Here is a 54,893-nt window from a genome sequence, read left to right as displayed (position 1 = left end):
CGCGCGTCTCGGTGTTCATGAGTGTGTTCAACTGCCATGTGAACCGCAGCCCGATCGCGGGCCGGGTGGACCGTATCGCCTACCGGCCCGGCCTGTTCATCAATGCCGAGCTGGACAAGGCGAGCGAGGACAATGAGCGCAACTCGCTGGTGATCACGACGCCGACGGCGCGGATCGGCGTGATCCAGATCGCGGGTCTGGTCGCCAAGCGCATCGTCTGCTTCGTCAAAGAGGGGCAGGCAATCGGCGCCGGTGAGCGCTTCGGTCTGATCCGATTCGGCTCGCGGCTCGACGTCTATCTGCCGCTGGGCACGAAGGCGCTGGTCTCGGAAGGCCAGACCGCGATCGCCGGCGAGACGATTCTGGCGGATCTTGCCGGAGACGACCCGAGCCGCGCCTACCGTGCCAATTAACCAATAAGTCGGTCCTGAGGGGCCTTCCGCCGCAATGGCGGAGGGGAACGCGGCTTGCTATATCTCGCCCCAAGGTGAGGACGAGCCATGACGCCTTATGACTTCAAAGATCCTGATGTGCGCCGCCGACGGTTCCGCCCGATCCCGGTGCGCATGCTGGTGCCCAACGTCATCACGCTGCTGGCGATCTGCGCCGGCCTGACCTCGATCCGGCTCTCGATCGAGGGGCGGATGTCGCTCGCGGTCTACGCCATCGTGTTCGCGGCGGCACTCGACGGCATCGATGGCCGCATCGCGCGCATGATCAAGGGGCAGTCCAAGTTCGGCGCCGAGCTCGACAGCCTCGCCGACTTCGTCAATTTCGGCGTGGCGCCCGGCCTGATGCTGTATTTCTGGCAGCTGCACGAGCTCGGCAATGCCGGCTGGATCGCCGCCATGGTGTTTGCGATCTCCGGTGGCCTCCGCCTGGCGCGCTTTAATGCCACCATGGACGATCCCAACAAGCCGGCCTTTGCCGCCAACTTCTTCACCGGCGTGCCGGCGCCGGCCGGCGCGATCACGGTGCTGCTGCCGATCTATGTCGCGTTCCTCGATCTCGGCCGGCTGCCTGCGGCGGTGACGGCTGCGTATACGCTGCTGATCGCCTTCCTGATGGTGTCGCGCCTGCCGGTGTTCTCCGGCAAGACCAAGCGCATGCGCGTGCCGCCCGAGCTGGTGCTGCCGGCGTTCGTCGCGGTGGTCGTGTTCATCGCGATCCTGATCGCCTATCCCTGGCACGTGCTGTCCATCGGAACGGTGCTGTATCTGCTCGCTTTGCCGCTCGGCTACAAATCCTATCGCGACCAGGCGCGCGCGATGGAAGCCACCGCGCCGGCTGGAGGCGAGGTCTCCTCGCCGCCTTCGGCGCCGACGCTGGCAAACCTGTCGGAGCCGCCGCGCGAAGACGACCGGCCCGACCGGCTGCACTGAACGGCAAGCGCCAAGCAGCCAAGGCACTGAACAGCGAGACTTGGATATCTGCCATGAGGCGCCCTGAGTTGGGTTGAGGCCCGATCTCGGCTATATCGCCCGGTGCAGGCGGCACCGCACCAACAGCGGCCGCCAATCTGGGAGAGAACGCTGTGACGAATACTGCGACCGGGCCGCTGCCCGCTTCCGTCCTCGAAGCGCTGGGCCGCTATGACACGCCGACGATCTGCAATGCCATGGAGATCGTGGCGCCCGAGCGCCGGCTGATCGGCTACACCACCAAACCACTGGTCTGCCCATTTCCCGATCTGCCCCCGATCGTCGGCTATGCCCGCACGGTCGCGATCCGCTCGGTGCTGAAAAATTCACTACCGCCGGAAGAGCAGTCCAAGCGCCGCATCGCATATTACGAATATGTCGGTACCGGCCACGGTCCGCGCATCTCGGTGATCCAGGACATCGACGGTCCCGACGTCGGCTACGGTGCGTTTTGGGGCGAGGTGCAGAGCAACGTGCACAAGGCGCTCGGCTGCCTCGGCGTCATCACCGACGGTTCGATCCGCGACATTCCGCAATGGGCGCCGGGCTTCCAGGCGCTGGCCGGCTCGATCGGCCCGTCGCATGCGTGGGTGCATGCCGAGAGCTTTGGCGGCGAAGTGCGCGTCGCCGGCATGACCGTGAAGTCGGACGATCTGATCCATGCCGACCAGCACGGCGCTGTCGTAATTCCGCACGATATTGCCGCAAAGCTGCCCGAGGCCGCCGAACTCTGTGGCCGCCGCGAGACGCCGATCCTCGAGATCGCCCGCAGCCCCGACTTCTCGTTGGAGAAGTTGAAGGCTGCGCTGAAGCGCTCGGCGGAGATTCACTAACGGCGGGACCGCGATGATCTACGGTTGCGACGCCGCTCGCAGGCTGCCCTGTTCCGTCAGGAACAAGGCGGCCTGATCCGGCTCGCCGAGCACCGCGGCAGCGCATCCGATCAAGGTGAAGCCGCCGGCAAAATCCCACAGGGTGATATCTTCCGCATTGTCCGGCATGTGGATCAGGTGCGCTGCGATCCCGGCGAGGGCCGCCTCGGCAAAGAGCAGCACGCTGAACGCCGGCAGGACGAGCCCGGGTTCGAGCATGTGAAGCGCCAGCACTGCGGGAAGCGCGGTGAGAAGACTGAACAGCGTCACCATTGCGATGCCTTCCGCCATGAGGTGCCGGCCGGGTCCAGAATACCAATTGATCGGTCGCCCCCGATGTGGCGCAGGGCCGCAGCCGAAGGGATCGCGTGCACGGGTGACGGGTGCGCGCGACACCGTATGGTTAGCAAAATGTTGAGATCCGTGTCGGCAGTCGGCAAAAGCCGGCGCCTTTCAGCGCGCTGCGGCCGCCAGGCGCGCCGGCTCAACTTAACCTTTACGCGTCTTTAATCGCGGCTCACTAGGGTTTCCGATGCGGTTCGGGGTTGGGCCGCGCCATCGGCCAGGACGGCCGTTGTTGCGTTCGCGTTGGAGTCTCCCATGGATATCATGACGAGCATCGGGCTCGTGGCGGGCATTGTCGTCATCGCGACGATGATGCTGCTGGGCGGCGATCTCCACATGTTCGTTTCCGAGCATGCGATGATCATCATCTTCGGCGGCTCGACGGCCGCGACCATGATCCGCTTTCCGCTCTCGACGCTGATCCACGGCCTACCGCTCGGCGCCAAGTTTGCCTTCACTATGAGCCGTCTGTCGGCGCACGATCTGGTCGACGAACTCGCCCGCATCGCCGAGATCGCCCGCAAGCAAGGGCCCGTGGGTTTGGAAAAGGTCGAGACCGACGAGCCGTTCCTCGCCAAGGGCATCCGCTACGTCGCCGACGGCTACGACCTGGACTTCATTCGCGACAATCTCGAGCGCGACCGCGATAATTTTTTGATGCATCTGGATGAAGGCAGCAAGATCTACCGCGCCATCGGCGACTGCGCCCCGGCCTTCGGCATGGTCGGCACGCTGATCGGCATGGTGCAGATGTTCGCCAACATGACCGACCCGTCAAAGCTCGGCCCGTTCATGGCGACCGCGCTGCTCGCGACTCTCTACGGCGCGCTGGTCGCCAACCTGTTTTGTACCCCGATCGCCGACAAGCTGCATGGAAAGCTCCTGGACGAAGAGACCAACCGCACGCTGATCATCGACGGCATCCTGATGATCCGCGACTCCAAGAGCCCCACGCTGGTCCGCGAAATGCTGCTGGCCTATCTGCCCGAGAAGCACCGCCACGCTGAAGGCGAGCCGGTGCCGGCCTGAGGCCGCGCGCCGGGATTTGAGATATGGCCAAGAAGAAGCGCGGCGATTCACACGGAGGCGGTCACGGCTGGTTCGTGACCTTCGCCGATCTGATGGGCCTGATGATGAGCTTCTTCGTGATGCTCGTCGCGTTCTCGACCCAGGATGCCAACAAGCTGAAGGTCGTCGCAGGCTCCATGCGCGACGCCTTCGGTGTCCAGACCGAAGCGCGCTATTCCGGCATCGTCGAGTCCGACGGGCTGCCGACCCGCCCTCGGCTGAAGAACGTCGATCACATTCAGCCCGAGGACTCCTCCAACACGCCGACGCCGGACCAGGAGGATCGTGACCGCACGTCGGGCGCCAAGATCAAGGTCGACCGCAATTTTGCGCTGGCGGCGGCCTCGCTGCGCCAAGCGTTGCAGGACATGCCGGAATTGACCGAGATGTCGAAGCACATCATGTTCGAGGAGACCAAGCAGGGCCTCAACCTCGAGATCGTGGACCAGGACGGTCGCTCGATGTTCGCCGACGGCTCCAAAGTCCCCTATGACCGCACCCGCCGCCTGATCGAGAAGCTCGCTGTCCCGCTCAAGGCGACGCCGCTGCGCGTCTCCATCGCCGGCCACACCGCGGCTGGATTCGTGCCGACCCGCAGCGACTACGGCGCCTTCGATCTGTCGGCCGACCGCGCCAATGCCGTGCGTCAGATCCTCGAACGCGAGGGCCTGCCGGCCGCCCATGTCTTCGCCGTCGCCGGCAAGGCGGATACCCAGCCGCTGTTTCCGGACGATCCCTCGCTCGCGGCCAACCGGCGGGTGACCATCACCCTGATGCGCGAAGATCCGCCGCTGCCGCCGAATCTGAAGCCGTAGGGCGCATTCGAGCGAAGTGGACCCTGTTTCGCGCGAAGAAGCGCGACAAAACAAGGATTAGAGCCAATTCCCCTTCAATCGGGGACTGAAGGCTCAGGGCTCTTGTGCCACCATCTTACCTGAGGCATGTCGTCGCGTGGGCAACGACCGTTGCTGCGCCGTCACAGCATCTGGCCCGGTGCCTGCTATGGTGATGTGCCGATTGACAGGGGCGCCGGAACCGTCAAAAGGCGCCGGATCAATTCTCGGGCAGAAGCGTTCCAGTTTCATATGACGGCGAGCATCACATCGACCGAAGCTCCGGACGGGCCGGTCACCTCGGGTTTCTGGGGCCTGACGCTCGGGAGCATCGGCGTCGTCTTCGGCGACATCGGCACGTCGCCGCTCTACGCATTCCACGAGGCCGTCAGGGGCGCGGCCCATGGCCAGCCGGTCTCGCGGGTCATGGTGCTCGGCGTGCTCTCGCTGATCCTTTGGGCGCTGCTGATCGTCGTCACCGCCAAATACGTGCTGCTGCTGCTGCGCGCCGACAACAACGGGGAGGGCGGCACGCTTTCCCTCATGGCGCTCGGCCAGCGCGCGCTCGGGCGGCGGAGCTGGTTCCTGATGGCGCTCGGCGTCGTCGGCGCCTCCATGTTCATCGGCGATTCCATGATCACGCCGGCGATCTCGGTGTTGTCGGCGGTCGAGGGTCTGAAGCTCGCAACGCCCGCCTTCGAGCACTATGTCGTTCCCCTGACCGTTCTCATCCTGACGCTGCTGTTCGCGGTCCAGAGCAAGGGGACGGCACTGGTCGCCTCAGCCTTCGGGCCGGTGATGGTCGTCTGGTTCACCGTTCTTGCCGTGCTGGGTGCCGTTCACATCGCCGACGATCCGTCGGTGCTGGCAGCGATCAATCCCTATTACGCCCTGCAATTCCTGCTGTCGCACGGCACGATCGGCCTGGTGACACTGGGCGCGGTGTTCCTCGCGGTGACCGGCGGCGAGGCGCTCTACGCAGACCTCGGCCATTTCGGCCGCAAGCCGATCCAGTCGGCCTGGATGTTCTTCGTGCTGCCTGCGCTCCTGATCAACTATTTCGGGCAGGGCGCACTGGTGCTGTCGGATCCCAGCGCGATCGAACACTCCTTCTATCGCATGGTGCCCGAGCATTTCGTGCTGCCGCTGGTCGGACTTGCGACCGCGGCGACCGTGATCGCGAGCCAGGCGGTAATCACGGGGGCCTATTCCCTGGTCTATCAGGCAGTGCAGCTCGGCCTCCTGCCGCGCTTCGAGGTGCGCTTCACCTCGGAAACTCATGCCGGCCAGATCTATCTGCCGCGTGTAAACCGGCTGCTGCTGATCGGTGTGATGCTGCTGGTGCTGTTGTTCCACACCCCCAGCAATCTGGCTTCGGCCTACGGTATTGCGGTCTCCACCACCATGGTTGCTGACGGCATCATGGGCTTCATCGTGATCTGGAAATTGTGGAACTGGCGCGCGGCGACGGCCGCAGCGGTGATCCTGCCCTTCGTCGTGGTCGACATCAGCTTCTTCAGCGCGAATCTTCTGAAGCTGCTCGAAGGCGCCTGGGTGCCGCTGCTGTTCGGCGTGATCATGGCCGGGACAATCTGGACCTGGCGGCGAGGGTCCGGGATCCTGATCCAGAAAACGCGCCGCATCGAGGTGCCGCTGGACGATCTGATCCGGAGCCTGGAAAAGCGGCCGCCGCACATCGTCAAGGGCACCGCGGTGTTCCTGACCAGCGATCCCTCCTTCGTGCCGACCGCGCTGCTGCACAATCTCAAGCACAACAAGGTGCTACACGAGCACAACGTGGTCCTGACCATCGAGACCGCGCATACGCCGCGGGTCGATCTGTCGGAGCGGTTCCGGATGGAGAGGATCAGCGACAAGTTCTTCAAGGTCCGCCTGCGCTTCGGCTACATGGAGCAGCCGAACGTGCCCAAGGCACTCGCGATCGCGCGCAAGCAGGGCTGGCAATTCGACATCATGTCGACCTCATTCTTCGTGTCGCGGCGCTCGCTGAAGGCGTCGGCGCAGTCCGGCATGCCGCTTTGGCAGGACCATTTGTTCATCGCGCTGAGCCGGTCCGCCAACGACGCCACCGACTATTTCCAGATTCCCACCGGACGCGTGGTTGAAGTCGGAACCCAGGTCACCATCTAAACGGCGGCGGCCAAGCCATGCAAATGTGCATGGCTAAGGTCCAAAATCTGGCTAGGCTATGCCGGCAGCGCAGGCCTATAAGCCCCGCGCCCTTCTGCCGTTGTGCAGTGAAGCATTTTTAGAGGCCACCAGGCTCTCCCATGACAAGTGATATCGCGATTCCCGCCCCGGAAACGGCGGCGGCCAATGGGCATGGCGACGCCCACACCACCGCCGGCTTCGGTGCGCTGACACTCGGCAGCATCGGCGTCGTCTACGGTGATATCGGCACCAGCCCGCTCTACGCGTTCCGCGAGGCGGTGATGGCGGCTTCTGGCGCGGAGGGGGTGCCGACGCCGGCGGCCGTGCTCGGCGTGCTGTCCCTGATCCTGTGGGCGCTCATCGTCGTGGTGACGCTCAAATATGTCGTGATCCTGCTCCGTGCCGACAACAACGGCGAGGGCGGCACGTTGGCGCTGATGGCGCTGGCCCAGCGCGCAGTCGGCACCCGCGGAACAACCATCGTCCTGCTCGGCATCATTTCCGGAGCCCTGTTCTACGGCGACGCCGTGATCACGCCGGCGCTCTCGGTGCTGTCGGCGCTCGAAGGCATGAAGGACGTCACCCTGCACTTCGAGCCCTACATCGTGCCGCTGACCGTGATCATCCTGGTCGGTCTGTTTGCCGTGCAGTCCCGTGGCACCGCTCGCGTCGCCGCCTTCTTCGGCCCGATCATGTGCGTCTGGTTCGCGGTGATCGCGATCGCGGCGATCCACCCGATCATCCAGCAACCGCAGGTGCTGTTCGCGCTGAACCCGCTCTACGCCGTGTCCTTCATGATCCACCACGGCATCATCGGCTTCGTGACGCTCGGCGCGGTGTTCCTGGCGGTCACCGGTGCCGAGGCGCTCTATGCCGACCTCGGCCATTTCGGCAAGCGGCCGATCCAGACTGCCTGGCTGTTCATCGTGGTGCCGTCGCTGGCATTGAACTATCTGGGGCAGGGCGCCCTCGTGCTCGGCGACCCCGGCGCGATCGTGAGCCCGTTCTTCCAGCTCTTTCCGCAAGGTTTTTTCCGCGGCTGCATGGTGGTGCTGGCGACCGCCGCAACGGTTATCGCGAGCCAGGCGGTCATCACCGGTGCCTATTCGCTGACGCGTCAGGCGATCCAGCTCGGTCTGTTGCCGCGGTTTGAAATTCGCCATACGTCCGAAGCCCATTCCGGCCAGATCTTCATCCCGCGCATCAACCAGCTCCTGCTCGTCGCAGTGGTCCTGCTGGTGCTCTTATTCCGCTCCTCCAGCGCGCTGGCCTCGGCCTACGGCATCTCCGTCACCGGGACCATGGTGGTTACGGCGATGATGGGCTTCGTGGTGATCTGGAAGGTATGGCGGTGGTCGCCGTTCACGGCTGCCGCCCTGATCGCGCCGTTCTTGTTTCTCGACCTCACCTTCCTGGCCGCCAATCTGCTCAAGGTGTTCGAGGGCGGCTGGGTGCCGCTGGCGCTCGGCGCGCTCATGATCATCCTGATGTACACGTGGCGGCGCGGCAGCCGGCTGCTGTTCGAGAAGTCGCGCAAGCTCGAATTCCCGCTCGCCGACCTGGTGGCCATGCTGGAGAAGCGGCCGCCGCAGCGCGTGCCCGGCACCGCCGTGTTCCTGACCAGCGACCCCCTGAGCGCGCCGACCGCGCTGATGCATAGTCTGAAGCACTACAAGGTGCTGCACGAGAAGAACGTCATTCTCACCATCGAGACCGCGCAGACCCCGCGCATCGATCCGGCCGAGCGGGTGAAGCTGGAACAGATCTCGCCGACCTTCTCCAAGGTGACGCTGAAGTTCGGCTTCATGGAATCGCCCAACGTGCCGAAGGCGCTGGCGATCGCCCGCAAGCTCGGCTGGCAGTTCGACATCATGTCGACCTCGTTCTTCCTGTCGCGGAGGGCGCTCAAGCCGGCCGCCCATTCGGGCATGCCGCGCTGGCAGGACCGGCTGTTCATCTCGCTCAGCCGTTCCGCCAACGACGCCACCGACTATTTCCAGATCCCCTCCGGCCGCGTCGTCGAGGTCGGCACCCAGGTGACCATCTAAGTGACGATCTGATCCTCCGTTGGAAGGTCGCGCTTCAAGTCGCTGCGATTTAGCTTTAACTTGCGCAAGGCAGCTCAAGCCTTTGTAGCGCTTGATTTTCGCGGGCCAAGAGGCGAGGTTGCCGGCCGCCGGGATCGCCCCGGCAGCGGCCCGCGACGTTGGAGGATGATGTGGCAAATCAAGTACAGGATCTGACCCCGGACGAGGTCTCCAAGGGTGTTGCGGAAGGGCGCTATCTCCTCGTCGACGTGCGCGAGCCGAACGAGGTCGAGGCCGAGGCTTATCCCTACGGCGTGGTCGTGCCGCTCGCGACCTTCGATCCCAAAGCGATCCCCGATCCGGAGGGTAAGGAGGTCGTGTTCGCCTGCCGCTCGGGCAAGCGTTCGGTGACGGCCTCACTGGCGGCGCAGGCCGCGGGCCTGCCTTACGACAAACATCTGGCCGGCGGCATGCTGGGCTGGAAGGCGGCGGGTCTTCCCAGCAAGGTCGGCGGCTGACCCCGCCGATGTCCAAGAGCTCGTCCCTCAACAAGGTCTTCGCAGACCTTCCCGTCACCATCTTCGAGGCGATGTCGCAGGCTGCGCGCGACAATGCCGCCATCAATCTTGGGCAGGGCTTTCCCGACGATCCCGGGCCCGAGGACATCCGCCGCGCCGCGGCCGAGGCCTCGCTGAACGGCTACAACCAGTACCCGTCGATGATGGGCCTGCCGGAACTCCGTCAGGCGATCGCGACCCATTACGGCCACTGGCACGGCCTCGAGCTCGATCCGATGAGCGAGGTGATGGTGACCTCCGGCGGCACCGAGGCCCTGACCTCGGCCATCCTCGCCGTGGTCCAGCCCGGTGACGAGGTGGTGTGCTTCCAGCCGGTGTACGATTCCTATCTGCCGATTATCCGCCAGGCCGGCGGCATTCCGCGCCTGGTCCGGCTCGAGCCGCCGCATTGGCGGCTGAATGAGGACATGCTGAAAAGTGTCTTCAATTCAAAGACCAAGGCGGTGCTTTTCAACAACCCCCTGAATCCGTCCGCGGTGGTGTTTCCGCGGGAGGACCTCGAGCTGCTGGCGCGCTACTGCCAGGAGTTCGACGTCATCGCGATCTGCGACGAGGTCTGGGAGCACGTCACTTTCGACGAGCACAAGCACATCCCGCTGATCACCATCCCCGGCATGCGCGACCGCACCATCAAGGTCGGCTCGGCCGGCAAGATCTTCTCGTTGACAGGCTGGAAGATCGGCTTCGTGTGCGCCGCGCCGCCGTTGCTGCGCGTTGCCGCCAAGGTGCACCAGTTCCTGACCTTCACCACCGCGCCGAACCTCCAGGCCGCCGTCGCCTACGGCCTCGGCAAGCCCGACGAGTATTTCCTGTCGATGCGCAAGGACCTGACGCGGAGCAGGGACCGCCTCGCCAAGGGCCTGGAGAGCCTCGGCTTCCCCGTGCTGAAGTCGCAGGGCACCTACTTCCTCACCGTCGACCTGTCCCCGCTCGGGCTGAACGAGAGCGACACCGAGTTCTGCTGGCGGATCGTGAAGGACTACAAGGTCGCGGCTATCCCGGTCTCGGCCTTCTACGAGCAGGACCCTGTGACCTCGGTGGTGCGCTTCTGCTTTGCCAAGAAGGACGAGACGCTCGACACCGCACTGGAGCGACTGTCGGACGCGGTGCGCGGGCGCAAGAGGTAGGGAGATGACCAACGTCAGCCGCTGTGGTTTTGGCCTTGCGATCGCCGCCGCGCTGACGTTGCTCTCCGCTCCTGCCGGGGCCGAGGAGCGGGTCGTCAACTTCTACAATTGGTCGAACTACGTGGCGCCCGACGTTCTCGAGGCCTTCACCAGGGAGACCGGCATCAAGGTGGTCTACGACACGTTTGACGCCAACGAGACGCTGGAGACGCGCCTGATGGCCGGCAAATCCGGCTATGACGTCGTGGTGCCCACCGCCTATTTCCTCCAGCGCCAGATCAAGGCCAACATCTTCCAGAAGCTCGACAAGTCGAAGCTGCCGAACCTGGCCAATGACTGGCCGGTGGTGACCGAACGTCTCGCGATCTACGACCCCGGCAACGTCTACGCCGTCAATTACATGTGGGGCACGACCGGCATCGGCTACAACGTCGCCAAGTTGAAGCAGATTCTCGGAGCGGATGCCAAGATTGACAGCTGGGACATCGTGTTCAAGCCGGAGAACCTCGCGAAATTCAAAGACTGCGGCGTCCACATGCTGGATTCCGCCGACGACATCTTTCCGGCGGCGTTGAACTATCTCGGGCTTGATCCGAACTCGACCAAGCAGGCCGACCTCGAAAAGGCCGCCGATGTCGTCACCAAGGTGCGGCCCTCCGTGCGCAAGTTTCATTCGTCCGAATATCTGAGCGCGCTCGCCACCGGCGAGATCTGCTTCGTGGTCGGCTGGTCCGGCGACATCATGCAGGCCCGCGCCCGCGCTGCCGAAGCCAAAAGCGGCATCGAGATCGGCTACGCCATCCCGAAGGAGGGCGCGCAGATGTTCTTCGATAATTTCGCGATCCCCGCGGATGCCAGGAACGTCAGCGAAGCCTACGAGCTGATCAACTATCTCTACCGTCCGGACGTGGCCGCCAGGAATACGGACTTCCTGTCCTACGCCAATGGCAACCTCGCCAGCCAGAAACTGGTCGATCCGAAAATCTTGAGCGACAAGAACATCTATCCGGACGAGGCGACGCTCGCAAAGCTGTTCGTCATCACGGCGCGTGAGCCCGCGACCCAGCGGGTCATCAATAGGCTTTGGACCAGGGTGAAGACGGGGCGGTAAGCACTACTGTCCGCTACCGCCACCTTCGGTGCAGCCACAGCCACTGCTCCGGATGCTCGCGGACCCAGCCTTCCACCACGCTCGTGATCGCCTGCGTGGTGCCCTGGATGTCGATCTTGCCGTCGGCGTCGCGCACCGGGTGGACCTCTTCGGTGATCTCGGCGGTGAAGCGGCCGCCGGGCAGGCGGATGACGCGGACGCCGTGGATCGGGCATTCGACCTGTCGTAACAGGCGCGCCAGCATCGGATTGGCGCGGGTCTTGCGGCCGAAGAAGGTGACCTCGACTCCGCCGGTCAGATACTGGTCGATCAGCATCGCGACGTGCTTGCCGTCCTTGAGCGCCTGGGCAAGCCGCAGCGGCGCGTCGCGCCCCGCCGGGATCAGCGTGCCCATGTTGACCTGTCGCATCTCCTGGATGATGCGGTCGGCGGAGGCGATATTCGGGCGGCGGTAGAGGATCGCTGCATCGAGCCCGTGTGCGACCGCGGCGAGCGCCGGTAATTCCCAATTGGCCAAATGCGCGGCGAAGATCAACGCCGGCTTGCCGTCGTCGCGGATTTGATCGAACAGCTCGATGCTGCGGCTGGGCAGTTCGATCCGACTGTTTTCTGGATGATCGCGGTCGTAATCCCAGACCTGGTCCATATGGGCGAATTCGGCGCCGACGCGACCGAGATTGTCCCAGACGCCCATCAGGATGGCTTCGATTTCCTCGGGCGACTTGTCCGGAAACGCCGCGGTGAGATTGGCGCGGCCGATGCGGTGCTCGCGCAGGCGCGGGCCGATCAGTTTGGTGACGCGTGCGAAAAAGTCCGAGGTCTTGGCTGGATCGAAATAACGCGTGGTGCGCAACATGCCGACGGTGGCAGCGCCGATCAGCCCTCCACCGATCGACTTTGCCGTCTGCCGCGCGCGGGCCTTCGTCCTCGCCGGAAGCAGCGCCATGCGTCCGGTCAGGCCGGTTCGCGGGTCAGGATCAGCGAGGCGTTCTGGCCGCCGAACCCGAACGAGTTCGACATCACCGCGGTGACGCGGGCATCGCGTGCCTTGTTGCCGACGACGTCGAACAGGATCGTGGGATCCGGATTGTCGTAGTTGATCGTCGGCGGGATACGCTGATGCTCCAGCGTCAGCAGCGAGAAGATCGCCTCGACCGCGCCCGCGGCCGAGATGGTGTGGCCGACCATCGACTTGTTGGAGGTGACCGGAATCTTCGAGACGAGCTCGCCGAACACGGCCGATGTCGTATTGTACTCCATCTTGTCGTTCTCGGGCGTCGCGGTGCCGTGCGCGTTGATGTGGTCGATCTGATCCGGCGTCATGCCGGCATCGGCCAGCGTCTTGTTCATGCAGCCGATGATCGGCTTGCCGTCGGGCGAGGAGCGGGTGCGATGGAAGGAATCGGTGAGCTCGCCGCAGCCGGCGATTACGCCGAGTATTTTTGCGCCGCGCGCGGTGGCGGCTTCATAGCTTTCGAGCACCAGCGCACCGGCGCCTTCGGCCATGACAAAACCGTCGCGGTTCTTGGAGAAGGGACGGGAGGCCGCCTGCGGCGGGTCGTTCTGGGTCGAAAGCGCCGAGAGCAGCGAGAAGCGCACCAGCGCCTCCGGATTCACGGTGCCGTCGGTCGCCACGCACAGCGCGGCATCGGTCTCGCCGCGGCGGATCGCCTCGACGCCGAGCTGAATCGAGGTCGCGCCCGAAGCGCAGGCCGTCGACAACGAGATCGGCGAGCCCTTGGTGCCGAAGGTCTCGGCGAGGTAGGCCGCGACCGAACCGAACATGAAGCGGTGGTGATAGGCGCTGTACTTGCCGCCACCGGAGATGCGCAGCAGATCGTCGTAATTGAAGTCGGGTTTGCCGACGGCGCGGCCGAGTTCGCGGCGCTGCGGCCATTCGACTTCGACCGGTGCGACCGCAAGAAAGAGAGGACCCGGGAAATCCGCCTTGGTGCCGATCCCGGCCTGGTCCAGCGCTTCCTGCGTCACCAGTTCCGCCATCCGTTCGGACAGGCCGGTGGAGGAGAACGGATCGACGCTGACGAAATCCACCGTGCCGGCCATCGTGGTTTTGAGGCCGTCGACCGGAAAGCGCGTGATGGTGCGGATGCCGGATTCGCCGGCGACGAGCTTCGCCCAATTGTCGGTCTTGCCGTTGCCGAGCGAGGTCATGATGCCCATGCCGGTGACGACGACGACGGGACGCCCGAGTTTGTCGCGTGGTGCAGTCATGTCGATCCCCGCTTGAGCTGGAGCATGATCCGAAAAAGCGTGACGCGGTTTTCCGAGAAGATCATACCCAAACAATAACCTGCCAAAGCGTAACGCGCTTTAGCTTACTGCCTCGACCAGCGCCATGCCTTCGCCGCGCCAGTGTCCGGCCCCCACCACCACAATCTGGGTGGGCGCTCCCTGCATTTCAATCTCGGTGCCCGTGGAATCGTTCGGCGGAAACAGCGCGCCGCGAGAGATCGACAGCGCGGCGAGCGCGATGCCGAGCGGGAATTGCGTCTCCATGGTGTGGCCGAACATCGTGCCGGTCGAGCGCACCGGGAAATCGGCGTGGCCCTTCAGGAAGGCGCGCTCTTCTGATGTCGCAGGCTCCGCGCCGGTCGCGCCGGATATGATCGCGCCCTTGCCGTCGCGCTTCGGCAACTTTGCCCAAAGCTTCTCCAGCGTCGCGGCCATGTCGCCGGGGGTCTTACGACGGGCAAGGTCGGCAACGACGCTCGACAGCTTTGCGAATGGTTTTGCGCCGCGCGCTTCCGCATGGGCCTTCGATTCCAGCACCAGGAACGCGCCAGCCGAGCCGAGCGCGAAGCCGGCGTGGTCCTTGCGCGCCCACACGGGGGCGAACTTGTCCTTCAGATTGAAGTCGCCGAATTCGTAGAGGACCATCAGGTCCTTGCGCTCGCCATTGTGCGAGCCGCCGATCAGCGCGATGTCGCTCTCGCCGGAGGCGATGCGCGACAATGCAATGCGGGCGGCATCGGCGCCGGCAACCTCTTCACCCATGAAGGTGCGCGAGGTGCCGCCAATGCCGTGCACGATGGCGATGTTGCCGGCGAGCAGGTTGGAGAGCTGGGCCAGGAACAGCGTCGGCCTGAGATCGCTCATCAGCCGCTCATTGAGGAAGCCGGGCGCGTTGGCGCCCTTGGCCTCGGCCGTGAGCACGCCGGTGTCGACGTTGAGATCGCGTTCACCGCCGCCGGCGGCGACCACCATGTCGATCTTCGACAGGATGTCCTTGTTGCCCTTGATCCCGGCGGAGTCGAGCGCAAGCCCGGCCGCATAGGTGCCGATGCGCTGCCAGGCTTCCATCTGGCGCTGGTCGCCCTTCTTGGGGATCTGGCTGTCGAAGGTGACAGGCATCAGGGGGTGCACAATGTAGGGTGCAAAGCCCTTCTCGTCGACATTGATGCGCTTCTCCTGAAGCGCGGCCCAGTTGGCGTCCAGGCCCTCGCCGAGCGAGGTGGCCAGGCCAATGCCGGTGATCCAGACTTCCGTCTGGGCAGGCTTCGAAGCAGTCTCGGTCATGGCAATACGGCCTGTTGCGGAAAGCCGACGCGTTTGGCGACCGCGTCCATGTGGGCGCGCATATCCGCATGGGGAAAGGGAATCTGCGTGAAGGTCAGCGTCGAATTCGCGCGCAGCTTGCCGCCGACCTTGATCTTGGCTTCGGTCACGGCGTAGCCTGAGCCCTGATGGGCCAGGCTCGCCTCGATGCTCATGAGATCGCCGGGGAAGACCGAGCCGCGGACCTTGGCCTCCTTGACGGCAGCCAGGATCGGCATACGCTCGAATTTGAGCACGCCAAGCTGAAGCCAGCCCGAGGCCTGCGCCATCGATTCGATCAGGAGCACGCCGGGCATCAGGGGATAGCCCGGGAAGTGCCCTTCGAAGATGGTGCTCTCCATCGGGACCTGAGCCTCGACAACAATCGTCTTCGCGTCGACGTTGAGGTCGACGACGCGATCTATCATGTGGAAGTATTCGAGTTGCATGACCGCGCGCTTAGGCGCTCGCGCCCTTGGCCGCAACCAGTTCGTCGATGCGGGCGCACAGGTTTTTCAGCACGAAATACTGCTCGGTGGTCGCTTTGCCGTCGTTAACCTCCTGAGTCCACTTTTCCAGCGGCAGCTTGATACCGAACTGCTTGTCGATCGCGAACGCGATGTCCAGGAAATCGAGGCTGTCGATGCCGAGGTCATCGATGGCATGGCTATCCGGCGTGATCGTGTCGCGCGGGATGTCGCAGGTTTCAGCGATGATCGTAGCGACCTGATCGAATGTGGAGGACATCACTAAGCCTTTGATATATTGCAGATGTTTGTCAGATTTTCCAGAGTGGAACGATGGGTGGGCATCGCGCCCCGATGACGCCCTCAACCCCCCTCTGGCCGGGTCGAAAGCCCGTATATCGGAGCGCCGCCCTGAGTTCAATGGAGCCGGACGGGTGTGGGGACCGGGCTGGGGACGCCCCGGCTGAGCCGTTTCGGCCGAAGGAGCGCCAGCGGGCCTACCAGACGTCTTGCTTACCAGATGTCCTGCCTAGATGTGCGGCGTCGTGATCTTGACGCAGTCGCGGCGGCCCATCAGCACGCAATCCTGGGTCCGGCGCAGGTCGGCGATGCTCACCGCGAGCCAGATCCCGATCGCGGTCAGTGCGATGGTGAAGGCCAGCGCCGCGATATTGGCGAGCATGCGACGGCGGAAATCGTCCGGTTCGGTGCGGGGCTCCTCGTAGCGCGACAGGTCGAGCCGCTCGGGCGCGACGCGCAATTGCTGCACGCTAGCGTTGCCGCGGTGGGCCGTCGGGGAAGGCGAGGTGCGCGGCCTGAACTGGAGCACCCGGTGCTCGTCATCCGAGCTTATGGGCCGCTGGGTTGTCATGGTGCAGGGATCACTCCGAAGCAGCGATTTTTAGATAGCATACGTAGTGAACGCGTTGCAGAAAATTTTCTCAACGCGCACGTGCATTGCGCGTTCGCACTATCCTGCAGGACTGCGAACGAAGGACCGTGGAACCGTGGTCGTTCCGGGCCTGCAGAGGGTGCGATGCAATAATATCCACCGAGCCGAATGCATTTGCCGGCGCGGTGCCCATGACATAGTCCAGGGAACCTGACCACGCAGCTGCAACCATGTTAGGGGCCTTTCGACCATGACCAATACGCGCGAACCGAGAGTGCATCCGGTGTCGATCCTGTCGCTGCGGCCGACGCAGATGACGGTCGGGATGCGCGAGGTCAAGGAGAAGCGCAAGCGCTGGCGCGAGCACGACAAGAAGAAGCAGGCCGATCTGCTCGGCAAGCATATGATCCCCGTCGTGCACGGCCCCGACGAGCGCTATTACGTGATCGACCATCATCATCTCGGTCGCGCGCTGCACGACGAGGGCGTCAAGGAGGTGCTGGTCACCATTGTCGGCGACCTCAGGATGGTCGAGCGCGAAGCGTTCTGGGGCGTGATGGACAACAAGCGCTGGGTTTACCCCTACGACGCCAAGGGCGAACGGCGACCATTCCGCGATTTGCCCAAATCCGTCGTCGACCTCAAGGACGATCCTTTCCGGAGCCTTGCCGGCGAACTGCGCCGCATGGGCGGCTTCGCCAAGGACACCACGCCCTTCTCCGAATTCCTGTGGGCCGACTATCTGCGTCGAAAGCTGTCGCGCAAGGCTGTGGATGCCAATTTCGACAAGGCGCTCGAGAAGGCGATGTCCTCAGCCAAGAGCAAGGATGCGATCTATTTGCCCGGCTGGTGTGGGCCAGCGGACGATGATTAGGCGCAACGCTCGCAGCAGCGAGGCATGCGGCTCCGCAAACCGGATCTGATCACAGCCTCTTGAGCGAAACCATCTTCCGTCCGCACGAAGCAGTGCTGAAACCAAGCCGTGCCATCTGTTGGAATTGTCGAGCTCACACAGGAGGCCGAAATGCGCCGTCTGGTTTTCGCCGTTGCCCTGCTCGTGGTCGCTTCAGCCGGGATCTCGGCGTCGTTTGCCGCAGTTCACCATGCCAAGACGTTGACTTTTTCCGAGCGCTTTGCCCCGGCGCTCGAGTTGATGGCGCAGCGCTAGGACAGGTTCACGCCAGTTCAACCAGCAGCGTCGCGATCGATTTTGCGCAACCGCACAAAGGCGGCCCAGGCCCGCGGATAATCCTTGTCCGCGGGATCAATCGTAAGTAGCGCGCGGCATGCTTCCTTGATCTCCTCGGGCGAAGGACGCTTGGCCGGAACCCCGGATGATTTGGCCTCCTCCCAGCGAGCCTCGATGCCTTTCGCAAACGCCAGGGCCTCGGCGCTCGTCCGCTTCTGCGCCGATTTCGCCAGCGGATGGTCCGAGGGGAAGTTCGGCCATGCAGCCGGCGGCTGATCGACACGCCACGTCAGTTCATCTGCTTGTCGCGCCTCCACGCCCGAACCTGAATGCTGTGCTGCTGGCGCCCATCCTGCCCCTGCCGAGGCTGGCGAACCCGATGAGCCGGCTGATCTCCGCGGGACCGCCGAACCTGGCGCGACCGCCGCTGTCTGTGCGGCCAGCTGGCCAAGCTGTTGTTCCATCGTTCCGCCGCTGGACTTGGGGATGACTTTTTCGATGGTCTTGATCATCGACAGCGCGCCTGGCGATATCAGCGTGTTCTGGTCGGCAATTTTGTCGTCGGCCGCGCCCGGGCAGGGCTTGTAAGCAGAGCGCTGCGACGTCATCCGGCCGTCGTCGTCGATACGGGCAAAATCGATCGCGACGGTGTAAACGAACGCGGCCTCGGCATACTGCCTCTCCTTGTCCATCGCTTTTACGGAGCCGCATACGTATCTTGCCTGGTCTGCATCGATCGTTCGCAGGCCGTTGAAGTGAGCTGAATTCGGCGCAACGAGGACGCGCAAGACGGCAGCCCGCGCCTTGCCATGCTCCGATTCGAACATGCTCCATATCTCGTTCGCGTTGATGATCTCCGGCTGATAGTTCCATGCGTATCCGGCCGCGAAGAATGCCGTGCCAATACAGGTCGCGATAACAAATGCCCGCACGTTCATGAGAAGCCCCCCAACAGGCACGGCTCATCCGCGTCTCCGGGGACGGAAACTGCGCAAGCCAAGGCGTTTGTGCTAGTTGAGGGTGAGATTCTTAATTAAACGTGTGCGATTGCGAAAACACAGAGTTCCCGTCAAGCGGGAACTCATCCGCTGCATTGTGGCGATGCGTTCCTTCCGCGCTCGCGGCGGTCGGTCATTTCTTCGGCAGCCGTCCCATCAGATAGAATTCGTCGTTCGGCCGCATGCCGGTGAAATTCGCCAGCCGGTTCGACAGTGCGAAGAAGGCGGAGATTGCGGCGATGTCCCAGATGTCGTCCTCGCTGAAGCCATGCGGCGCGAGCGCAGTGAAATCGTCCTCGGAAATCCGCTGCGCATCGGCCGAGACCTTCATCGCGAAGTCGAGCATCGCCTTTTGCCGCGGCGTGATGTCGGCCTTGCGGTAGTTCGTGGCGATCTGGTCGGCGATCAGCGGGTTCTTGGCACGGATACGCAGGATCGCGCCATGCGCGATCACGCAATACTGGCACTGATTGGCTGCCGAGGTCGCGACCACGATCATCTCGCGTTCGGCTTTGCTGAGGCCGCCGTCCTTCTCCATCAGTGCGTCGTGGTAGGCGAAGAAGGCGCGGAACTCGTCCGGGCGGTAGGCCAGCGTCAAAAACACGTTCGGCACGAAGCCGCTCTTCTCCTGGACGGCGAGGAGACGCGTGCGGATGTCGTCAGGGAGCGCATCGAGGGCGGGAGCGGCGAAGCGTTGCACAGGCTTTGTCATGGGCATGGATTCCGGCTTGGGGCCGGCAACCTTAGTCGATGCGGGTGCCATGCTCAACGTGACGCCAGGCTCGCAATGCCGGCGCTGGAAAACAAGCGTCGCTTTACCGCAGCGGCTTTTTCAGCAGCGAGAAGCGGTCCGGATCCAACCCCATCGACGGTTGCAGCATCGGGGCTTCGATGCTGGAGAGCGTCTTCGCGGGCGGCGCCGAGAACACCGGATCGTTCGGCACGTCGCGCTGCGAGGTGGCACCGCGCCAGCGCTCGAGCACGGCGCCGACGAAATGCATGTCGTGACCGGAGGTGACGGAGGGCACGCTGCTGATGGTGGCTTCGCCGCGCGGCAATTGATGCGGCGGCACCTCCTTGAAGCGCAGCCGCGTCGGCAGCGCGACACCTTCGCCGAATGCCAGCACTTCTCGGGTGCCGAGCGAGGGCACGAACGAAAGCAGGTTCGCGGCCGCATCCGACACCGCGGCGCGCAGCAGCGCCTGGTCGCGCTCGTTGGCAAGGCGCATCGTGAACAGCGTGTTGCACTGGGAGATGATGGTGGCGTCGAGCTCGGCCGGACGCTGGGTGATGAGGCCGAGATAGACGCCGTATTTGCGGCCTTCCTTGGCGATGCGCGACACCGCCTTGCGGGTCGGCCCGAAGCCGACATTGCGATCGGCCGAGGCGTAGCGGTGAGCCTCCTCACAGACGAACAGCATCGGCGAAACGCCATCGCTCCACAAGCCGAAGTCGAAGGCCATGCGGCAGAGCACCGAGACGACGGAATCGATGACCTCGGCCGGGAAGCCGGCGAGCTGCATCACCGTCATCGGTTTGCCGTTGGCCGGCAGGCGGAACAGATGACTGATCACCTCGGCCATGGTGTCACCGCCGACATTGGCGTTGTCGAACATGAAGGCGTAGCGCGGGTCGTTGCGGACCGCCTCGATGCGGGAGATCAGCTTGTGATAGATGATGCGCGAGGAGCGGTTCTCGAGCTTGCCCATGCGCTCGTCGATCAGCGACATCAGATCGACCAGGCGATAGGGCACCGGCGTATCGACGGTGTAGCCGATCTGCTTGGGATCGATGCGCTTCAGGCCAATGCGGTCGGCGTTCTGGTACTGGGTGTAGACGCCCTTGGCGAGCGGAATGACCTCGGCGAGGACGTCGAGCTCCTCAGGCACGCCGGCGCGGCCGCCGAACAGCACGTCGACGATTTCCTCGAAATTGAACAGCCAGAACGGCAGTTTCAGATTGCGCGGGTTGAGCACCAGCGCGCGGTCGCCGAAGCAGCGGCCATATTCGTTGTGCACATCGAGCAGGAAGATGCGCAGGTTCGGGCGTGCCTTGAGGATCTCGTTGAGCAACAGCGACACACCGGTCGATTTGCCGACGCCGGTCGATCCCAGCACTGCAAAGTGCTTGGAGAGCATTTCCTCGATGTCGACATAGGCGACGACGGAGCTGTCCTGCTGAAGGAAGCCGACATTGATCTGGTCGGAACCGGTGGGCGCGTAGATCGTGCGCAGCTCCTGGCTCGTGATCAGGTCGACCGAATCGCCGATGGTCGGATAGTTGGTGACGCCGCGCTGGAATTTGGCCTTGCCGGTCGCGTTGAGGATTTCGCCCAGCAGGTCGACCGAGGCGATGGCGATCAGATTGTCGTTGCTCGAGAGGTTCTCGCAGGACACCTCGGTGATCATGGCGACGATGACCGAGCTGGCGCAGCGGATACTGACGAAGCGGCCGACGGTGGCCCGAACTTCCGAGACCGGCATGCGGCTTTCAGCCAGCAGCCCGACCCGGGCGAGCGATCCGCGAACCGAAATCACGCGTCCAAAGGATGTCACAATGAATGAACCTGGCAAGAGCAACGGGTTGCCCGGACTATGCACGGCCGTCGCTGGACAAACGGTTAAGCGGCAGGCGCCGGCGCTTCGTTAAATCCGCGACAATTCGGGTGCGAGGTTTGTTCCCAATACATACTCCCTGGCAGTAGCGGCGGAAAATGCTGCTTTTTCCCGGCCGACGGGCGAGAGTGCTTAAGAGAGATTTTACCATTCGGGCAGTCGGTCCGCGGTTCCGGGACGGGTTGGTCATCCCGGATGGCCCGTCATCCGTTCCGGGCGGCGATGTTTGATTTGTTGACGGGACCTAATGATTTGTACATTGGTACAAATAAACCGGCGGCCTTGTGCCGCCCACCGGCGCGTGAGTGGATTGCAGCCTGTGCCAGATCGCGGGATCCGGTCCAGCGGATCGCAAGCCACATCTTGGAGGACACCATGCAGCCCGAACCGATCCTCGATCTCGCTCATCTCGGCCACATGGAGCTGTTGACACCCAAGCCGGACGAGAGCCTGAAATTCTTCGTCGACGTGATGGGCATGACCGTCAGCGGACAAAAGGGCGAGTCGGTCTATTTGCGCGGCTGGGACGATTACGAGCGCTATTCGCTCAAACTGACGGCGTCGAAGACATCGGGCATGGAGCACATGGCGTTACGTGCGCGCAGCCAGCAGGCGCTGGAGCGTCGCGTCGCGGCGCTGAAAGGGTCCGGCTTCGACATCGGCTGGATCGACGGCGACATGGGGCAGGGGCCGACCTTCCGCTGCCGCGATCCCGATGGACACATCGTCGAGCTCTACTACGAGACCGAATGGTATCAGGCGCCGCCCGAGCTGAAGCCCGCACTGAAGAACCAGGCGCAGCGCTTTCCCGCGCGCGGCGTCAATGTCCGCCGCCTCGATCACCTCAATTGCCTCGCCGTGGACATCAAGGCCAACCGGGAGTTCTTCGAGAATTATCTCGGCTGCCGCCTCACCGAGCAGATCGTGCTGAACGACGGCCGCGAAGCGGCGATGTGGCTGACGATGTCGAACAAGAGCTACGATTTCGCCTATTCGCTCGACCATTCCGGCACGGCCGGCCGCTTCCACCATGTCACTTACGCGCTCGACAGCCGCGAAGAGATTCTGCGCGCTGCCGACATCTTCCTGGAGAACGGCATCCACATCGAGACCGGCCCGCACAAGCACGCGATCCAGCAGACCTTCTTCCTCTATGTCTACGAGCCCGGCGGCAACCGCGTCGAAGTCGCCAATGCCGGCGCGCGCCTCATCCTCGCGCCCGACTGGAAGCCGATCGTGTGGACGGAAGACGAACGCAAGAAGGGGCAGGCGTGGGGCCTCAAGACGATCGAGTCGTTTCACACGCACGGCACGCCGCCGGTGCAGCACAAGAAGTAGCGCTCAGTTCGCGGCGGCTCTCACACGCGCAATCGTCTCCTTCACACCGATCCATGCTGGCCTGTCGGGTGCGAACTGCTTGCGCAGGAAGGTGACCAGCTCCTCGACCTGCGCATCGCTCATGCTGTTCTTGAAGGCCGGCATATAGCCGAGATTGCTCGACACCGGCTCGGCGATGCCGTGCAGGATGATTTGCACGAGATTGTCCGATGTGGCGCTGTGCAGGTTGCTGTTGAGGGCGAGCGAGGGGCGGCTGCCGAACAGCGCCAGGCCGCCGACCTCGTGGCAGACGGCGCAGGCGCCCTGATAGAGGCGCGCGCCGGTTGAGGACGCCATCGTGACTTGCGTTGAAGCTTCTAGCTTCAGAGCGATCGCATCCTGCGCTTTCCTATCGGTCGCGGTGTCATTGAACGAGTTGAGATAGACGGCCATGGCGCGGATGTCCTGGTCGGGCAGGGCCGCCAGATCCCTGACGATCGGCGCCATCGGCCCAGCGGCGACGCCATGATATCGCGAGTGGCCCGTGCGCAAATAGGCGAAAAGCTCGTCTTCGTTCCACGGGATCGGCGCTTGCGACAGCGACGTCAGCGGCGGCGCCTCCCAGCCCTCGGCAAAACCGCCGGCGAGATAGGCGTCACGCTGCTCGGCGCCGAGCGTGTTGCGCGGCGAATGGCAGGCGCTGCAATGGCCGAGACCTTCGACGAGATAAGCGCCGCGATTCCAGACCTTGGATTTCGCGGGATCAGGCTTGAACTCTCGCGTCTGGTGGAACAGCGCATTCCATCCGGCAAGTAGCGGGCGGAGATTGAACGGAAAGGCGAGCGTATTCGCAGGCTGCGTCGCGCGCACCGCAGGCTGTGCCATTAGATAGGCATAAAGCGCCTGCATGTCGGCATCGCCAGTCTTCGAAAAGTGCGTGTAGGGGAAGGCGGGATAGAGTTGCCGTCCGTCGCGATGCAGCCCGTCGCGCATCGCGCGCTCGAATGCGGGATAGGACCAGGCGCCGATGCCGGTCTCGACGTCGGGCGTGATGTTGGTCGCGTAGATCGTGCCGAACGGCGTCTCCAGCGCGCGGCCACCGGCGTTGAGCGCACCGCCGATCATGGTGTGGCACTCCGCGCAATTGCCGAGTGCGGCCAGTTGTTGCCCGCGCGCGATCGTCGCTGCGGAATAGACCGATGGGTCTGGCCGCGCGATCGGTGCGATGGCGCGGCCGGGCAAAACAGCCGCACCGATGCCAATCGCCGCGGTGCAGACGGCCGCGACCGTCGCGAAGATGCCGGCGCGTTTGGCGAATGGATTCTCCCAGATACGGGATGGTTGTGGCGCAGCGGGAGCGGGCAGCGCCTGCGGCGTGGCCGGCCCGCCGCCGTGCAGCCCGTTGAGGATACGCTCAGGCGTGAACGGCGGCTCGCGAAATCGCACGCCGGTGGCATCGAAGATCGCGTTCGCAATCGCAGCCGCGCTCGGGACCGAGGCGGATTCGCCGACGCCGAGCGGCGGCTGGTCCGGCCGCGGCAGCAACAACACGTCGATCTTGGGCACGTCAGGGAAGGGGATGATCGGATAGGCGCCCCATTCCCGCGCCGCGACTGCGCCGCGCTCGAACGAGACCTCCTCCATCAGTGCGCGGCTGGTGGACTGGATGACGTTGCCATGGATCTGGTGGCGCACACCGTCCGGGTTGATCATCAATCCGGAGTCCTGCCCAGCAACCACGCGCGTCACGCTGACCTCGCCGGTCGACTTGTTCACGGCAACGTCGGTGACCCAGGCCGACCAAGCCGCGCCATAGCCGGGGAATTTGCTGTGGACGTAGAGCGCATAGGCAAAGCCGCGCCCATGCACGATCTCGCCGTCTTTCTCTTCGCGCACCGGCCGCGGCGTCCAGCCCGCGCGCTCGGCGACAGCATGGACGAGATCGACGGCGCGCTGGTCCTTCAGGTAACGCAGACGATATTCGACCGGGTCAACCCCGGCCTCGGTCGCGGCCTCGTCGATATAGGATTCATGCGCAAAGGTGTTGGGCAGGGCCGAGACGCCGCGAAACCAGGACGCGCGCACGATCGGCGCCATGTCGTGGGCGACGACGCGCATGTGGCCGTAATCGTAAGGCGGGATCGCGGTGCGGTCGCCCATCTGGAGGACGTCCGGCCTCGGCGATATCCGTCCCGTCAGCAACAGCGCCAACGTCGGCGCGGCATTCGACGGATAGCGCGTAGCGAGATCGTAGGCAGCGACGTCGCCCGCCGCATCCAGGCCGCCATTGACGTCGATGAGCTGCGCGGCGCCTTTGGGCTCCCAGGCGTGTTCCTGCTCGCGCGTCAGCTGTACGCGCACGGGCCGGCCGACCGCGCGCGAGAGCAACAAAGCGTCCGCGGTGACATCGTCGGCGCAGTTGCGGCCGTAGCATCCGGCGGCCTCCAACCTGATGACCTCGATCTCGCTCTCGGGACGCTCGATCAGCAGTGACAGGTCTGCGCGCAGCACGTGCGGGTTCTGCGTGCCCGACCAGACACGGATGTTGCCGTCCTGGAAGTCGGCGACCGCGCAGGACGGGCCGATCGAGGCATGCATCTGATATGGCCAGACGTAAGTGCGCCGCATCGGTTTGGCCGCGCCGGCAATGGCAGCATCGACATCGCCCTTGTCGATCAGCGTGCGCGGCGTGGACGGGTTGGCACGAAGCGCCGTCTCGACGTCGGCGAGATCGGTCAGTTCAGGCGTCGGTCGCCAGCTCACCGCAAGCTGCTCCGCCGCGCGGATCGCGTTCTCCTCGCGCTCCGCGACGATTCCGACGAAATCGCCGATGCGTACGACGGCCATGATGCCGGGAATGTCGCGCACCGAGGATTCATCGACCGAAATCAGGCTGGTGCCGACGAACGGGCCGGCGTCGACGCCGGCATAGGGCGGGCGCACCACGCGGCCGTGCAGCATGCCCGGCATACGGATGTCGTGCACGAACGTCAGCTCGCCCGTGGCCTTGGCGGGCAGGTCGACGCGTGGCATCGATTGGCCGACAATGGCGTAATCGCCGACCGGCTTGACGGCGACGTCGTCGGCAAGCTCGAGACGAATGGTCTCTCCGCCGATCAACTCGCCATAGCTGACGCTGCGATTGTCGTGCCCGCGCACGAGGCCGTCTTCGATCCTGAGATCGGCTGCCGGCAGCTCCAGGCGCTCGGCCGCACGTGCGATCAGGAAGTGACGCGCCTGCGCGGCGGCTTTGCGCAGGGGAACGGCAGTGATCTGAATGGTCTCGCTTGCGATCGTGGCGCCCTGGTTCGGCACCGTTGCGGTGTCGCCGAGCACCACGACGAGGCGGGCAAAGGAGACGTCGAGCTCTTCAGCCACGATCTGGCCAAGCGCCGTGCGGATGCCGGTGCCGAGATCGACATGACCATTGTAGGCTGTGACCGAACCGTCCGCGGTGATGCGGACGAAGGTCTCGGATGTGCACTCGTCCACCGTGCGGACGACGACGAGCGAGCCGGATTGCAGCTCAGCTCCGTTCGGATGCGGGGAGGCCATCAATCACCGGCCTCGGCAAGCTGACCAGACGCACGCATCACGGCGCGAAGGATTTCGATATGCGTGCCGCAGCGACAGAGATTGTAGCGCAGCGCCGCCAGCGCCTCCTGTTCGGTGGGCTGAGGGTTGATCGCAAGCAGCGCTTTGGTGGTCATGATCATGCCGTTGAGACAATAGCCGCATTGCGCGGCCTGCTCGTCGATGAAGGCCTGCTGCACCACATCCGGCTTGTCGCGGGTACCGAGCCCCTCGAGCGTCACGATGTCGCGGCCGGCGCAGCCACTGATCGGAATGACGCAGGAGCGCGCCGCCGCGCCATCGATCAGGACAGTGCAGGTGCCGCATTCACCGAGGCCGCATCCGTATTTCGCACCGTTGAGCGCGAGATCGTTGCGCAGCACGTAGAGCAGCGGCGTGTCTCGCGCCGCAGTGATCTCGTGGATTCTGCCGTTCACGGTGATGCGGATCGGTGTCTGCGTCATCCTCGTTCCCAAGTCGAGTCGTTGAGCGCCGCGGCCAAGGCTTCGCGAATTCCAAGTCCGCGCAAAATCTACGTTGCGACGATACCGTTTGTACACAAACGTGCAAGCCAGACATGCCGCAGTGCAGCGCGAGTGCCTTCTTTGTGGACAGGGCGGATAGGCAAATGAGGTTTTATGCGGCAGGCGTATGTTTTGCGCCGCACCGCCGCTTGACAGTCATCGGGAGGGCGCGCAACATCGTTCGTGTACAAATGATAACTGCACTGTCGGCTGGCTTTGACATGGTGACTGAACCTACGAGCGCCGCCATCGACAAGATCCGCTGCGATGCGTGTCCGGTGATGTGCTACATCAAGCCGGGCGCGGCGGGCGCCTGCGACCGCTATGCCAATCACGACGGCAAGCTCGTCCGCGTCGATCCGCATGTGATCCTGGAGCGCACCGTGTCGCATGGCGGCAAGCTCGTTCCGTTCAGCCGCACCGAAGATTGGGACGGCAAGATCGTCCACGAGCCTTCCACCTTTGTAACGGCGATCGGCGCGGGGACGACCTATCCCGACTACAAGCCGGCGCCGTTCATCGTCTCGGCGGAGGTCGACGGCGTCGACATGGTGACTGTCGTCACCGAGGGCATCTTCTCGTACTGCGGCATCAAGGTGAAGATCGACACCGACCGCTATCTCGGGCCGGAGACGGCGACCGTCCGTGCACAAGGCGAGGCGGTCGGTCATGTCACCACCAGCGAATACGGTTCGCAGATGCTGTCGCTCGGCGGCGTGCACCATCTGACCGGCGGCTCCAAGAAGGAAGGCCGCGTCACCTGCGACACGCTGATGGACCTCGCAAATTGCAAGGCGGTCGAACTCACCATCGACGGCGGCGCGAGCGTGGTGGTGCAGGCCGGCCAGCCGCCGATCGTCAACGGCATGAAAGAAGAGCGCATGCGCGTCGGCTGCGGCTCGGCGACGATCGGCATGTTCGCCAAGCAATGGCACGGCAAAGTCGACGAGGTCGTCGTGGTCGACGACCATATCACCGGCGTGCTCTCGGAGCACCAGGCCGGCAAGCTGCTCGACATCGCCGACACAGGCATCAAGATGAAGGGGCGCCGCTCGACGCCCGGCCGCTATTTCCAGGTCGCCGATCCCGGCACGGGTTGGGGCGGCACCAATATCTCCGATCCGCTCGCAATCCTGGGACCGTTCGACGCGAAGGAGGCCAGGCCTGGCCTCTCGATGCTGATGGTCTCCACGACGGGCGAGCATTCGTCCTATTACGTGCTCGACGAAGCCTTGAAGCCGGTCGAGACCGAGATGCCGGATGACCTCAAGTTTTCGGTCGAGCGCATTCAGGAGAATTGCGAACCGGCGCTGTGTACGGTGCTGTTCATGGCGGGCGCCGGTGGTTCCTTGCGGGCGGGCGTGACCGACAATCCGGTGCGGCTGACGCGCTCGGTGAAGGACGCGCTGACGCGCGTCACCAGTGGCGGCGCGCCGGTCTATGTTTGGCCGGGCGGCGGCATCACCTACATGGTCGACGTGACGCAGATGCCGGCGGGGGCATTCGGTTACGTGCCGACGCCCGCGCTGGTGGCGCCGATCGAATTCACGATGAAGCTGTCGGACTATGCGGCGCTCGGCGGGCACATGGATTATGTGAAGCCGCTCGCCGAAGTTCAGGGCGGCGACGATGTCCGCCAATTGCCCTGGCAGAACCCGATCCCGGGACCCCGGGCATGACAAGGCTCCCGCAAATCGCGTTGCTGTCTGACGGCCGGCGGCTGCATTTGCAGGATGGACCGATTGACCTGATCGTCGAGGCGAGGGGGGCGGCCGACGCAGTGCGCGAGGCCTATAAGGCTGCGGCCGAACGGTTCACCGGGCTTCTCGACGAGCTCTGCGCGGAACTGCCGGAACTGCGGACCGTTGTCGAGGAGCGGACCTCGTTGAGAGGCGTTGTGGCGCATCGCATGCACGCCGCGGTGGCGCCCTATGCCGGTGATGGCTTCATCACGCCGATGGCCGCTGTGGCAGGCAGCGTGGCGGAGGAGGTGTTGGGAGCAATGCTGAACGCTGCGGCGCTCGATCGGGCCTATGTCAACAATGGCGGAGACATTGCCCTGCATCTCGGCGAGGGCGAGCATTTTTCGGTCGGCCTGATGGACCGGCCCGATCGCGACGGCGTGATGCGGATAATCAGGGTGGACGCCGATGATCCCGTGCGTGGCATTGCGACCAGCGGACGGCACGGCCGCAGCTTTTCCCTCGGGATTGCCGATGCGGTGACCGTGCTGGCCGGAACGGCGTCGCAAGCCGACGCGGCCGCGACGATCGTTGCGAACGCCGTCGATCTGCCGGAGCATCCCGCCATCATCCGAAAACCTGCGAACGAACTTCAGCCCGACAGCGATCTTGGCGCGCGGCTCGTGACCCGCAACGTTGGTGGATTGTCGCAGAACGAGATCACCACCGCGCTCGAATCTGGCGCGGAATGTGCACGGCAATTATTCGATCGCGGATTGATCGAGGGTGCCGTGTTGCAGCTTTGTGGTGATATGATTGTCATCGGGACCAAGGATATTGAACGGCAACGATCGCGCCCGCTTGTACAAGAGAACGCGGTCCATGCCTGAACTGGGAAGCGGTTTGAGGAAACAATCATGAGCGCGATCATCCGCAAGATCGTCACCGTCGTCGAAGAGACGCAGATGGAGATGGGCCGCCAGGTCTCACCGCCGACGCGGCGTGCGGCGGCGATCGCCGTGATCGAGAATCCGTTTGCTGGAAAGTATGTCGAGGATCTCTCGCCGCTGATCGCGATTGGCGAGGAGCTCGGCGAGCTGCTCTCGAAGCGCGCGGTGGCGGCGCTCGGCATCGACGGGTCCAAGGCGCAGAGCTATGGCAAGGCCGCGGCCGTCGGCGAGAATGGCGAGCTGGAGCATGCAGCCGCCATCCTTCACCCGAAAATGGGCGCGCCGGTGCGTAAAGTGCTGGGCAAAGGCGCTGCGCTGATCCCGTCGTCGAAGAAGCGCAGTGGACCCGGCACGACGCTGGACGTTCCGCTGGGCCACAAGGATGCAGCCTTCGTGCGCAGTCATTTCGATGGCATGGAAGTGCAGATCAACGACGCGCCGCGCGCCAACGAGATCATGGTCGCGGTCGCCGTCACCGACAGTGGCCGTCCTTTGCCGCGCGTCGGCGGGCTGACCGTTGCGGAGATCAAGGGCGAAGACGGACTGCGTTAATCTTTTCAGAAAGTGGAGGTTGGGATGCGAGCAAAGAACTATTTTGTCGGGGCGGCGTTCGCGCTGTTGGCAAGCGGCATGGCTCATTCGGCCCTTGCGCAGGACATCAAGATCGGCGAGATCAACAGCTACTCGCTGCTGCCGGCGTTCACTGAGCCCTATCGCAAGGGCTGGCAGCTCGCGGTCGAAGAGATCAATGCGGCCGGCGGCATCAACGGCAAGAAGCTCATCGTCGTCTCCAAGGACGATGGTGGCAAGCCGGCAGATGCGCAGACCGCGGCCAACGAGCTGGTGTCGAGCGAGGGCGTGGCGATGCTGACGGGTACGTTCCTGTCGAACATCGGTCTTGCGGTCAGCGACTTCGCCAACCAGAAGAAGGTGTTCTTTCTGGCGGCCGAGCCTCTGACGGACGCCATCACCTGGTCGAAAGGCAACAAGTACACGTTCCGACTGCGTCCTTCGAACTACATGCAGGCCGCGATGCTGGTGGAAGCGGCCAGCAAGCTGCCCGCAAAGCGCTGGGCGACGATCGCGCCGAACTATGAATACGGCCAGTCCGCGGTCGCGGTGTTCAAGAAGCTGATGTCGGAGAAGCGGCCCGACATCCAGTGGGTCGATGAGCAGTGGCCGCCGCAGGGCAAGATCGACGCCGGTCCGGTAGTGCAGGCGGTTGCCGCGGCCAATCCCGAAGCGATCCTCAACGTCACCTTCGGCGCCGATCTCGTCAAGCTCGTGCGCGAAGGCAACACCCGCGGCCTGTTCAAGGGACGCGAGGTCGTCTCCTTCCTCACCGGTGAGCCGGAATATCTCGATCCACTCAAGGAGGAGACACCCGAGGGTTGGATCGTCACCGGCTATCCCTGGTACTCGATCAAGACGCCCGAGCACGACGCGTTCCTGAAGGCCTATCAGGCCAAGTACAACGACTATCCGCGCCTCGGCTCGATCGTTGGCTACCAGACCATCAAGTCGGCGGCGGCGATCCTGGCGAAGGCCAATTCGACCGATCCCGAGAAGCTGATCACTGCGGCGGAAGGACTTTCGATGCCGTCGCCGCTGGGCGAGATCACCTTCCGCAAGATCGATCACCAGTCGACGCTCGGTGCCTATGTCGGCAAGACCGCGCTGAAGGAAGGTAAGGGCGTGATGGTGGACTCGTCTTACAAGAAGGGCGCGGACTATCTACCAAGCGATGCCGAAGTCGAGAAGCTGCGTCCGAAGGATTGATCCAAAGTGAGACCGGGGCCTCGTGGTTCGAGACGCGCGGCGCAGCCGCGCTCCTCACCATGAGGGTCCCGGACCTCATCCTGAGGAGGCGCGTAGCGCCGTCTCGAAGGATGAAGCCTAATATTGCGACTTACGCTTAACCCGGACCGCAGATGGCCTTTTACGTCGTACAGTTTCTGACCGGTCTCGCCAGCGCAGCGTCGCTTTTCCTGGTGGCGTCGGGCCTGTCGATCATCTTTGGCGTGACGCGGATCGTGAATTTTGCGCATGGCGCCTTTTACATGATCGGCGCCTATGTCGCCTTCACGCTGACGGAGCGCCTGTCAGGTGCATTCGGCTTCTGGGGCGGCATCGTGGTGGCGGCGTTCGCGGTGGCGCTGATCGGCGTCATCGTCGAGATGGTGCTGCTCCGGCGCATCTATCACGCGCCCGAGCTGTTCCAGCTGCTTGCGACCTTCGGCCTGACCTTGATGGTCGAGGACCTCGTCGTCCTGATCTGGGGCCCAGACGATCTCGTGGGGCGCCGTGCGCCCGGCTTCAAGGGGGCGATCGACTTCTTCGGCCAGAACATTCCGAGCTATGATCTGTTTCTGATCGTGCTCGGACCGGTCGTGCTCGGCATTCTCTGGCTCTTGTTCCAGCGCACGCGCTGGGGCGTTCTGGTGCGCGCAGCGACGCAGGACCGCGACATGGTCGCGGCGCTGGGCGTCAATCAGAAATGGTTGTTCACGAGCGTGTTTGCGGTCGGCGTTTTCCTCGCCGCTCTCGGCGGTGCGCTCCAGATCCCACGCGATGCCGTGCATCATGCGATGGATTTGCGCATCATCGTCGAGGTCTTCGTCGTCGTGGTGATCGGAGGCCTCGGTAGCATCATCGGCGCTTTCGTCGCGGCTGTGCTGGTCTCCGAGCTCAACGCCTTCGGCATCCTGATCTTTCCAAAAATCTCTATCATCCTGGTCTTCCTGGTGATGGCGGTGGTGCTGATCGTGCGGCCCTGGGGCTTGTTCGGCAGGCCCGAGGCGCCGGCCCGCAAGACGCCCGGTCTCACCGTCAATCCCTGGCGACCGCTGACGTCGAATGAGCGGTTGGCTGCGTTTGCAGCGCTCGTCGTCGCGGCGACACTACCGCTGTTCGCCGGCAATTATGCACTGACCGTCGGCTCGGAGATCGCGATCTCAGTGATCTTCGCCGTCAGCCTGCACTTCCTGATGTCGGTCGGCGGGCTCGCGTCCTTTGGTCACGCCGCCTATTTCGGCCTCGGCGCTTACGGCGTCGCTTTCCTCGCCAAGATGGCCGGACTGCCGATGATCGTCTGCCTGTTGCTCGGTCCGCTGCTCGGCTGCATGGGCGCTGCCGTGTTCGGCTTCTTCGCGGTGCAGCTCTCCGGCGTCTATTTTGCGATGCTGACGCTCGCCTTCGCGCAGATCGTCTGGTCGATCGCGTTCCAGTGGGTGAGCGTCACCGGCGGCGACAACGGCATCCTGGGCGTCTGGCCCTCGAGCTGGGCGGCGAGCCCATCGCATTTCTATTGGCTGTCGCTCGGTGTTGCGGCGCTCGTGACGATCGCTTTGCGGGCCATGGTGTTCTCGCCGTTCGGCTATGCGCTGAGGGCGACGCGCGACTCGCTGCTGCGCAGCGAAGCGGTCGGCATCAACACCAAGCGTATCCAGTGGACCGCCTTCGTGATCGCGGGCACGACCGCGGGCATTGGCGGCGCGCTGTTCGCCTACCTCAAGGGCAGCGTCTTTCCGGACAATCTCGGCATCTCGCTCTCGGTCGACGCCCTTGTCATGGTGCTGCTCGGCGGCGTCGAGACGGTGTCGGGCGCGGTGATCGGCGCCATCGTCTACAAGGCCTTGAACATCTGGCTGGTCAGTCAGACCGACCTGTCAAAACTCGTGCTCGGCGGTTTCATCGTTCTGATCGTCGTCGTCTTCCCCAAGGGCATCGTCGGCATGCTGGAGATGCTAGCGCAGCGCCGCAGGAAGACGTCGCCGCCGGGGTCACCCTTGCTTGCCAAGCCGATCGAGTCCGCCGAATGAGCGTCGCGCCCCCACTTCTCGCGGTCGAAGGACTGACCAAATCCTATGGCGGCGTCCATGCCGTGCGCGGCGTCTCGTTCTCGCTGCGCGCCGGTGAAATCCTGGCGCTGATCGGACCGAACGGCGCGGGCAAGAGCACCTGTTTCGACATGCTCAATGGCCAGAACAAGCCTGATACCGGCCACGTCCGCCTGCTCGGCGAGGACACAACCGGCAGGAAGCCGCGCGAGATCTGGCGGATGGGCGTGGGGCGCACTTTCCAGATCACCGCGACTTTCGCGACCATGACGGTGCGCGAGAACGTGCAGGTCGCGCTGATTTCGCACGGCAAGCAATTGTACAATCTTTGGGGCTCGGCGCCGAACTTCGACCGCGGCGAAGCCGGGCGACTGCTCGAGCTGGTCGGCATGGGCGGCTATGCGGATCGCCCCTGTGGCGAGCTTGCCTACGGCGACCTCAAGCGGCTTGAGCTCGCCGTCGCGCTCGCCAACCAGCCAAAGCTGCTGCTGATGGACGAGCCGACCGCCGGCATGGCGCCGCGCGAGCGCGTCGATTTGATGCGGCTGACCGCGCAGATCGCTCGGGAAAAATCGATCGGCGTTCTCTTCACCGAGCACGACATGGACGTGGTGTTCGAGCACGCCGACCGCATCATCGTGCTCAACCGCGGCACGCTGATCGCCGAGGGCTCGCCGGCCGAGGTCCGGGGCAATCCGCAGGTGCAGGCGGTCTACCTCGGCGAGGGCCTCCTCTACGATGCCGGGCCTCGCGAGGGAGCATCGGCATGAAGCTCACGGTGCAGGACCTCAATAGTCATTACGGCCCGGCCCATATCCTGTTCGACATCGGCTTCGAAGTCGGCGAGGGGGAAGTCGTGGCATTGCTCGGCCGCAATGGCGCCGGCAAGTCGACGACGTTTCGCTCGATCGTCGGGCTCGTCGCGCAGCGCTCAGGACGGATCATGTTCGAAGGCAAGGATGTCTCGGCGCGTCCGACACATGAGATCGTGCGGGATGGGCTTGGTTACGTGCCGGAGGAGCGGCGTATCTTCACCGATTTGACGGTGGAAGAGAATCTCGAGGTCGGCCGCCAGCCGAAGCGCCCGAACGCGCCGCACTGGACTCGCGACAAGCTGTTTTCGCTGTTCCCTAACCTCGGCGAGATGAAAAATCGCCCGGGCGGCCGCATGAGCGGCGGCGAGCAGCAGATGCTCACCATCGCGCGCACGCTGATGGGCAATCCATCGCTGGTGCTGCTGGATGAGCCCTCGGAAGGCCTGTCGCCGAAAATCGTGGAGCAGATGGTCGAGGCCATCCTGACCATGAAGAAGGAGGGCGTCAGCATCGTCGTCTCCGAGCAGAATCTGCATTTTGCGCGGCTGATCTCCGATCGCGCCTATATCATCGAGCGCGGCCGCATCTGCTTCGGCGGCACCATGGCCGAGCTCGACGCGCGTCCGGATATCCGCGACGCGCATCTGTCGTTGTGAAGGCAAAGGGCAAGGGCATCGAGCGGATGGCGAGAAGCGTCGCGGCGAAGAAAAGCGTCAAACCGGCAAAGCCGCCTTATGTGCTCGACGAGCAGGTCGGCTTCATCCTTCGCCAGGTCTGGCAGCGCCACAGCGCGATCTTCTCTCGCGAGATCGGCACCAACATTACGCCGACGCAATGGGCGGCGCTGTCGAAGCTCGCCGAGGCCGGGCCATGCTCGCAGAACCAGCTCGGGCGCCTGACGGCGATGGACGTGGCGACCATCAAGGGCGTGATCGATCGGTTGACGGCGCGCGGCCTCACCGAGACCAGCCAGGATCCGGAGGATGGACGGCGGCTTCTGGTCAGCCTGACGCGCGCGGGCCAGCAATTGGCGGAAAAGGTCGCGCCGAATGCGCTTGCGATCACACGAGAGACGCTGGCGCCGCTCGAGGCAAAGGAGCGCGAGATGCTGATGGCGCTGTTGAACAAGCTGCGGTGAGGCGCGACTAACCTCGGTGAAGGTCTTGTCGAGGTTTTTGACATGAGAGCGGCGACCCGGTTTGCTATGGCTCTGAGCATGAGTGTGATGCTGGCGGGCCAGTCTGCTCCCGCCCTGGCGGCGCAAGCCTATGAGGGGTTCTGGGCGTCAACCAAAAAGGATTGCCGCGACGAGGACAGCGCCAACCGCATGAGCATCGAGGGCGGCAACCGTCTCTATTGGTACGAGACCCGGTGCCGCGCCAGCGAGATCACTGCCGACGGGAAGCTCGCCTGGAAAATGAAGCTCGCCTGCGAAGGCGAGGGTGAGAAGTATCGCTCCAGTCCCCGGGTTTCCATTGCCGCGGACGGCAAGCTGGTGATGGACAACAGCCCGGTCGGGCCGGGCAAGCGCCAGACCTATGTGCGTTGTGAGATAGCGAAACCGCGGTGATCCTGCTACGTCTTCCCCGGCCATTTTGCGCGATAGCGGATTTCGCTGCCATCGGCGAGCCGCCGCCACGTTCCGAACTCCGGCGTATGCGGAGCCGAGGCCGTCAATCCGATCGGGTAGATTCGGCTGGGCTGTCCCTGGATGTTGACGGCGAGTTGCCGGTGCGAGGTTCGGAACGCCAGTTCGACTTCGCCTGCGATGACGGGCTGATCGCCGTCACTATGGAAGCCAGCTGCGTTCAATTCGCCCGGCATGGTGTTGAGGTCCGTCTGCAATTCGATGGTGATATCTTGCGGTGATTTCGGCACTGTTGCGCCGGCCGGAAGGCGAACCTCGAAGACGAGCAGAGGAGTGGCGCCGTTTCGGTTGAGCCAGGGCGTGGCCGTCATGTACGCGACGCCCAGGTAGGTGGCGGCGGCGGCCACGCAAAGCAGGACCACGACACCAAGCGATTTCAGGCTGTTGCGCGCGAGACCGCTATTGCCTGCATCCGTGCCGGAACGCGTCACCAGCCAGCTGGCAAGCACCACGCCAGCGATCGCTCCGATGGGTGAGTAGACGAACAGTGCCAACAGGCCAGACGTGATCGGGTCCGCCCGGTTGCCCAGATCGAGCACTGAAAACAGCACAAAGGTCGCGACATAACCTCCGACCGCACCGGCTACACCGGCGGCAATTCGCGACGAATTCTTCATGTCTCCCTCGGCGTTCCAGCAATGAACTGCCTGCGTTAGACGCAGCAGGCCGACGACTTGTTCAATGCTGTCAAGGGAGCACGGGAGCGGCGAGCCGCTCCGGCTGCGTCACTTCGCCACCACCTCGGGCACCCTGCCGGCCGGCGGGGTGTTGCGGCTGCGCTGGGTGCGCACGATACCGTCAATGATGGTCATGCCGATGCCGGGGAGGTCGCCGAGTTGGACGCTGTCCAAAATGTTCTTGCCGGCCGAGTGCTGCGCCTTGTCCATGATGACGAAATCGGCCGAGCGGCCCACTTCGATCAGGCCGCAATCCAATTCGCGCATCCGCGCCGTGTTGCCGGTGGCCAGGCAAAACGCGACCTCGGCCGGGAGGTCGCCAAGCGAGGACAGCATCGACACCGTGCGGAGAATGCCGAGCGGCTGCACGCCCGAGCCGGCCGGCGCATCGGTGCCGAGGATGACGCGGTGCAGATCGCCCATCTCGCGCGCAATGCGCAACGTGAACAGCGCCGAGCGCTCGTTGCCATTGTGAACGAGCTCGAGGCCGCGCTTGCAGCCCTCGCAGATGCAGCGGATCTGGTCGTCGGGAAGCGCGGTGTGACCGCCATTGATGTGGCCAACCACGTCGGTGTCTGCCTCAAGCACCACATCCTTGTCGATCAATCCGGAGCCGGGGATCGAAGGACCGCCGGTGTGGATCGTGCTCTGGATGCCATATTTGCGAGCCCAGCCGACCATTTTTCGCGCCGTGGGGCCGTCCTTGACGCCGCCCAGGCCGACTTCGCCGAGCAGCTTGACGCCGGCTGCGGCCAACTCCTTGAAGTCCTCCTCCACCATCTCGCACTCGATCACAGGCGCGCCGGCGTGAACCTTCACGCCGCCAGGCCGCAGATTCCAGAATGCACGCTGCGCGAAGATGGCCATCGCCTTCAACCCCACGACGTCGCGCGGGCGGCCGGGCATATGCACCTCGCCGGCGGAAATCATCGTGGTGACGCCGCCATGCAAATTGCTGTCGATCCAGCCGATCTGGTTCTGGCGCGGCGTCCAGTCGCCCGCAACAGGATGGACATGGCTGTCGATCAGGCCGGGCGCCACCGTGGTGCCGTTGGCCTCGACGATGGTGGTCGCGCCTTCGGTGTTGAGGTCCTTGAAGCGGCCGATCGCGGTGATCTTGCCGTTCTCGGCGACGATGGTGTCGCCGTCCAGGATCGGCTTTTCCAGCGCGCCGGACAGGATCAGGCCGATATTGCGGATCACGAGCTTCGAGGGTCCGGTGGCCTGGGGTGCGTCATGCGCCATGGAATGGGTCCTTGTCCTTAACTGCAACGCTTCCGATCTTGGGCAGCCTTGACCGCGGGATCAAGCCGGATTATTCATTAGTACACAAATGATCGTATACAAACAACGCATAGCTGCCGCCTTGAAAACCGCCACGACGCGCCACGGAAGGGTGAGATGAGCAATTTCAATCAGGAAGCCGTTTTGAGCGTCCACCACTGGACCGACACGCTGTTCTCCTTCAAGACCACCCGCAGCCCGACCTTCCGCTTCCGCAACGGCGAATTCACCATGATCGGGCTCAAGGTCGGCGAGAAGCCGCTGCTGCGGGCCTACAGCGTCGCCAGCGCCAATTACGAGGACACGCTGGAGTTCTTCTCGATCAAGGTCGCGGACGGCCCGCTCACCTCACGGCTCCAGCATCTAAAGGAAGGCGACGAGATCATCGTCAGCCGCAAGGCCACCGGCACGCTGGTGATCGACAATCTGGAGGACGGCCGCAACCTCTACCTCATCGGCACCGGTACGGGTCTTGCGCCGTTCCTGAGCGTGATCAAGGACCCCGAAACCTACGAGCGGTTCGAGAAGGTCGTGCTGCTGCACGGTTGCCGACACGTGAAGGAGCTCGCCTATGGCGAGATGATCACCGAGACGCTGCCCAAGGACGAGCTGATCGGCGAGTACATCCGCAACCAGCTGATCTACTATCCGACCGTGACGCGCGATCCCTTCCGCAATCGCGGGCGCATCACCGATCTCATCACGTCGGGCAAGCTGTTTTCCGACATCGGCCTGCCGGCACTGGAAGCGGCCCACGATCGCGTCATGATCTGCGGCAGCCCGGCGCTGGTGGCGGATACCCGCGTGCTCCTCGGCGAGCGGGGTCTTGTCGAGGGCAATCACGGCGAGCCGGCCCAATTCGTGGTCGAAAAGGCCTTCGCCGAGCGCTGAGCCCGGAACCCCCGCGCAAGAAGACCGTATTTTCGCCGCCGCGCGCCCGTTGCGGCGTCGATTCGGCACGCGATACACTGTGGGAACGAATCAGCGGAGTTCCCACATGGTTGCGGACAGCGACAGCAATATCGCCTGGCACCGGGTTCAGTTGAAGAAGAACCGCGCCGAGTTGAAGGCGCTCGAAACCGCGCGCTTCACGATGGGCGAGATCGCGTCTTCGAAGCGGAACGGCCAGACCCAGAAGGCGCTCGGGGAACTCAAGCGCAAGATCGTGCAATCCGAGCGCGTGATCGCCGATCACGACAAGCGCACGCGCCGTCCGCTCACCACCGACCTGCGAAGCCTCAGCAACGGCAGCTGGAGCAATTGGGACGCCTACACCAACCAGCAGCAGCGCAAGATCGGCCCGCGTTCGCCGGGGCGGGGGTAGACTCGACTCTCACGCCTGCACCGAAGCCGAAGCGGAGGTTCCGGGTTCCCTTGCGCGGGCGGCGTCGTGCACCATCTTGGTGAGACCCCGTCAACCGCTTCGGTGATCACATGGCACCACGCCTCGATTTCACCAGCGAGGCCTTCTTTCGCGATCTGCCCAAGGCGATCGCAACGTTGCGCATGTCCGGTCCTGTGGTCGCGGCGCGATTTCCTCTCGTCGGCGATGTTTGGATCACCACGACCCATGAGGCCACCGCGCAGGTCCTGAAGGACGGCACCGATTTCACGCTGCGCAAGGAGGATGGGGACGTCGCGGGTTTACGCTGGTGGATGCCGAACTACGTCAGAACCATCGCCAACAACATGCTGACAATGGACGAGCCTGACCACACAAGGCTGCGCAGCATTGTTGACGAGGCCTTCCGCCGCCGCGCGATCGTCGCGATGGAGCCGCGCATCCGCGCCATCGCGGACGGGCTCGCCGACGAGCTGTTCCTGGCAGGAAGCCCGGCCGATCTCGTCCAGCGCTATGCGCGCATCCTGCCGCTCGCGGTGATCTCCGAGCTGCTCGGATTGCCATTGGCCGATCGCCCCCGCTTCATCGCCTGGGCCAATACGATGTCCTCACTTACGAACGTCGCCAGCTTCTTCCGCATGCTGTTCGCGTTCCGCAAGATGCGAGCCTACCTCGAACGGCAGCTGCAGATTGCCCGCGTGCGGGGCGGCGAAGGCCTGATCGCGGAGCTGGTTCAGGTCGAGCGCGAGGGCGGCCAGATCACGCCGGACGAAATGGTGTCGATGGTGTTCCTACTGCTCGCGGCGGGCTCCGAGACCACCACGCATCTCATCAGCGGTTCTGTCTACGAGCTCCTCAGAAATCCCGGCGTCCGCGACTGGCTGGCACAGGACTGGAGCCGCGTCGGGCTTGCGGTGGAGGAATTCCTGCGCTTCGTGTCGCCGGTGCAGTTCTCCAAGCCCCGCTATGTGAGGCGGGATATCGAGCTCGCGGGCGTGCGTCTCAAGAAGGGCGATCGCGTCATGGTGATGCTCGCCGCCGCGAACATGGACCCGGCGATGCATGAGCGCCCCGAGAGCCTCGATCCCGCGCGCAAGCCGAACCGTCACATGTCCTTCGGAACGGGCATCCATTTCTGCCTCGGCCATCAACTCGCGCGCATCGAGGCAGCGTGTGCCCTGGAAGCGTTGTTTGTGCGATGGCCGCGGCTTGGCTTTGCTGTGGACGTGTCTCAGATCCACTGGCGCAAGCGACCGGGCATGCGAGCGATCGCGAACCTCCCTGTCGTGCCCGACGGCCACGCAGCACAGGCGACAGCATCAGCTGGATCGATGTTGGTTCGTTCCCAGCCAGTGGCCTGCTGAGACTTACACCTTGCGGAAAATTTCTCTGCACTCGTCGGTAGGAACGGCATGCCGTTGCTCTAGTTGTTTTTGCGACATCGAAAGCCGCGACGAGTTCCTCCGGTCGATGTCGCAGATCAACAACAGGAGACAGCATCATGACCGGCAAGATGCCACCTGTTCCCGCCGAGAATCAAAGTCCGAAGGGAACCGGCGACAGCAAGCAAGTGTCCTCGACTGCCCCGCGCGGCCAGCAGCGTGCGCAAAATCCGGACCAGCAAGGGCAGCAGGGCAACATCAAGCAGAACACCACCAACCAAGGCTATCAGCAAGATCGCTGAGGAGCGGACCCTCATGTCGACATCCACCAAGACACCGAACAGCAACCGTCAGGGCGGACCAGGCGCATCGCATGAGAATGCGAAGGCACCGCTCGAAGTGAAGAAGCCCGCGGCGGACGACCCGCAGCGCAACCACAGCCGCGTCTCCGGCGGAGGTGGCGAGCACGATTCACACCACAGGCATGACGAGGCCGGAAAAGGCGGAGGCAGGTGAGGCATGACCAACAAGCAACCCAAACTCTACGCACCGACGGAAAAGGATATGCAAAATAACCCCATGATCGGCGGATCGAAGGGCGCAACGATGGCCGGTATCTCGCCTGAGGACCTCGAGGACGCCTTGGGCGAGAACACGATCGAAGGCGACGTCGAGAACGACGTGAACGCCGCTGGCGGCATCGACAAGGACATCGCACGCAGTGGCACGCACCGAAGAGGCCGATAGCTCCGGAGGACGAGCATGCAAGGCAAGAAGACCCACGAGCAACAGGTTCGCATCCTCGAGCGCAAGCCGGATGTTCCAGACGCGCGAGAGCTTGAGCGCGCCCTCGGCCACAATCCGGAGAATACGGCCGTTCACCGGGCGCGACCTGAGGCGCGACAGAGTGAATTCCCGGTGAGCCGAGGCGGCCTCAACCAGGAAAGCGATCACAACAAGCACAATGATTCCGGCCAAAGCGGACACAAGCCGCCGAAACCGACGCCGGCACAGCAGAAGCATTGAGCTGCACGGGCGATCAAAGCAAGAGGAGAAAAAGATGCCAGGTGGTCGTGGCAGCAAGACGCATTTCAGATCGGGCATGCATGGCAAGGGCGACGGCAGCGGCGCCATGACGGACGTGCCCAAGGAGAAGATCGGCGACAACATGGTGCTGTCAAACCGCGACAAGGCGCAGCACTCGGACATTCGCGGCATGGACGGCAAGGCGATCCAGACCGAACAATATCAGGACCACTCGGCCAACCGGCTCGACGAGGAGCCGGGCACCGACGAGACCTGAGAGCGGCGTTCCTTCCCGCTGAACTCGCGGACCGGCTTTCAGCCGGTCTGCTTTTTTGTCGACCCGAGATCACGCTCCCAGCCGAACACGGAACGGCCGTCGAGATCGGGCGAGGCCGCACGCTCTCCGGCGATATAGGATTCGACGGATGGCCCATGCGCGGTGCGCTCCAGCCGCCGCGCCTGGTCGTCGAGGCGCTTGATGGCTTGCATCTCTTCCTCGCGCCCGAGCTTTGCGTTCTGAATCGCCCCCTTCAGCACGCGAATGGTTTCGTCATAGACCTTGAGTGGAACAGGGTAGGGATGCCGGTCCTTGCCGCCGTGGGCAAGCGAGAAGCGCGCGGGATCGTTGAAGCGGTAGGGCGCGCCGTGCACGACTTCGGCGACCATCGCCAGCGAACGAACGGTGCGAGCGCCAACGCCGGGAGTCAGCAGCAGCTCCGGAAAGTCGACCGGGCCGCGCTCGGCCGCAGCAGCGAGTGTGCCGTGCAGGCGGCGCGCAAACACGTCCTTCGGCCGCACGTCGTGATGCCCGGGCATGATCAGGTGCGGCAGCGTCGCCTGTGCGGGCGCGGGCGCAGTTCCGGTGAGCCGCTCGAATTCGGAAAGGATACGATCCGGGCCGAGATCGCTCAGAAGCTCGAGCTGCGCGGTGCGCGAGATCTCGGCGCGATGGTCGGTGAGGTTGACGATCTCGCCTTGCCGCGGCCCGTCGATCGCGCTGTGCGGTGCGTCGACAAAACTCTTCAGCGCCTCGGAATGCCAGTGATAGCGGCGGGCCTGCCGCTTGTCGCCGTTCATGCCTTGCTGCACCACGGTCCATTTGGCGTCGGCGGTGACGAAGAAGCCGTGCAGGTAAAGGTCAAAGCCGTCCTGGACCGCGGCGCTGTCAACCTTCGCCACGAGGCGACTCGCACGCGTGAGCTTTGCGCCGTCGAAGCCGATTCGGTCGCCGAGCTGCATCAGCTCGTCCGGGGTCTTGCGCGAGTGCTGGCCACGCCCGCCGCAGACGTAGATTCCGAGCTCGTCCTGGAGCGGTCCCAGCCCGCGCTTCAGCGCGCCAATCACCGACGTCGTGATGCCGGAGGAGTGCCAATCCATCCCCATGACGGCGCCGAACGACTGGAACCAGAACGGGTGCGAGAGCCGCTGGAGGAATGCATCGCGTCCGTAATGATGCACGATCGCCTGTGTGACGATCGCGCCGAGCGACGACATGCGGGTCGCCAGCCAGGGTGGAACCCGGCCGGTGTGAAGGGGAAGATCGGCGCTGCCGGTCCGTCGAGTCATGATTGACCACAAATAGCGCAGTTCGGCGATGATTGCACCAGAGGGATGCTGCATTGCACCGAGCGGGGGAGCGAACGACGCTGCAACGCGTTGAACGCAAGCGCGGATGCAATGCGGGGACATTAATGGATTGGCAGACCCTTTTGGCCGACATCGACAGGATGTTCGGGTGGATCCCGTCGTGGTTCGTCGGCCTCACTCTAGTCTTGGGCGCGATCCTGATCGCCCTGTCGATCTATCGCCTTTCGGTTTGGCTGTTCAACCGCGCCTTCGGAACCCGCCTCCCGCTCGTGAGCGTGTTCATCGCCCGCACCGCGGGCCCAACTCAGCTGGCCCTCAGTCTTGCCGCCGTAGCGTTGGTGCTGCCGCTCGCGCCGCTGGACGACGCCTTCCGCACGCCGCTGACGCGCCTGTTCGTCGTCGCCTTCATTGCGCTGATCGGCTGGATCTCGATCCGGATCGTGGATATGAGCGCGGCACGGTATCTCCAGAACTTTCGCGACGTCACCGAGAATTTTGTCGCGCGCAAGCACGTCACCCAGGTCCGCGTCTTCAAGCGCGTCACCGATATCATCATCGTCATCATCACGGTGTCGACCGCGCTGATGACATTCGACTCGGTCAGGCAATACGGCGTCAGCCTGTTCGCCTCCGCCGGTGCCGCCGGTATCATCGTTGGTCTTGCCGCCCGGCCGCTGCTGAGCAATTTGATCGCGGGCATGCAGATCGCAATCACCCAGCCGATCCGCATCGAGGATGCCGTCATCATCGAGAACGAGTGGGGCTGGGTCGAGGACATCGCCGCGACCTATGTGGTGATCCGGCTGTGGGACTGGCGCCGCATGGTGGTGCCGCTGTCTTATTTCATCGAAAAGCCATTCCAGAACTGGACCCGCGACACTGCGTCCCTGATCGGCGTGATTGCGTTTCATGTCGATTATCGTGCCGACGTGCCGCGGATCCGGCGCTGGCTGGAAGAAGCAGTGAAGGAGTCCAAGCTCTGGGACGGCGAGGTGGTCAATCTCCAGGTCGTTGACGCGGATGCTCGCACCATCGAGCTCCGCGCCCTCGTCAGCGCCAGGAACGCGCCGCAGTCCTGGGACCTGCGCTGCGAGATGAGGGAGAAGCTCATCGCCTTCATCCGGGACGAGATGCCGGAAGCGCTGCCGCGCGAGCGCGCGATCCTGATCCCGTCGGGAGGAGGCGACGATGACGCCGATTTCGTGCGGCGTCCCGCGCCGCCGGAGAAGATGCGGGCGAGCGCACGCAATTGACCTACTTGCGCGTCGGCCTTCGTGGCGCCGCACAAGCCTGCCTGGCGCTGGATCGTGTCCAGCGCGCTGGTCCTCATGCGAAGCACCTCACTGCGCGCGGATGTCGGCGGCCTTCAGCACCGGCTCCCATTTGGTCGCCTCGGCATGCATGTAGGCGCCGAAATCCCTCGACGATGAGCCGACCGGGGCCGCGCCGATCTTGCCGAGCGTCGACAGTACGTTCGGGTCCTGCAGCGCCGCCTTCAGATCGCTTTCGAGCTTCGTGACGATCTCCGGCGGCATTTTTGCGGGACCAAGAACGCCCCACCAGACGGAGACGTCGTAACCCGGCACGCCCGACTCGGCGACGGTCGGAACATTGGGCAGCGCCTTGGAGCGTTCGGCCGAGGTCACCGCGAGCGCGCGCACCGCGCCGCCTTCGATCTGGCTGATGGCTTCCGCAAGCGGATTGATGCTGAGCGGAATGTCGCCGGCGATCACGGCGGTCAGCGCGGGGGCGCCGCCCTTGTAGGGGATCGCGACGATCTTGGTGCCGGACATGTATTTCAACAGCTCACCCGCGAGGTGCGCCGAGGTGCCGTTGCCGGACATGCCGTAGGAGAGCTTATCCGGCTCCTTTTTCGCCGCGATGAGGAGATCACTGAGCGTCTTATAGGGGCTGTCCTTGGCCACGACGATCGCGAGCGGGGAGGAGGCGACTTCGCTGATCGCGGTGAAATCCTTGAACGTGTCGTAGGGCACCCTCGGATAGATGAACTGGTTGAGTGGATGGCCGCTCGCGACGAGGATCAGCGTGTAGCCGTCGGGCGCGGCCTGCGTCAGCGCTTGGGACGCGACGATTCCGCCGGCGCCGGGACGATTGTCGATCACCGGCTGCTGGCCCCAAGTCCCGGCCAGCGCCTGAGCCAAGGTGCGCGCGAGCACGTCGACGGCGCCGCCGGCCGCATAAGGCACCAGGATGTGGACCGGCTTGCTCGGATATTTGTCGGCCTGTGCGGCGGTCCCCGCGAGCAGCAGACCGGCGCCCACCATCAGACCGCTGATGGTCTTGTTGAAACCCAGCATTTCCCAGCACTCCTTTGCACCCAGCGGCGGTCTCTCGGCCTTTCCGGGTGTCATCCATGGTTTTTGTTGACGAGACCTGATCTTTTGTACGATAGTACAAATCACATGATCCGCAACCCCGCCAGCAAGGAAACGGCCCGCAAGCCGAACATGCGCGAGGCGATCCTCGCCGCGGCCGAGGAGCTGTTCGCCACCAACGGCTTCAACGCCGTGTCGGTGCGCGATATCGCACAGGCCGCCGGCGCCAATCCCGGCAGCGTCACCTATCATTTCAAGACCAAGGACGGCCTGCTGCTGGAGATCTACCGGCGCCATTGCGGGCCAATGAATTTGCGCCGTTCCGAGCTGCTCGCGGCCGCCAAGCGCGTGCGCGATCTCCAGGATCGGCTCGAAGCGGTGGTGCGGGCCTATGTCGTGCCGGCCTTCACCTCGGGCAGTGATCTTGCCGGGGGCGGGGCGCGGTTCACGCGGCTGCGCGCGGTGATGTCCGCGGAGGGCAATGAAGTCGCGCGAAAGATCATCGCACAGACTTTTGACGACACCAGCCACGCCTTCATCGATGCTGTTCACGAAAGCCTGCCGCACGTTCCGCGCACCGATATCGTCTGGCGCAGCCACTTCCTGCTTGGCGCACTCTATTATTCGCTGGTGACGCCGGATCGCGTCTCGCGCCTGTCGCGCGGCGAGGCCGACGGCAGCGATGCCGCAAGTGCCATCGAGCAATTGGTGCAAGCCACCGTGGCCGCGTTCCAGGCGCCGGCGCTGGATCAGGCGCCAGCACGGCGACGGCCGGTCGTCAGCAGCAAGACTTGAAGACACGATCTGGTTCGGCGGTTTATCCGATGGCAATGATGTACACGCCGACCATTCCGCCGCCCGATCCGGACACGCGCACGCCGAAGTTCAGACTGCCGAACCTGTCTTGCGATGCGCATTGCCACATCTTCGGGCCCGGCGCGAAATACCCTTACGCGCCGGAGCGTTCCTACACGCCGCCGGATGCGCCGCTCGAGGATTTCCGCGCGCTGCATGCCAAGCTCGGCGTTGGACGTGCCGTCATCGTCAATGCGAGTGTGCATGGCACCGACAACACGGTGGCGCTTGACGCCATCGCGCAGAGCAACGGGGCCTATCGCGCGGTTGCCAATATCGACGACACCATCACCGAGCGCGAGCTTCGCGTGCTGCATGAGGGCGGCTTCCGCGGCTGCCGCTTCAATTTCGTCCGCCATCTCGGCGGGGTCCCGGACAAGCAGGTGTTCGACCGCATCGTCGCGCTGGTCGCACCGCTCGGCTGGCATATTGATCTGCATTTCGATGCGATCGACCTGCCTGAACATGCCGACACGCTGATAAGGCTGCCGCTGAGCTACACCATCGACCATATGGGACGGGTGAAGGCGTCCGAAGGGCTCGACCAGCTGCCGTTCAAGATCCTGGTCGAGCTGATGCAGCGCGACGAGAAATGCTGGGTCAAGATCTGCGGCTCGGAGCGGGTGTCATCGGCCGGTCCGCCGTTCACCGACGCCGTGCCGTTCGCGCGAAAAATTGTCGAGACGGCGCCCGACCGCGTCATCTGGGGCACCGATTGGCCGCATCCCAATGTCAAGGCGATGCCGAACGACGGCGATCTCGTCGACCTAATCCCGCTGTTCGCGCCGGAGCCGGAGTATCAGCAGAAGATCCTCGTCGATAATCCCGCGCGGCTGTTCGAGTTCGGCCAATGACGGCGCTAGCGATCGACAAGCCGCGCGGCCGCGCCTGGTGGAAGGAGCTCTGGATCCAGGTGCTCATCGCCATGGCGGCCGGAATCGCGCTTGGGATCGTCAATCCCGAGGGGGGCGCCAGGATGCAGCCGCTTGGCGACGCCTTCATCAAGGCGATCCGGATGCTGATCGCGCCGATCATCTTCTGCACGGTCGTCCATGGCATCGCGCATATGGCCGACATGGCGCGGGTGGGGCGCGTCGCCGTCAAGGCGATCGTCTATTTCGAGATCATGACCACGATCGCGCTGATCATCGGTCTCATTGCGGTGAACTTGCTCAAGCCCGGCGTCGGCATGAACATCGATCCCGCCAGCATCAATGCCAGCGCGATCGAGCCCTATGTCAAGCAGACGGGCGTGATCGGCTTTGTACCGTTCCTGATGAACATCGTGCCCGCGACGTTCATCGGCGCCTTTGCCGAGGGCAACATCCTCCAGGTGCTCTTCATCGCCGTACTGTGCGGATTTGCGCTGGTGCAGCTCGGCGAGCGCGCCGCGCCGCTGGTCCATCTCATCGACATCGCCGCCAAGATGGTATTCACCATCGTCGGATTCGTGATGTGGGCTGCGCCGATCGGCGCCTTCGGCGCCATCGCCTTCACGGTCGGCAAGTTCGGCGTCGGCTCGCTGGCCTCGCTGGGCAAGCTCCTCGGCGGCTTTTATCTCACCTGCGTGATCTTCATCATCGTGGCGCTCGGCCCGGTCGCGCGTCTGTGTGGCTTCTCGCTGCTCAAGCTGATCCGCTACATCTGGGAAGAGCTCTTGATCTGCATCGCCACGACATCGTCCGAGACGGTGCTGCCGCGGATGCTAACCAAGCTGGAGCAGGCCGGCTGCGAGCGCAGCGTCGTTGGGCTGGTGATCCCGACCGGCTATTCCTTCAATCTCGACGGCACCTGCCTCTACCTTGCCGCCGCCTCGGTGTTCCTGGCACAGGCGACCAACACGCCGTTTGGGCTCGCCGAGCAGATCGAGCTGCTTCTGATCCTGCTCGTGACCTCCAAGGGCGCGGCGGGAATCGCGGGCGCCGCCTTCGTCGTGCTGGCGGCAACCTTGTCCGCCACCGGCAGCATTCCGGTGACGAGCGTGGCGCTCGTGCTCGGCATCCACCGCCTCATGTCGCAGGGGCTGACGCCAACCAATCTGATCGGGAACGCGGTCGCGACCATCGCGATTGCCAAATGGGAAGGCGCACTCGATGCCGACCGCCTGAAGCGCGTGCTCGACGGCGAGGAATCCGCTGTCGCGACTCGATGAACCGATGACGTTGACGAACGATAGAGGGGAGTTTTGTCCCATGAAAACAGGTCTCGTGATCACGGCCCATCCGGGCGATTTCGTCTGGCGTGCCGGCGGCGCCATCGCGCTGCATGCGAAGAAGGGCTATCGCATGAAGATCGTCTGCTTGTCCTTCGGCGAGCGCGGCGAGAGCCAGTTCGCCTGGAAGGAGAAGGGCGCCACGCTGGAATCGGTCAAGGCCGGCCGCAAGGACGAGGCGGAGCGGGCGGCCAAGCTGCTCGGCGCCGAGATCGAGTTCTTCGATTGCGGCGACTATCCGCTGAAGCTCGCCGAGGCCCATTTCGACCGCATGGTCGACATCTACCGCGAGCTCAATCCGCGCTTCGTGCTGACGCACGCGCTGGAGGATCCCTATAATTTCGACCATCCGAACGCGGCGCATTTCGCGCAGGAAACCCGCGTGGTCGCGCAGGCGATGGGCCACAAGCCCGGCGCGCAGTACAAATATTCGGCCCCGCCGGTGTTTTTGTTCGAGCCGCACCAGCCGGAGCAATGCAACTACAAGCCGGACCTGCTCCTCAAGATCGACGAGGTCTGGAAGGAGAAGTACGAGGCGTTCCAGATCCTCGCCGCGCAGAAGCACCTGTGGGGATATTACGAGCGCGTCGCGCTCAACCGCGGCATCCAGGGCAGCCGCAACACCGGCGTGTCCATGACCTATGGCGAGGCCTATCAGCGGCTGTTTCCGACGGTTGCGGAGGAGCTGGCATGAAGCCGGTCGTCGTTCGCAACATCAAGCGTGCCGATCCCGCTGGGATGGTGGAGTACGGCGTCTCGACCGTGCACGAGGCCTATGATCGGCTCGGACTGATGAAGCCGTATCTGCGGCCGGTCTGGGCCGGCGCGGCGATCGCCGGCCCTGCCGTCACCGTGCTGGCGCAGCCCGGCGACAACTGGATGATCCATGTCGCGGTCGAGCAGTGCACGAAGGGCGACATCCTCGTCGTGGGCTGCACCACCGACAACACCGACGGCATGTTCGGCGAGCTGCTCGCAACCTCGCTGCAGGCGCGCGGCGTGCAGGGATTGATCATCGATGCCGGCTGCCGCGACGTCAGGGCACTGCACGAGATGAACTTTCCGGTGTGGTCGCGCGCGGTCTCGGCCAAGGGCACGGTGAAGGCGACGCTCGGCTCGGTCAATGTCCCCGTGGTCTGCGCCGGCGTCAACGTCGATCCCGGCGACATCATCGTGGCCGATGACGACGGCGTCGTGGCGGTGCCGAAGCGCTACGCGGCCGAGGTCGCCGAGAAGGCGAGGAAGCGCAACGCGGACGAAGGCGGCAAACGCAAGCGGCTGGCTTCGGGTGAGCTGGGCCTCGACATGTACAGCATGCGCGAGGCCTTGGGGAAGGCCGGGCTCGTCTATGTCGACAATCCCGAGGACGTCTAAAACAATCAGCGGAGTGGGCCGATGGATCGTCTCAAGCTGAAGGCCGTGCTCGGCAGTCACCCCCATGTCCAGGCGGTGAAGAGCGGCGAGCTCCGCTCCAACCGCTTCGACCTCGACTTCATCGAATACACGCCGACCAACACTGCGTTCAAACCGATGGTGCGCGAGCAAGCGTTCGACGTCTGCGAGATGGCGATCGTCACCTATCTGATGGCAAAGGCGCAAGGCAAGCCCTTGGTGCTGCTGCCTGCCACAATGCTCGGCCGCTTTCAGCATTCCTACGCGCTCTATAGTCCTGCGCAGGGAACCCTCGGGCCGTCCGATCTCGAAGGCAAGCGCGTCGGCATCCGTTCGTTCACGACTACGACCGGCGCCTGGATCAGGGGCATCCTCGCCAACGACTACGGCGTCAACCTCGACAAGATCCGCTGGGTCACGTTCGAAGACCCGCATGTCGCCGAATATGTCGACACCACCGAGCGCGCGCCGAAGCACAAGAAGATCCTTCAGATGCTGCTCGACGGCGAGCTCGACGTCGTCCTTGGTGAGGCCTCGAACGATCCCAAGCTGAGGCCGCTGTTCCCCGATCCGGCCGCGGAAGCCGCCATATGGTACGCGCGCCGCGGCGTCGTGCCGGTCAACCATCTCGTGGTCGTGACCGAGCAGCTAGCGAAATCGCGTCCTGACGTAGTTTCGGGCATTTATGATCTCCTCAAGCAAAATAAGGCGCAGGCGGGGCCTGCGGCAACGCCGGACCTGGTTCCGTTCGGAATCGAAGCGAACAGAAGGTCGCTGGAGTTGATCGTCGACTACGCGTTCCAGCAGGCGCTGATCCCGCGCCGCTATGCGGTTGAGGACCTGTTCGACGCAACAACGCGAGGACTGAACTGATGGCGGGCGATCCCAAGCGATGGCAGGTCGGGCTGGTCGGTTATGGCGAGGTCGGCAGGATTCTGGCCGAGGATTTGCGCCAGCAGGACATCAAGGTCACAGCCTTTGACATCAAGCTCGCGGGCGAGCAGGGTGGTTCGCTGCACGAGCATGCTGAAAAAGTCGGTGTGGGGCTCGCAGCCTCGCACGCCGAGCTGACCGCCAAGTCCGATTTCATCATCTCCGCGGTCACCGCGAGCCAGGCCGTGCCGGTGGCAAAGGCCTGCGCGGCCGCGATCAATCAGGGCACCTGGTTCCTGGATTTCAATTCGGCGTCTCCCGCCGCCAAGCAGCGCGCTGCCGCGCTGATTGATGGCGCCGCCGGACGTTATGTCGAGGGCGCGGTTATGACGTCGGTGCCGCCTTATCGCATCAAGGTGCCGCTGCTGCTCGGCGGTCCCGGGGCCAGGGAGCTGGAGCCGCTTTTGAACGGGATGGGTTTTGCGGCCAAGGTTGCGAGCGACAAGCTCGGGGTTTCATCGGCGGTGAAGATGTGTCGCAGCATCATGATCAAGGGCCTGGAGGCCATGGTGATCGAAAGCTTCACTACCGCGCGCGCCTATGGCGTCGAGGATGCGGTACTGGCTTCGCTGGCGGAAACCTTTCCCATGATCGATTGGGAGAAGCAGGGTGCTTATTGCTTCCAGCGTGTGATCGAGCATGGCCGCCGCCGCGCCGAGGAAGTACGCGAGGTCGCCGAGACCGTGCGTGAAGCGGGGCTGACGCCGTGGTCCGCGCAGGGCACCGCCGAGCGGCAGGCCTGGGTGGCGGACCTCGCCGACGAGGGCCTGTTCGGAACGAAGGGTACCAAGGAGTTCGCCCGCAACGCTGACTGGCGCACCGAGGCGGACCGAATCCTGGCGAAGATCAATCGCGAGAAATAGGGCGGCTCCTGCTCAGGACTTCGCCGTGCGAGAGCCAGTGAGTTCGTCGCGGGTGCGTTCGATCAGCGCCATCAGGTCTTCGGCCTTGCGGGCCAGCCGATCGTTCGCGACTTCGGTCCGGAATTCTGCGCGGATCGATCGAATACACTTGTCGGCGGTATCGAGCGTCAGGAGCATGCGCGTCAAGTCATCTTGGGTCCGGATGCTCACCAGATCGAGGTTTGACAGGACATGCCCGATGCCGTCGAGCCGTTTTATAGCGGCCTCGCCGGGCGTTCTCGCTCGAATGGCGTGATGGTCGATGCTGCTGAATGCGCTGAACATGTCGATGCTTCCCCGTTGAATGCAGACTTCAGTGCAGGTTCTGCTTTGAACGGCACCGCGGGACTGGCAATATGCTCAGCTATCGGCAATCAGCGCGGATCGACTATCCGGTATTCTACCGGATTCGGAACATGAGAACGATCGACGGTAACATCTAACGGAAAAAACGCGGCAATTCGCCCCGCTTCAATGCAGATATGCGTCCAGAGCGGCTCAGGAGCCGGGGCGGAACACAGTGGGCCGTTGCCGCGCAAAAGTCTGCCGGCAGCTCTTGAAGCCCATTACGACATCCGGCAGCTCGGCGACGGCGAAGCGGCTGTCTTGCGTATCGAGCACGATGAGATCGGCGGGGTTTCCGACCTTGATGCCGTAATCCCCAAGGTTCATCAGCCGCGCCGGCAGCTCGGTCACGAGATCAAGGCAGGTATCGAAGTCGTTCACCGAGGCATGCGCGACGTTGGCGTAGAAATTCGCCATTCGCAGCAGTGAGGCATCGCCGAACGGCGTGAAGGGATTGAGCACGTTGTTGGTCGCGATCGAGCACAGCACGCCGTCGGCGGCGAGCTTGTGGGCGAGCGTCAGCCCGCGTGGCGCGTTGTGGGTCGCTTCCCGCCCCATCAGGTACAGATCGGTTGCCGGCAGCACGGTGACGGCAACGCCAGCCTTGGCCAGCTGCGCGGTGGCGGCCCTCAGCCGCTCCGGTGGCAGTGCGGAGAGTTTCGTGGCGTGGCCGATTGCCACGCGCCCCCCATAGTTGCGCCGCTCGGTCTGCCGGCAGACCTCGTCGAGGTGCCACCAGGAGGGATCGAGATCGAAATCGAGATGGAGATCGACGTCCAGGTCGAACGCCTCGGCGAGGTCGAAGATGCGTGCGAGATGGGCGTTCGGGTCGGTGTCCGTGTAGGGGCAGCCGCCGATCACCTCCCCACCATCGCGCAGCGCCTGGATCAGAAGCTCCTCGCTGCCGGGATCGTTGGTGAGGCCTTCCTGCGGAAAGACACAGAGCGACAGGTCGATCGCCCAGGCATAGTCACGCTTCAGCGCCTTCACCGCCTCGAAGCCGCGCAATCCGATGCGGGGATCGATCTCGACGTGGGTTCGCATGCGCGTGGTGCCGTGGACGATAGCACGTTCGAGTACCCGGGCGCCGCGCGCGTAGACGTCCTCGACCGAGAAACCCTTCTTCATCTCGGAGACGGCGCGGATCGCTTCGGAGACGCTGCCGTGATCATGCCCGCAGCGGCCGAGCAGGCAGGCCTTGTCGAGATGGATGTGGCTGTCGACGAAGCCGGGCAGGGCGAGGCGTCCGCCGACATCGACTTCGGCGGCCTCGCAAGCGAGCGTCGGTTCGATGGCGGTGATCCGGCCGCGCGTGACGCCGATGTCCATCGGGTCGGCGGCACCACGCAGCAAGGCGTTGCGAAAGATAAGGTCAAAGGCGGATTGGGCGGTCATGGCTCTTGCGGAAGGAATTTAGTGCATTCGGCCGCGTTTGGCGGCTCCAGATTGTCGGCAGTGTAGCGACGGAAATGTTCAAAATATATGCACGTATTCCCCGAGAGCGGCGTTAGTATTCCGCAAGCCCTGGAGAATGAGCCATGTCCGCTGCCGCAAAAGCCGAAGCCGGTCCGTCGTCCGACGCCGAGCTCGTGGAAGCCTATCTCACGGCGTCGATGATCCCCGATCCGGACGCCGCGGCTGCCTATATGGCGCCGGGCACGGTGATCACCTTTACCGGTGGGCGCGAGTTCGATCATCCGCGCGGCCCGACCGCTTTCAACGCCAAGCGCTACCGCTGGGTCAAGAAGAAGATGGACCGTTTCGACGTCTGCCCCGGCGACGGCGAGACCGTGGTCTATAGCGTCGGCACGCTCTACGGCGAATGGATGGATGGGTCCGCGTTCGAGGGCAACCGCTATGTCGACCGCTTCGTGGTGCGGAATGGCCAGATCACCAAGATGGACGTCTGGAACGACAGCGCCGAGCGGATCCTGGTCCAGCGCGGCATCGACGCGTAACAGCCATCCTGGCGCTTGAGCGCCCCGACTCCAGGGGGACAAAAGGCCGGTCCACCCTATCGCAAGCCGCGATACCTGATAGATGCAAGCTCGTGTGGCGGCTGCCGCGCGCCTGCGCTATCAACGGTGCGATTGCTGCGCCCGGCATGGGGGCGCAAGCCTCCTCGAGGAGTTCCCGATGCGTTTACCCACCGTTGTCCTGGCCCTCACATGCCTTGCAACTGCCGCCTTCGCCGAAGACCTGTCGGGTACGCTTCAGAAGGTCAAAGAGACCAAGAAGATCACGCTGGGCTACCAGGAGGCCTCGGTCCCGTTCAGCTATCTCGACGGCAACCAGAAGCCGGTCGGCTTTGCCATGGATATCTGCCTCAGGATCGTGGATGCCGTGAAGAAGCAGCTCGGTATGCCCGACATCGCCGTCGACACCCTCGCCGTGACGTCGTCGAACCGGATTCCGCTAATGGTCAACGGGACGCTCGACCTGCATTGCTCGGCGACCACCAACAATGCCGATCGCCAGAAGCAGGTCGCCTTCACCAACACGCACTTCCTCAGCGCAACGCGATTTGCGGCCAAGAAAGCCGCAAAGATCAACACCATCGACGATCTCAAGGGCAGAGCGGTGACGGCGGTGGCCGGCTCGGTCAACCTGACACAGCTCGCCAAGGTCAACACCGAGCGCAATCTGGGCATCAATGTGATGCCGGCCAAGGACCAGGCCGAAGCCTTCCTGCTGCTGGAAACCGATCGCGCCCAGGCCTACGCGCTCGACGACGTGCAGCTCGCGGTGGCGATCGCGCGCTCGAAGGAACCACAGCTCTTCATGATCAGTGAGGAGACGTTCTCGAAGCCGGAGCCTTACGGGATCATGTTGCGGCGAGAGGACGCTCCATTCAAGGCGCTCGCCGATCGCGCGACTGCGGAGCTGTACGCCAGCCAGGAGATCGAGGTCCTCTACAAGAAGTGGCTGGAATCGCCGACTCCGCCGAACGGCCTCAACTACAACGTCCCGATGTCGGGCGCCTTGCGCAACGCCTTCAAGAA

Annotated in this window: 58 protein-coding genes (2 of these 58 running past the window's edge); 40 read left to right on the top strand and 18 right to left on the bottom strand. The window is 64.0% G+C overall.

What is annotated here, in order from left to right; genetic code table 11:
* The 3 genes from AC0L3B_RS11330 to AC0L3B_RS11320 form a co-directional block, all read left to right on the top strand.
* Positions 1-413, top strand: partial view of a phosphatidylserine decarboxylase gene (locus tag AC0L3B_RS11330; protein WP_256374445.1) — the 3' portion only. Its footprint begins 292 nt before the window's first position; only the last 413 of its 705 coding nucleotides appear in the window; its start codon lies beyond the left edge, outside the window; the stop codon is at positions 411-413.
* A gap of 87 nt (positions 414-500) precedes the next feature.
* Positions 501-1,382 carry a CDP-alcohol phosphatidyltransferase family protein gene (locus AC0L3B_RS11325; RefSeq protein ID WP_018459344.1) on the top strand — a complete coding sequence of 294 codons (882 nt, stop codon included), beginning with the start codon at positions 501-503 and terminating at the stop codon, positions 1,380-1,382.
* Positions 1,383-1,534: 152 nt separating this feature from the next.
* Positions 1,535-2,254, top strand: coding sequence for an RraA family protein (locus tag AC0L3B_RS11320; protein WP_018459343.1), 720 nt, complete (start codon positions 1,535-1,537; stop codon positions 2,252-2,254).
* An 18-nt stretch (positions 2,255-2,272) separates the two neighbouring features.
* Here AC0L3B_RS11320 and AC0L3B_RS11315 read toward each other — a convergent pair whose 3' ends face one another.
* A complete protein-coding gene (locus tag AC0L3B_RS11315; protein ID WP_085353034.1) occupies positions 2,273-2,566 on the bottom strand; it encodes a hypothetical protein in 294 nt (97 codons plus the stop codon).
* 327 nt (positions 2,567-2,893) lie between these two features.
* Here AC0L3B_RS11315 and AC0L3B_RS11310 point away from each other — a divergent pair, with 327 nt between their 5' ends.
* From AC0L3B_RS11310 to AC0L3B_RS11280, 7 genes are all read left to right on the top strand, one after another.
* On the top strand, positions 2,894-3,667 hold the full coding sequence (locus AC0L3B_RS11310) for a motility protein A (protein WP_018459340.1): 774 nt from the start codon (positions 2,894-2,896) through the stop codon (positions 3,665-3,667).
* Between the two features lie 23 nt (positions 3,668-3,690).
* Positions 3,691-4,521, top strand: coding sequence for an OmpA/MotB family protein (locus tag AC0L3B_RS11305; protein WP_007592497.1), 831 nt, complete (start codon positions 3,691-3,693; stop codon positions 4,519-4,521).
* 270 nt (positions 4,522-4,791) lie between these two features.
* Positions 4,792-6,690, top strand: a complete 1,899-nt coding sequence (locus tag AC0L3B_RS11300) for a potassium transporter Kup (protein ID WP_085385797.1) — start codon at positions 4,792-4,794, stop codon at positions 6,688-6,690.
* 140 nt (positions 6,691-6,830) lie between these two features.
* Positions 6,831-8,759 (top strand): potassium transporter Kup, encoded by a 1,929-nt coding sequence (locus tag AC0L3B_RS11295; protein WP_085352750.1) that lies wholly within the window; start codon positions 6,831-6,833, stop codon positions 8,757-8,759.
* Between the two features lie 170 nt (positions 8,760-8,929).
* Positions 8,930-9,256, top strand: a complete 327-nt coding sequence (locus AC0L3B_RS11290) for a rhodanese-like domain-containing protein (protein ID WP_247391225.1) — start codon at positions 8,930-8,932, stop codon at positions 9,254-9,256.
* Between the two features lie 8 nt (positions 9,257-9,264).
* On the top strand, positions 9,265-10,443 hold the full coding sequence (locus tag AC0L3B_RS11285) for an aminotransferase (protein WP_085395866.1): 1,179 nt from the start codon (positions 9,265-9,267) through the stop codon (positions 10,441-10,443).
* A 4-nt stretch (positions 10,444-10,447) separates the two neighbouring features.
* A complete protein-coding gene (locus tag AC0L3B_RS11280; protein ID WP_473380396.1) occupies positions 10,448-11,554 on the top strand; it encodes a polyamine ABC transporter substrate-binding protein in 1,107 nt (368 codons plus the stop codon).
* A gap of 13 nt (positions 11,555-11,567) precedes the next feature.
* Here AC0L3B_RS11280 and AC0L3B_RS11275 read toward each other — a convergent pair whose 3' ends face one another.
* The 6 genes from AC0L3B_RS11275 to AC0L3B_RS11250 form a co-directional block, all read right to left on the bottom strand.
* The gene (locus tag AC0L3B_RS11275) at positions 11,568-12,500 is read right to left on the bottom strand and encodes a lipid A biosynthesis lauroyl acyltransferase (RefSeq protein ID WP_018459334.1); all 933 of its coding nucleotides are present in this window, start codon (positions 12,498-12,500) and stop codon (positions 11,568-11,570) included.
* A gap of 8 nt (positions 12,501-12,508) precedes the next feature.
* Complete coding sequence (locus AC0L3B_RS11270) at positions 12,509-13,786, bottom strand: beta-ketoacyl-ACP synthase (RefSeq protein WP_018459333.1); 1,278 nt, start codon at positions 13,784-13,786, stop codon at positions 12,509-12,511.
* Between the two features lie 99 nt (positions 13,787-13,885).
* The gene (locus AC0L3B_RS11265; RefSeq protein ID WP_085362160.1) at positions 13,886-15,091 is read right to left on the bottom strand and encodes a beta-ketoacyl-ACP synthase; all 1,206 of its coding nucleotides are present in this window, start codon (positions 15,089-15,091) and stop codon (positions 13,886-13,888) included.
* Complete coding sequence (locus AC0L3B_RS11260) at positions 15,088-15,558, bottom strand: 3-hydroxyacyl-ACP dehydratase FabZ family protein (protein WP_085352753.1); 471 nt, start codon at positions 15,556-15,558, stop codon at positions 15,088-15,090. The genes AC0L3B_RS11265 and AC0L3B_RS11260 overlap by 4 nt, the downstream gene beginning before the upstream one ends.
* Before the next feature lie 10 nt (positions 15,559-15,568).
* Positions 15,569-15,856: an acyl carrier protein gene (locus AC0L3B_RS11255; protein WP_007592476.1), complete on the bottom strand. Its 288-nt coding sequence runs from the start codon at positions 15,854-15,856 to the stop codon at positions 15,569-15,571.
* A 249-nt stretch (positions 15,857-16,105) separates the two neighbouring features.
* Positions 16,106-16,447, bottom strand: coding sequence for a hypothetical protein (locus tag AC0L3B_RS11250; RefSeq protein WP_085352754.1), 342 nt, complete (start codon positions 16,445-16,447; stop codon positions 16,106-16,108).
* Positions 16,448-16,718: 271 nt separating this feature from the next.
* On the opposite strand from AC0L3B_RS11250, the gene AC0L3B_RS11245 reads away from it, so the two are divergent.
* The gene (locus AC0L3B_RS11245) at positions 16,719-17,342 is read left to right on the top strand and encodes a ParB-like protein (RefSeq protein WP_063992858.1); all 624 of its coding nucleotides are present in this window, start codon (positions 16,719-16,721) and stop codon (positions 17,340-17,342) included.
* A gap of 150 nt (positions 17,343-17,492) precedes the next feature.
* Positions 17,493-17,636, top strand: coding sequence for a hypothetical protein (locus tag AC0L3B_RS11240; RefSeq protein ID WP_162847291.1), 144 nt, complete (start codon positions 17,493-17,495; stop codon positions 17,634-17,636).
* 17 nt (positions 17,637-17,653) lie between these two features.
* On the opposite strand, the gene AC0L3B_RS11235 is transcribed toward AC0L3B_RS11240, so the two are convergent.
* The 3 genes from AC0L3B_RS11235 to AC0L3B_RS11225 form a co-directional block, all read right to left on the bottom strand.
* Positions 17,654-18,595 (bottom strand): hypothetical protein, encoded by a 942-nt coding sequence (locus tag AC0L3B_RS11235; protein ID WP_473380395.1) that lies wholly within the window; start codon positions 18,593-18,595, stop codon positions 17,654-17,656.
* A 193-nt stretch (positions 18,596-18,788) separates the two neighbouring features.
* Positions 18,789-19,367, bottom strand: coding sequence for a peroxidase-related enzyme (locus tag AC0L3B_RS11230; protein WP_204510910.1), 579 nt, complete (start codon positions 19,365-19,367; stop codon positions 18,789-18,791).
* Between the two features lie 103 nt (positions 19,368-19,470).
* Positions 19,471-21,210 carry an ATP-binding protein gene (locus AC0L3B_RS11225; protein ID WP_204510911.1) on the bottom strand — a complete coding sequence of 580 codons (1,740 nt, stop codon included), beginning with the start codon at positions 21,208-21,210 and terminating at the stop codon, positions 19,471-19,473.
* 435 nt (positions 21,211-21,645) lie between these two features.
* Between AC0L3B_RS11225 and AC0L3B_RS11220 the strand changes: the two genes are divergently transcribed.
* Complete coding sequence (locus AC0L3B_RS11220; RefSeq protein ID WP_085353038.1) at positions 21,646-22,608, top strand: catechol 2,3-dioxygenase; 963 nt, start codon at positions 21,646-21,648, stop codon at positions 22,606-22,608.
* Positions 22,609-22,611: 3 nt separating this feature from the next.
* On the opposite strand, the gene AC0L3B_RS11215 is transcribed toward AC0L3B_RS11220, so the two are convergent.
* Together AC0L3B_RS11215 and AC0L3B_RS11210 are read right to left on the bottom strand one after the other, a co-directional pair.
* Positions 22,612-26,142 carry a molybdopterin cofactor-binding domain-containing protein gene (locus tag AC0L3B_RS11215; protein ID WP_473380394.1) on the bottom strand — a complete coding sequence of 1,177 codons (3,531 nt, stop codon included), beginning with the start codon at positions 26,140-26,142 and terminating at the stop codon, positions 22,612-22,614.
* Positions 26,142-26,624, bottom strand: coding sequence for a (2Fe-2S)-binding protein (locus AC0L3B_RS11210; protein ID WP_247398296.1), 483 nt, complete (start codon positions 26,622-26,624; stop codon positions 26,142-26,144). Before AC0L3B_RS11210 ends, AC0L3B_RS11215 begins: the two co-directional genes overlap by 1 nt.
* Before the next feature lie 281 nt (positions 26,625-26,905).
* On the opposite strand from AC0L3B_RS11210, the gene AC0L3B_RS11205 reads away from it, so the two are divergent.
* From AC0L3B_RS11205 to AC0L3B_RS11165, 9 genes are all read left to right on the top strand, one after another.
* Positions 26,906-28,363, top strand: a complete 1,458-nt coding sequence (locus AC0L3B_RS11205; protein WP_473380393.1) for a 6-hydroxynicotinate reductase — start codon at positions 26,906-26,908, stop codon at positions 28,361-28,363.
* Positions 28,360-29,256, top strand: a complete 897-nt coding sequence (locus AC0L3B_RS11200; protein ID WP_473380392.1) for a UPF0280 family protein — start codon at positions 28,360-28,362, stop codon at positions 29,254-29,256. The genes AC0L3B_RS11205 and AC0L3B_RS11200 overlap by 4 nt, the downstream gene beginning before the upstream one ends.
* Positions 29,257-29,283: 27 nt before the next feature.
* The gene (locus AC0L3B_RS11195; RefSeq protein WP_085352760.1) at positions 29,284-29,868 is read left to right on the top strand and encodes an amino acid synthesis family protein; all 585 of its coding nucleotides are present in this window, start codon (positions 29,284-29,286) and stop codon (positions 29,866-29,868) included.
* Positions 29,869-29,892: 24 nt separating this feature from the next.
* The gene (locus AC0L3B_RS11190; protein WP_085352761.1) at positions 29,893-31,095 is read left to right on the top strand and encodes an ABC transporter substrate-binding protein; all 1,203 of its coding nucleotides are present in this window, start codon (positions 29,893-29,895) and stop codon (positions 31,093-31,095) included.
* Between the two features lie 152 nt (positions 31,096-31,247).
* The gene (locus AC0L3B_RS11185) at positions 31,248-33,137 is read left to right on the top strand and encodes an ABC transporter permease (RefSeq protein ID WP_085352762.1); all 1,890 of its coding nucleotides are present in this window, start codon (positions 31,248-31,250) and stop codon (positions 33,135-33,137) included.
* The gene (locus tag AC0L3B_RS11180; protein WP_085352763.1) at positions 33,134-33,925 is read left to right on the top strand and encodes an ABC transporter ATP-binding protein; all 792 of its coding nucleotides are present in this window, start codon (positions 33,134-33,136) and stop codon (positions 33,923-33,925) included. The genes AC0L3B_RS11185 and AC0L3B_RS11180 overlap by 4 nt, the downstream gene beginning before the upstream one ends.
* Positions 33,922-34,626, top strand: coding sequence for an ABC transporter ATP-binding protein (locus AC0L3B_RS11175; RefSeq protein WP_007592446.1), 705 nt, complete (start codon positions 33,922-33,924; stop codon positions 34,624-34,626). The genes AC0L3B_RS11180 and AC0L3B_RS11175 overlap by 4 nt, the downstream gene beginning before the upstream one ends.
* A gap of 26 nt (positions 34,627-34,652) precedes the next feature.
* Entirely contained in the window at positions 34,653-35,108 is a 456-nt protein-coding gene (locus AC0L3B_RS11170; protein WP_007592445.1) for a MarR family winged helix-turn-helix transcriptional regulator, read from the top strand.
* A 42-nt stretch (positions 35,109-35,150) separates the two neighbouring features.
* Positions 35,151-35,540: a hypothetical protein gene (locus AC0L3B_RS11165; RefSeq protein ID WP_018459313.1), complete on the top strand. Its 390-nt coding sequence runs from the start codon at positions 35,151-35,153 to the stop codon at positions 35,538-35,540.
* Positions 35,541-35,545: 5 nt separating this feature from the next.
* On the opposite strand, the gene AC0L3B_RS11160 is transcribed toward AC0L3B_RS11165, so the two are convergent.
* The gene (locus AC0L3B_RS11160) at positions 35,546-36,235 is read right to left on the bottom strand and encodes a hypothetical protein (protein WP_085352764.1); all 690 of its coding nucleotides are present in this window, start codon (positions 36,233-36,235) and stop codon (positions 35,546-35,548) included.
* Between the two features lie 108 nt (positions 36,236-36,343).
* A complete protein-coding gene (locus tag AC0L3B_RS11155) occupies positions 36,344-37,540 on the bottom strand; it encodes an amidohydrolase family protein (RefSeq protein ID WP_085395878.1) in 1,197 nt (398 codons plus the stop codon).
* A 156-nt stretch (positions 37,541-37,696) separates the two neighbouring features.
* On the opposite strand from AC0L3B_RS11155, the gene AC0L3B_RS11150 reads away from it, so the two are divergent.
* From AC0L3B_RS11150 to AC0L3B_RS11115, 8 genes are all read left to right on the top strand, one after another.
* Entirely contained in the window at positions 37,697-38,470 is a 774-nt protein-coding gene (locus AC0L3B_RS11150; RefSeq protein WP_018459311.1) for a ferredoxin--NADP reductase, read from the top strand.
* Positions 38,471-38,576: 106 nt separating this feature from the next.
* Positions 38,577-38,903 carry a hypothetical protein gene (locus tag AC0L3B_RS11145; RefSeq protein WP_018459310.1) on the top strand — a complete coding sequence of 109 codons (327 nt, stop codon included), beginning with the start codon at positions 38,577-38,579 and terminating at the stop codon, positions 38,901-38,903.
* 110 nt (positions 38,904-39,013) lie between these two features.
* A complete protein-coding gene (locus AC0L3B_RS11140; protein ID WP_018459309.1) occupies positions 39,014-40,285 on the top strand; it encodes a cytochrome P450 in 1,272 nt (423 codons plus the stop codon).
* 137 nt (positions 40,286-40,422) lie between these two features.
* Positions 40,423-40,605 (top strand): hypothetical protein, encoded by a 183-nt coding sequence (locus AC0L3B_RS11135; protein WP_018459308.1) that lies wholly within the window; start codon positions 40,423-40,425, stop codon positions 40,603-40,605.
* Positions 40,606-40,618: 13 nt separating this feature from the next.
* Positions 40,619-40,819: a hypothetical protein gene (locus tag AC0L3B_RS11130; RefSeq protein ID WP_018459307.1), complete on the top strand. Its 201-nt coding sequence runs from the start codon at positions 40,619-40,621 to the stop codon at positions 40,817-40,819.
* Positions 40,820-40,822: 3 nt separating this feature from the next.
* Positions 40,823-41,050 carry a hypothetical protein gene (locus AC0L3B_RS11125; RefSeq protein ID WP_018459306.1) on the top strand — a complete coding sequence of 76 codons (228 nt, stop codon included), beginning with the start codon at positions 40,823-40,825 and terminating at the stop codon, positions 41,048-41,050.
* Positions 41,051-41,065: 15 nt separating this feature from the next.
* Positions 41,066-41,329: a hypothetical protein gene (locus tag AC0L3B_RS11120; RefSeq protein WP_018459305.1), complete on the top strand. Its 264-nt coding sequence runs from the start codon at positions 41,066-41,068 to the stop codon at positions 41,327-41,329.
* Positions 41,330-41,363: 34 nt separating this feature from the next.
* The gene (locus tag AC0L3B_RS11115) at positions 41,364-41,606 is read left to right on the top strand and encodes a hypothetical protein (RefSeq protein ID WP_026233777.1); all 243 of its coding nucleotides are present in this window, start codon (positions 41,364-41,366) and stop codon (positions 41,604-41,606) included.
* Between the two features lie 38 nt (positions 41,607-41,644).
* Here the strand turns inward: AC0L3B_RS11115 and AC0L3B_RS11110 are convergent, their stop codons facing one another.
* Positions 41,645-42,895, bottom strand: coding sequence for a DUF763 domain-containing protein (locus AC0L3B_RS11110; RefSeq protein ID WP_026233776.1), 1,251 nt, complete (start codon positions 42,893-42,895; stop codon positions 41,645-41,647).
* Positions 42,896-43,020: 125 nt separating this feature from the next.
* Between AC0L3B_RS11110 and AC0L3B_RS11105 the strand changes: the two genes are divergently transcribed.
* Entirely contained in the window at positions 43,021-44,169 is a 1,149-nt protein-coding gene (locus tag AC0L3B_RS11105) for a mechanosensitive ion channel family protein (protein WP_018459302.1), read from the top strand.
* An 87-nt stretch (positions 44,170-44,256) separates the two neighbouring features.
* Here AC0L3B_RS11105 and AC0L3B_RS11100 read toward each other — a convergent pair whose 3' ends face one another.
* Positions 44,257-45,234, bottom strand: a complete 978-nt coding sequence (locus AC0L3B_RS11100; RefSeq protein WP_085353040.1) for a tripartite tricarboxylate transporter substrate binding protein — start codon at positions 45,232-45,234, stop codon at positions 44,257-44,259.
* A gap of 105 nt (positions 45,235-45,339) precedes the next feature.
* Between AC0L3B_RS11100 and AC0L3B_RS11095 the strand changes: the two genes are divergently transcribed.
* The 7 genes from AC0L3B_RS11095 to AC0L3B_RS11065 are packed head-to-tail and all read left to right on the top strand — an operon-like array spanning position 45,340 to position 51,507.
* Positions 45,340-46,047 (top strand): TetR/AcrR family transcriptional regulator, encoded by a 708-nt coding sequence (locus AC0L3B_RS11095; RefSeq protein WP_085385611.1) that lies wholly within the window; start codon positions 45,340-45,342, stop codon positions 46,045-46,047.
* Positions 46,048-46,076: 29 nt separating this feature from the next.
* Positions 46,077-46,961: an amidohydrolase family protein gene (locus AC0L3B_RS11090; protein ID WP_018459299.1), complete on the top strand. Its 885-nt coding sequence runs from the start codon at positions 46,077-46,079 to the stop codon at positions 46,959-46,961.
* A complete protein-coding gene (gene dctA / locus AC0L3B_RS11085) occupies positions 46,958-48,259 on the top strand; it encodes a C4-dicarboxylate transporter DctA (RefSeq protein WP_473380391.1) in 1,302 nt (433 codons plus the stop codon). Before AC0L3B_RS11090 ends, dctA begins: the two co-directional genes overlap by 4 nt.
* A 40-nt stretch (positions 48,260-48,299) precedes the next feature.
* Complete coding sequence (locus AC0L3B_RS11080) at positions 48,300-49,013, top strand: PIG-L deacetylase family protein (protein WP_018459297.1); 714 nt, start codon at positions 48,300-48,302, stop codon at positions 49,011-49,013.
* Entirely contained in the window at positions 49,010-49,693 is a 684-nt protein-coding gene (locus AC0L3B_RS11075; protein ID WP_473380390.1) for a 4-carboxy-4-hydroxy-2-oxoadipate aldolase/oxaloacetate decarboxylase, read from the top strand. The genes AC0L3B_RS11080 and AC0L3B_RS11075 overlap by 4 nt, the downstream gene beginning before the upstream one ends.
* 21 nt (positions 49,694-49,714) lie before the next feature.
* Positions 49,715-50,584 carry an ABC transporter substrate-binding protein gene (locus AC0L3B_RS11070; RefSeq protein WP_018459295.1) on the top strand — a complete coding sequence of 290 codons (870 nt, stop codon included), beginning with the start codon at positions 49,715-49,717 and terminating at the stop codon, positions 50,582-50,584.
* The gene (locus AC0L3B_RS11065; RefSeq protein WP_473380389.1) at positions 50,584-51,507 is read left to right on the top strand and encodes an NAD(P)-dependent oxidoreductase; all 924 of its coding nucleotides are present in this window, start codon (positions 50,584-50,586) and stop codon (positions 51,505-51,507) included. Before AC0L3B_RS11070 ends, AC0L3B_RS11065 begins: the two co-directional genes overlap by 1 nt.
* Before the next feature lie 12 nt (positions 51,508-51,519).
* Here the strand turns inward: AC0L3B_RS11065 and AC0L3B_RS11060 are convergent, their stop codons facing one another.
* Together AC0L3B_RS11060 and AC0L3B_RS11055 are read right to left on the bottom strand one after the other, a co-directional pair.
* Positions 51,520-51,831, bottom strand: coding sequence for a hypothetical protein (locus AC0L3B_RS11060; RefSeq protein WP_204510923.1), 312 nt, complete (start codon positions 51,829-51,831; stop codon positions 51,520-51,522).
* Positions 51,832-52,044: 213 nt separating this feature from the next.
* Positions 52,045-53,286: an amidohydrolase family protein gene (locus AC0L3B_RS11055; RefSeq protein WP_247297591.1), complete on the bottom strand. Its 1,242-nt coding sequence runs from the start codon at positions 53,284-53,286 to the stop codon at positions 52,045-52,047.
* A gap of 143 nt (positions 53,287-53,429) precedes the next feature.
* Between AC0L3B_RS11055 and AC0L3B_RS11050 the strand changes: the two genes are divergently transcribed.
* Together AC0L3B_RS11050 and AC0L3B_RS11045 are read left to right on the top strand one after the other, a co-directional pair.
* A complete protein-coding gene (locus AC0L3B_RS11050) occupies positions 53,430-53,849 on the top strand; it encodes a nuclear transport factor 2 family protein (RefSeq protein ID WP_085395887.1) in 420 nt (139 codons plus the stop codon).
* 178 nt (positions 53,850-54,027) lie between these two features.
* A protein-coding gene (locus AC0L3B_RS11045) for an amino acid ABC transporter substrate-binding protein (protein WP_085395888.1) crosses the window boundary here: on the top strand, positions 54,028-54,893 show its 5' portion. It continues 43 nt past the right edge of the window; 866 of the gene's 909 nt are visible here — the first part of the coding sequence; its start codon is at positions 54,028-54,030; its stop codon lies off the right edge, out of view.

Source organism: Bradyrhizobium sp. Kon56 (assembly GCF_055807635.1).
Note: the sequence above shows the minus strand (reverse complement) of the source record. Positions and strands in the feature narration are given on the sequence as shown.

Excerpts from the sequence above, each read along its gene's own strand:
- AC0L3B_RS11325 (WP_018459344.1), top strand. The coding sequence starts at position 501 with ATGACGCCTTATGACTTCAAAGATCCTGATGTGCGCCGCCGACGGTTC.
- AC0L3B_RS11315 (WP_085353034.1), bottom strand. The coding sequence starts at position 2,566 with ATGGTGACGCTGTTCAGTCTTCTCACCGCGCTTCCCGCAGTGCTGGCG.
- AC0L3B_RS11310 (WP_018459340.1), top strand. The coding sequence starts at position 2,894 with ATGGATATCATGACGAGCATCGGGCTCGTGGCGGGCATTGTCGTCATC.
- AC0L3B_RS11305 (WP_007592497.1), top strand. The coding sequence starts at position 3,691 with ATGGCCAAGAAGAAGCGCGGCGATTCACACGGAGGCGGTCACGGCTGG.
- AC0L3B_RS11300 (WP_085385797.1), top strand. The coding sequence starts at position 4,792 with ATGACGGCGAGCATCACATCGACCGAAGCTCCGGACGGGCCGGTCACC.
- AC0L3B_RS11295 (WP_085352750.1), top strand. The coding sequence starts at position 6,831 with ATGACAAGTGATATCGCGATTCCCGCCCCGGAAACGGCGGCGGCCAAT.
- AC0L3B_RS11285 (WP_085395866.1), top strand. The coding sequence starts at position 9,265 with ATGTCCAAGAGCTCGTCCCTCAACAAGGTCTTCGCAGACCTTCCCGTC.
- AC0L3B_RS11280 (WP_473380396.1), top strand. The coding sequence starts at position 10,448 with ATGACCAACGTCAGCCGCTGTGGTTTTGGCCTTGCGATCGCCGCCGCG.
- AC0L3B_RS11275 (WP_018459334.1), bottom strand. The coding sequence starts at position 12,500 with ATGGCGCTGCTTCCGGCGAGGACGAAGGCCCGCGCGCGGCAGACGGCA.
- AC0L3B_RS11270 (WP_018459333.1), bottom strand. The coding sequence starts at position 13,786 with ATGACTGCACCACGCGACAAACTCGGGCGTCCCGTCGTCGTCGTCACC.
- AC0L3B_RS11265 (WP_085362160.1), bottom strand. The coding sequence starts at position 15,091 with ATGACCGAGACTGCTTCGAAGCCTGCCCAGACGGAAGTCTGGATCACC.
- AC0L3B_RS11260 (WP_085352753.1), bottom strand. The coding sequence starts at position 15,558 with ATGCAACTCGAATACTTCCACATGATAGATCGCGTCGTCGACCTCAAC.
- AC0L3B_RS11255 (WP_007592476.1), bottom strand. The coding sequence starts at position 15,856 with ATGTCCTCCACATTCGATCAGGTCGCTACGATCATCGCTGAAACCTGC.
- AC0L3B_RS11250 (WP_085352754.1), bottom strand. The coding sequence starts at position 16,447 with ATGACAACCCAGCGGCCCATAAGCTCGGATGACGAGCACCGGGTGCTC.
- AC0L3B_RS11245 (WP_063992858.1), top strand. The coding sequence starts at position 16,719 with ATGACCAATACGCGCGAACCGAGAGTGCATCCGGTGTCGATCCTGTCG.
- AC0L3B_RS11240 (WP_162847291.1), top strand. The coding sequence starts at position 17,493 with ATGCGCCGTCTGGTTTTCGCCGTTGCCCTGCTCGTGGTCGCTTCAGCC.
- AC0L3B_RS11235 (WP_473380395.1), bottom strand. The coding sequence starts at position 18,595 with ATGAACGTGCGGGCATTTGTTATCGCGACCTGTATTGGCACGGCATTC.
- AC0L3B_RS11230 (WP_204510910.1), bottom strand. The coding sequence starts at position 19,367 with ATGACAAAGCCTGTGCAACGCTTCGCCGCTCCCGCCCTCGATGCGCTC.
- AC0L3B_RS11220 (WP_085353038.1), top strand. The coding sequence starts at position 21,646 with ATGCAGCCCGAACCGATCCTCGATCTCGCTCATCTCGGCCACATGGAG.
- AC0L3B_RS11215 (WP_473380394.1), bottom strand. The coding sequence starts at position 26,142 with ATGGCCTCCCCGCATCCGAACGGAGCTGAGCTGCAATCCGGCTCGCTC.
- AC0L3B_RS11210 (WP_247398296.1), bottom strand. The coding sequence starts at position 26,624 with ATGACGCAGACACCGATCCGCATCACCGTGAACGGCAGAATCCACGAG.
- AC0L3B_RS11205 (WP_473380393.1), top strand. The coding sequence starts at position 26,906 with ATGGTGACTGAACCTACGAGCGCCGCCATCGACAAGATCCGCTGCGAT.
- AC0L3B_RS11200 (WP_473380392.1), top strand. The coding sequence starts at position 28,360 with ATGACAAGGCTCCCGCAAATCGCGTTGCTGTCTGACGGCCGGCGGCTG.
- AC0L3B_RS11195 (WP_085352760.1), top strand. The coding sequence starts at position 29,284 with ATGAGCGCGATCATCCGCAAGATCGTCACCGTCGTCGAAGAGACGCAG.
- AC0L3B_RS11190 (WP_085352761.1), top strand. The coding sequence starts at position 29,893 with ATGCGAGCAAAGAACTATTTTGTCGGGGCGGCGTTCGCGCTGTTGGCA.
- AC0L3B_RS11185 (WP_085352762.1), top strand. The coding sequence starts at position 31,248 with ATGGCCTTTTACGTCGTACAGTTTCTGACCGGTCTCGCCAGCGCAGCG.
- AC0L3B_RS11180 (WP_085352763.1), top strand. The coding sequence starts at position 33,134 with ATGAGCGTCGCGCCCCCACTTCTCGCGGTCGAAGGACTGACCAAATCC.
- AC0L3B_RS11175 (WP_007592446.1), top strand. The coding sequence starts at position 33,922 with ATGAAGCTCACGGTGCAGGACCTCAATAGTCATTACGGCCCGGCCCAT.
- AC0L3B_RS11170 (WP_007592445.1), top strand. The coding sequence starts at position 34,653 with ATGGCGAGAAGCGTCGCGGCGAAGAAAAGCGTCAAACCGGCAAAGCCG.
- AC0L3B_RS11165 (WP_018459313.1), top strand. The coding sequence starts at position 35,151 with ATGAGAGCGGCGACCCGGTTTGCTATGGCTCTGAGCATGAGTGTGATG.
- AC0L3B_RS11160 (WP_085352764.1), bottom strand. The coding sequence starts at position 36,235 with ATGAAGAATTCGTCGCGAATTGCCGCCGGTGTAGCCGGTGCGGTCGGA.
- AC0L3B_RS11155 (WP_085395878.1), bottom strand. The coding sequence starts at position 37,540 with ATGGCGCATGACGCACCCCAGGCCACCGGACCCTCGAAGCTCGTGATC.
- AC0L3B_RS11150 (WP_018459311.1), top strand. The coding sequence starts at position 37,697 with ATGAGCAATTTCAATCAGGAAGCCGTTTTGAGCGTCCACCACTGGACC.
- AC0L3B_RS11145 (WP_018459310.1), top strand. The coding sequence starts at position 38,577 with ATGGTTGCGGACAGCGACAGCAATATCGCCTGGCACCGGGTTCAGTTG.
- AC0L3B_RS11140 (WP_018459309.1), top strand. The coding sequence starts at position 39,014 with ATGGCACCACGCCTCGATTTCACCAGCGAGGCCTTCTTTCGCGATCTG.
- AC0L3B_RS11135 (WP_018459308.1), top strand. The coding sequence starts at position 40,423 with ATGACCGGCAAGATGCCACCTGTTCCCGCCGAGAATCAAAGTCCGAAG.
- AC0L3B_RS11130 (WP_018459307.1), top strand. The coding sequence starts at position 40,619 with ATGTCGACATCCACCAAGACACCGAACAGCAACCGTCAGGGCGGACCA.
- AC0L3B_RS11125 (WP_018459306.1), top strand. The coding sequence starts at position 40,823 with ATGACCAACAAGCAACCCAAACTCTACGCACCGACGGAAAAGGATATG.
- AC0L3B_RS11120 (WP_018459305.1), top strand. The coding sequence starts at position 41,066 with ATGCAAGGCAAGAAGACCCACGAGCAACAGGTTCGCATCCTCGAGCGC.
- AC0L3B_RS11115 (WP_026233777.1), top strand. The coding sequence starts at position 41,364 with ATGCCAGGTGGTCGTGGCAGCAAGACGCATTTCAGATCGGGCATGCAT.
- AC0L3B_RS11110 (WP_026233776.1), bottom strand. The coding sequence starts at position 42,895 with ATGACTCGACGGACCGGCAGCGCCGATCTTCCCCTTCACACCGGCCGG.
- AC0L3B_RS11105 (WP_018459302.1), top strand. The coding sequence starts at position 43,021 with ATGGATTGGCAGACCCTTTTGGCCGACATCGACAGGATGTTCGGGTGG.
- AC0L3B_RS11100 (WP_085353040.1), bottom strand. The coding sequence starts at position 45,234 with ATGCTGGGTTTCAACAAGACCATCAGCGGTCTGATGGTGGGCGCCGGT.
- AC0L3B_RS11095 (WP_085385611.1), top strand. The coding sequence starts at position 45,340 with ATGATCCGCAACCCCGCCAGCAAGGAAACGGCCCGCAAGCCGAACATG.
- AC0L3B_RS11090 (WP_018459299.1), top strand. The coding sequence starts at position 46,077 with ATGGCAATGATGTACACGCCGACCATTCCGCCGCCCGATCCGGACACG.
- dctA (WP_473380391.1), top strand. The coding sequence starts at position 46,958 with ATGACGGCGCTAGCGATCGACAAGCCGCGCGGCCGCGCCTGGTGGAAG.
- AC0L3B_RS11080 (WP_018459297.1), top strand. The coding sequence starts at position 48,300 with ATGAAAACAGGTCTCGTGATCACGGCCCATCCGGGCGATTTCGTCTGG.
- AC0L3B_RS11075 (WP_473380390.1), top strand. The coding sequence starts at position 49,010 with ATGAAGCCGGTCGTCGTTCGCAACATCAAGCGTGCCGATCCCGCTGGG.
- AC0L3B_RS11070 (WP_018459295.1), top strand. The coding sequence starts at position 49,715 with ATGGATCGTCTCAAGCTGAAGGCCGTGCTCGGCAGTCACCCCCATGTC.
- AC0L3B_RS11065 (WP_473380389.1), top strand. The coding sequence starts at position 50,584 with ATGGCGGGCGATCCCAAGCGATGGCAGGTCGGGCTGGTCGGTTATGGC.
- AC0L3B_RS11060 (WP_204510923.1), bottom strand. The coding sequence starts at position 51,831 with ATGTTCAGCGCATTCAGCAGCATCGACCATCACGCCATTCGAGCGAGA.
- AC0L3B_RS11055 (WP_247297591.1), bottom strand. The coding sequence starts at position 53,286 with ATGACCGCCCAATCCGCCTTTGACCTTATCTTTCGCAACGCCTTGCTG.
- AC0L3B_RS11050 (WP_085395887.1), top strand. The coding sequence starts at position 53,430 with ATGTCCGCTGCCGCAAAAGCCGAAGCCGGTCCGTCGTCCGACGCCGAG.